This window comes from Jatrophihabitans sp. sgz311053, assembly GCF_056135305.1.
Map to the genome: position 1 here is coordinate 1,873,787 of NZ_JBWAXP010000001.1, position 57,487 is coordinate 1,931,273.

General features: G+C 71.4%; 49 protein-coding genes and 2 pseudogenes (2 of these 51 cut by a window edge). 28 read left to right on the forward strand and 23 right to left on the reverse strand.

The features are described from left to right. The 7 genes in view from AC0NZQ_RS08325 to AC0NZQ_RS08355 are tightly spaced (at most 59 nt apart) and all read right to left on the reverse strand, a layout consistent with a single transcriptional unit that may run on beyond the window. Positions 1-283, reverse strand: partial view of an MCE family protein gene (locus AC0NZQ_RS08325; RefSeq protein WP_474529243.1) — the 5' portion only. 866 nt of this gene lie to the left of the window's left edge; only the first 283 of its 1,149 coding nucleotides appear in the window; the start codon lies at positions 281-283; the stop codon falls past the left edge of the window. A gap of 2 nt (positions 284-285) precedes the next feature. Further along, on the reverse strand, positions 286-1,293 hold the full coding sequence (locus AC0NZQ_RS08330; protein WP_474529244.1) for an MCE family protein: 1,008 nt from the start codon (positions 1,291-1,293) through the stop codon (positions 286-288). Beyond that, the gene (locus tag AC0NZQ_RS08335; protein WP_474529245.1) at positions 1,290-2,420 is read right to left on the reverse strand and encodes an MCE family protein; all 1,131 of its coding nucleotides are present in this window, start codon (positions 2,418-2,420) and stop codon (positions 1,290-1,292) included. Before AC0NZQ_RS08335 ends, AC0NZQ_RS08330 begins: the two co-directional genes overlap by 4 nt. Continuing rightward, positions 2,417-3,694 (reverse strand): MCE family protein, encoded by a 1,278-nt coding sequence (locus AC0NZQ_RS08340; protein ID WP_474529246.1) that lies wholly within the window; start codon positions 3,692-3,694, stop codon positions 2,417-2,419. Before AC0NZQ_RS08340 ends, AC0NZQ_RS08335 begins: the two co-directional genes overlap by 4 nt. Then, positions 3,691-4,572 carry an MlaE family ABC transporter permease gene (locus tag AC0NZQ_RS08345; protein WP_474529247.1) on the reverse strand — a complete coding sequence of 294 codons (882 nt, stop codon included), beginning with the start codon at positions 4,570-4,572 and terminating at the stop codon, positions 3,691-3,693. The genes AC0NZQ_RS08340 and AC0NZQ_RS08345 overlap by 4 nt, the downstream gene beginning before the upstream one ends. A gap of 4 nt (positions 4,573-4,576) precedes the next feature. Next, positions 4,577-5,365, reverse strand: a complete 789-nt coding sequence (locus AC0NZQ_RS08350) for an MlaE family ABC transporter permease (protein ID WP_474529443.1) — start codon at positions 5,363-5,365, stop codon at positions 4,577-4,579. A 59-nt stretch (positions 5,366-5,424) separates the two neighbouring features. Then, on the reverse strand, positions 5,425-6,441 hold the full coding sequence (locus AC0NZQ_RS08355) for an ABC transporter ATP-binding protein (RefSeq protein ID WP_474529248.1): 1,017 nt from the start codon (positions 6,439-6,441) through the stop codon (positions 5,425-5,427). 240 nt (positions 6,442-6,681) lie between these two features. Here AC0NZQ_RS08355 and AC0NZQ_RS08360 point away from each other — a divergent pair, with 240 nt between their 5' ends. The 8 genes from AC0NZQ_RS08360 to AC0NZQ_RS08395 all read left to right on the forward strand — a co-directional run bounded on the left by AC0NZQ_RS08360 (position 6,682) and on the right by AC0NZQ_RS08395 (position 14,957). Further along, a complete protein-coding gene (locus AC0NZQ_RS08360; RefSeq protein WP_474529249.1) occupies positions 6,682-7,905 on the forward strand; it encodes an RsbRD N-terminal domain-containing protein in 1,224 nt (407 codons plus the stop codon). Between the two features lie 175 nt (positions 7,906-8,080). After that, the gene (locus tag AC0NZQ_RS08365; protein ID WP_474529250.1) at positions 8,081-8,818 is read left to right on the forward strand and encodes a hypothetical protein; all 738 of its coding nucleotides are present in this window, start codon (positions 8,081-8,083) and stop codon (positions 8,816-8,818) included. Positions 8,819-8,926: 108 nt separating this feature from the next. After that, complete coding sequence (locus tag AC0NZQ_RS08370) at positions 8,927-10,216, forward strand: hypothetical protein (RefSeq protein ID WP_474529251.1); 1,290 nt, start codon at positions 8,927-8,929, stop codon at positions 10,214-10,216. 126 nt (positions 10,217-10,342) lie between these two features. Continuing rightward, entirely contained in the window at positions 10,343-11,014 is a 672-nt protein-coding gene (locus AC0NZQ_RS08375; RefSeq protein WP_474529253.1) for a hypothetical protein, read from the forward strand. Between the two features lie 223 nt (positions 11,015-11,237). Continuing rightward, the gene (locus AC0NZQ_RS08380; RefSeq protein ID WP_474529254.1) at positions 11,238-11,879 is read left to right on the forward strand and encodes a hypothetical protein; all 642 of its coding nucleotides are present in this window, start codon (positions 11,238-11,240) and stop codon (positions 11,877-11,879) included. A gap of 194 nt (positions 11,880-12,073) precedes the next feature. Continuing rightward, a complete protein-coding gene (locus AC0NZQ_RS08385) occupies positions 12,074-12,787 on the forward strand; it encodes a hypothetical protein (RefSeq protein ID WP_474529255.1) in 714 nt (237 codons plus the stop codon). Between the two features lie 95 nt (positions 12,788-12,882). After that, positions 12,883-13,530 carry a hypothetical protein gene (locus tag AC0NZQ_RS08390; RefSeq protein ID WP_474529256.1) on the forward strand — a complete coding sequence of 216 codons (648 nt, stop codon included), beginning with the start codon at positions 12,883-12,885 and terminating at the stop codon, positions 13,528-13,530. 176 nt (positions 13,531-13,706) lie between these two features. Continuing rightward, complete coding sequence (locus tag AC0NZQ_RS08395) at positions 13,707-14,957, forward strand: PucR family transcriptional regulator (RefSeq protein WP_474529257.1); 1,251 nt, start codon at positions 13,707-13,709, stop codon at positions 14,955-14,957. 34 nt (positions 14,958-14,991) lie between these two features. Here AC0NZQ_RS08395 and AC0NZQ_RS08400 read toward each other — a convergent pair whose 3' ends face one another. Genes AC0NZQ_RS08400 through AC0NZQ_RS08410 form a run of 3 tightly spaced genes read right to left on the reverse strand, consistent with a single transcriptional unit; the run spans position 14,992 to position 20,565 of the window. Then, a complete protein-coding gene (locus tag AC0NZQ_RS08400) occupies positions 14,992-16,497 on the reverse strand; it encodes an MFS transporter (protein WP_474529258.1) in 1,506 nt (501 codons plus the stop codon). A gap of 32 nt (positions 16,498-16,529) precedes the next feature. Beyond that, positions 16,530-18,389: an ATP-binding protein gene (locus tag AC0NZQ_RS08405; protein ID WP_474529259.1), complete on the reverse strand. Its 1,860-nt coding sequence runs from the start codon at positions 18,387-18,389 to the stop codon at positions 16,530-16,532. Positions 18,390-18,411: 22 nt separating this feature from the next. Next, on the reverse strand, positions 18,412-20,565 hold the full coding sequence (locus AC0NZQ_RS08410) for a hypothetical protein (RefSeq protein ID WP_474529260.1): 2,154 nt from the start codon (positions 20,563-20,565) through the stop codon (positions 18,412-18,414). A 97-nt stretch (positions 20,566-20,662) separates the two neighbouring features. On the opposite strand from AC0NZQ_RS08410, the gene AC0NZQ_RS08415 reads away from it, so the two are divergent. Genes AC0NZQ_RS08415 through nudC form a run of 5 tightly spaced genes read left to right on the forward strand, consistent with a single transcriptional unit; the run spans position 20,663 to position 26,491 of the window. Continuing rightward, entirely contained in the window at positions 20,663-22,090 is a 1,428-nt protein-coding gene (locus AC0NZQ_RS08415) for a M20/M25/M40 family metallo-hydrolase (protein ID WP_474529444.1), read from the forward strand. Then, a complete protein-coding gene (locus AC0NZQ_RS08420) occupies positions 22,087-22,821 on the forward strand; it encodes a hypothetical protein (RefSeq protein WP_474529261.1) in 735 nt (244 codons plus the stop codon). Before AC0NZQ_RS08415 ends, AC0NZQ_RS08420 begins: the two co-directional genes overlap by 4 nt. A 51-nt stretch (positions 22,822-22,872) precedes the next feature. Further along, positions 22,873-24,183: a M16 family metallopeptidase gene (locus AC0NZQ_RS08425; RefSeq protein WP_474529262.1), complete on the forward strand. Its 1,311-nt coding sequence runs from the start codon at positions 22,873-22,875 to the stop codon at positions 24,181-24,183. Next, the gene (locus AC0NZQ_RS08430) at positions 24,180-25,565 is read left to right on the forward strand and encodes a M16 family metallopeptidase (RefSeq protein ID WP_474529263.1); all 1,386 of its coding nucleotides are present in this window, start codon (positions 24,180-24,182) and stop codon (positions 25,563-25,565) included. The genes AC0NZQ_RS08425 and AC0NZQ_RS08430 overlap by 4 nt, the downstream gene beginning before the upstream one ends. Beyond that, positions 25,562-26,491 (forward strand): NAD(+) diphosphatase, encoded by a 930-nt coding sequence (nudC, locus tag AC0NZQ_RS08435; RefSeq protein ID WP_474529264.1) that lies wholly within the window; start codon positions 25,562-25,564, stop codon positions 26,489-26,491. Before AC0NZQ_RS08430 ends, nudC begins: the two co-directional genes overlap by 4 nt. A 211-nt stretch (positions 26,492-26,702) precedes the next feature. Here nudC and AC0NZQ_RS08440 read toward each other — a convergent pair whose 3' ends face one another. The 4 genes from AC0NZQ_RS08440 to AC0NZQ_RS08455 are packed head-to-tail and all read right to left on the reverse strand — an operon-like array spanning position 26,703 to position 31,977. Then, complete coding sequence (locus tag AC0NZQ_RS08440) at positions 26,703-27,350, reverse strand: HAD-IA family hydrolase (protein ID WP_474529265.1); 648 nt, start codon at positions 27,348-27,350, stop codon at positions 26,703-26,705. Between the two features lie 13 nt (positions 27,351-27,363). Then, positions 27,364-31,071, reverse strand: a complete 3,708-nt coding sequence (locus tag AC0NZQ_RS08445) for an ABC transporter ATP-binding protein (RefSeq protein ID WP_474529445.1) — start codon at positions 31,069-31,071, stop codon at positions 27,364-27,366. Positions 31,072-31,123: 52 nt separating this feature from the next. Further along, positions 31,124-31,747 carry a nucleoside/nucleotide kinase family protein gene (locus AC0NZQ_RS08450; RefSeq protein ID WP_474529266.1) on the reverse strand — a complete coding sequence of 208 codons (624 nt, stop codon included), beginning with the start codon at positions 31,745-31,747 and terminating at the stop codon, positions 31,124-31,126. After that, positions 31,744-31,977 (reverse strand): mycoredoxin, encoded by a 234-nt coding sequence (locus AC0NZQ_RS08455; RefSeq protein WP_474529267.1) that lies wholly within the window; start codon positions 31,975-31,977, stop codon positions 31,744-31,746. Before AC0NZQ_RS08455 ends, AC0NZQ_RS08450 begins: the two co-directional genes overlap by 4 nt. Before the next feature lie 133 nt (positions 31,978-32,110). Between AC0NZQ_RS08455 and AC0NZQ_RS08460 the strand changes: the two genes are divergently transcribed. The 3 genes and pseudogenes from AC0NZQ_RS08460 to AC0NZQ_RS08470 all read left to right on the forward strand — a co-directional run bounded on the left by AC0NZQ_RS08460 (position 32,111) and on the right by AC0NZQ_RS08470 (position 35,956). Next, on the forward strand, positions 32,111-32,686 hold the full coding sequence (locus AC0NZQ_RS08460; RefSeq protein WP_474529268.1) for an ArsR/SmtB family transcription factor: 576 nt from the start codon (positions 32,111-32,113) through the stop codon (positions 32,684-32,686). After that, positions 32,683-33,843 (forward strand): annotated as a pseudogene (locus AC0NZQ_RS08465) (MFS transporter); the annotation flags it as partial. The gene AC0NZQ_RS08460 and the pseudogene AC0NZQ_RS08465, both read left to right, overlap by 4 nt. A gap of 112 nt (positions 33,844-33,955) precedes the next feature. Continuing rightward, positions 33,956-35,956 (forward strand): ATP-dependent helicase, encoded by a 2,001-nt coding sequence (locus AC0NZQ_RS08470; protein ID WP_474529269.1) that lies wholly within the window; start codon positions 33,956-33,958, stop codon positions 35,954-35,956. A gap of 141 nt (positions 35,957-36,097) precedes the next feature. On the opposite strand, the gene AC0NZQ_RS08475 is transcribed toward AC0NZQ_RS08470, so the two are convergent. Further along, positions 36,098-37,624, reverse strand: coding sequence for an MFS transporter (locus AC0NZQ_RS08475; protein ID WP_474529270.1), 1,527 nt, complete (start codon positions 37,622-37,624; stop codon positions 36,098-36,100). Positions 37,625-37,816: 192 nt separating this feature from the next. Here AC0NZQ_RS08475 and asnB point away from each other — a divergent pair, with 192 nt between their 5' ends. The 5 genes from asnB (at position 37,817) to AC0NZQ_RS08500 (ending at position 42,045) form a co-directional block, all read left to right on the forward strand. Then, positions 37,817-39,346 carry an asparagine synthase (glutamine-hydrolyzing) gene (gene asnB, locus AC0NZQ_RS08480; RefSeq protein ID WP_474529271.1) on the forward strand — a complete coding sequence of 510 codons (1,530 nt, stop codon included), beginning with the start codon at positions 37,817-37,819 and terminating at the stop codon, positions 39,344-39,346. Positions 39,347-39,447: 101 nt separating this feature from the next. After that, positions 39,448-40,899, forward strand: coding sequence for an amidase (locus tag AC0NZQ_RS08485; protein ID WP_474529272.1), 1,452 nt, complete (start codon positions 39,448-39,450; stop codon positions 40,897-40,899). A 118-nt stretch (positions 40,900-41,017) separates the two neighbouring features. Next, on the forward strand, positions 41,018-41,272 hold the full coding sequence (locus AC0NZQ_RS08490) for a hypothetical protein (RefSeq protein WP_474529273.1): 255 nt from the start codon (positions 41,018-41,020) through the stop codon (positions 41,270-41,272). 222 nt (positions 41,273-41,494) lie between these two features. Then, complete coding sequence (locus AC0NZQ_RS08495) at positions 41,495-41,785, forward strand: WhiB family transcriptional regulator (protein WP_474529446.1); 291 nt, start codon at positions 41,495-41,497, stop codon at positions 41,783-41,785. Continuing rightward, positions 41,782-42,045: a hypothetical protein gene (locus AC0NZQ_RS08500; protein WP_474529274.1), complete on the forward strand. Its 264-nt coding sequence runs from the start codon at positions 41,782-41,784 to the stop codon at positions 42,043-42,045. Before AC0NZQ_RS08495 ends, AC0NZQ_RS08500 begins: the two co-directional genes overlap by 4 nt. Before the next feature lie 124 nt (positions 42,046-42,169). Here the strand turns inward: AC0NZQ_RS08500 and AC0NZQ_RS08505 are convergent, their stop codons facing one another. The 4 genes from AC0NZQ_RS08505 to AC0NZQ_RS08520 are packed head-to-tail and all read right to left on the reverse strand — an operon-like array spanning position 42,170 to position 46,241. Then, positions 42,170-42,349 (reverse strand): hypothetical protein, encoded by a 180-nt coding sequence (locus AC0NZQ_RS08505; protein WP_474529275.1) that lies wholly within the window; start codon positions 42,347-42,349, stop codon positions 42,170-42,172. 54 nt (positions 42,350-42,403) lie between these two features. Continuing rightward, a complete protein-coding gene (locus tag AC0NZQ_RS08510; protein ID WP_474529276.1) occupies positions 42,404-43,687 on the reverse strand; it encodes a hydroxyacid-oxoacid transhydrogenase in 1,284 nt (427 codons plus the stop codon). Then, positions 43,684-45,060, reverse strand: a complete 1,377-nt coding sequence (locus tag AC0NZQ_RS08515) for an ABC1 kinase family protein (RefSeq protein WP_474529277.1) — start codon at positions 45,058-45,060, stop codon at positions 43,684-43,686. Before AC0NZQ_RS08515 ends, AC0NZQ_RS08510 begins: the two co-directional genes overlap by 4 nt. Next, on the reverse strand, positions 45,057-46,241 hold the full coding sequence (locus tag AC0NZQ_RS08520; protein ID WP_474529278.1) for a hypothetical protein: 1,185 nt from the start codon (positions 46,239-46,241) through the stop codon (positions 45,057-45,059). Before AC0NZQ_RS08520 ends, AC0NZQ_RS08515 begins: the two co-directional genes overlap by 4 nt. A gap of 336 nt (positions 46,242-46,577) precedes the next feature. On the opposite strand from AC0NZQ_RS08520, the pseudogene AC0NZQ_RS08525 reads away from it, so the two are divergent. Beyond that, positions 46,578-47,114: pseudogene (locus AC0NZQ_RS08525) on the forward strand (M48 metallopeptidase family protein); the annotation flags it as partial. A gap of 210 nt (positions 47,115-47,324) precedes the next feature. On the opposite strand, the gene AC0NZQ_RS08530 reads toward AC0NZQ_RS08525, so the two are convergent. Next, positions 47,325-48,623, reverse strand: a complete 1,299-nt coding sequence (locus AC0NZQ_RS08530; RefSeq protein WP_474529279.1) for a zinc-dependent metalloprotease — start codon at positions 48,621-48,623, stop codon at positions 47,325-47,327. 105 nt (positions 48,624-48,728) lie between these two features. Here AC0NZQ_RS08530 and AC0NZQ_RS08535 point away from each other — a divergent pair, with 105 nt between their 5' ends. Then, the gene (locus AC0NZQ_RS08535) at positions 48,729-48,926 is read left to right on the forward strand and encodes a hypothetical protein (RefSeq protein WP_474529280.1); all 198 of its coding nucleotides are present in this window, start codon (positions 48,729-48,731) and stop codon (positions 48,924-48,926) included. 24 nt (positions 48,927-48,950) lie between these two features. Beyond that, on the forward strand, positions 48,951-50,042 hold the full coding sequence (locus AC0NZQ_RS08540; protein WP_474529282.1) for a YlbL family protein: 1,092 nt from the start codon (positions 48,951-48,953) through the stop codon (positions 50,040-50,042). 7 nt (positions 50,043-50,049) lie between these two features. Here the strand turns inward: AC0NZQ_RS08540 and AC0NZQ_RS08545 are convergent, their stop codons facing one another. Beyond that, on the reverse strand, positions 50,050-50,595 hold the full coding sequence (locus tag AC0NZQ_RS08545; protein WP_474529284.1) for a PPA1309 family protein: 546 nt from the start codon (positions 50,593-50,595) through the stop codon (positions 50,050-50,052). Between the two features lie 115 nt (positions 50,596-50,710). Between AC0NZQ_RS08545 and AC0NZQ_RS08550 the strand changes: the two genes are divergently transcribed. Further along, positions 50,711-53,644, forward strand: a complete 2,934-nt coding sequence (locus AC0NZQ_RS08550; RefSeq protein WP_474529285.1) for a UPF0182 family membrane protein — start codon at positions 50,711-50,713, stop codon at positions 53,642-53,644. A 76-nt stretch (positions 53,645-53,720) separates the two neighbouring features. Here AC0NZQ_RS08550 and AC0NZQ_RS08555 read toward each other — a convergent pair whose 3' ends face one another. Beyond that, a complete protein-coding gene (locus AC0NZQ_RS08555; RefSeq protein ID WP_474529286.1) occupies positions 53,721-54,692 on the reverse strand; it encodes an MOSC domain-containing protein in 972 nt (323 codons plus the stop codon). Between the two features lie 101 nt (positions 54,693-54,793). On the opposite strand from AC0NZQ_RS08555, the gene AC0NZQ_RS08560 reads away from it, so the two are divergent. Continuing rightward, positions 54,794-55,501, forward strand: a complete 708-nt coding sequence (locus tag AC0NZQ_RS08560; RefSeq protein ID WP_474529287.1) for an ANTAR domain-containing protein — start codon at positions 54,794-54,796, stop codon at positions 55,499-55,501. 12 nt (positions 55,502-55,513) lie between these two features. Here AC0NZQ_RS08560 and AC0NZQ_RS08565 read toward each other — a convergent pair whose 3' ends face one another. After that, entirely contained in the window at positions 55,514-55,951 is a 438-nt protein-coding gene (locus tag AC0NZQ_RS08565) for an Lrp/AsnC family transcriptional regulator (RefSeq protein ID WP_474529288.1), read from the reverse strand. A 161-nt stretch (positions 55,952-56,112) separates the two neighbouring features. On the opposite strand from AC0NZQ_RS08565, the gene pdhA reads away from it, so the two are divergent. Together pdhA and AC0NZQ_RS08575 are read left to right on the forward strand one after the other, a co-directional pair. Then, on the forward strand, positions 56,113-57,207 hold the full coding sequence (gene pdhA / locus AC0NZQ_RS08570; RefSeq protein WP_474529447.1) for a pyruvate dehydrogenase (acetyl-transferring) E1 component subunit alpha: 1,095 nt from the start codon (positions 56,113-56,115) through the stop codon (positions 57,205-57,207). Continuing rightward, positions 57,204-57,487, forward strand: the beginning of a protein-coding gene (locus AC0NZQ_RS08575; RefSeq protein ID WP_474529289.1) for an alpha-ketoacid dehydrogenase subunit beta. The gene runs 733 nt beyond the window's last position; only the first 284 of its 1,017 coding nucleotides appear in the window; it begins with the start codon at positions 57,204-57,206; the stop codon falls past the right edge of the window. The genes pdhA and AC0NZQ_RS08575 overlap by 4 nt, the downstream gene beginning before the upstream one ends.

Below are 57,487 nucleotides of genomic sequence, written 5' to 3' on the forward strand. Positions count from 1 at the left end.
CGGCCCGGACCGCGACATCCCGATCGAGGTGCATCCCGATGGTGACTGTCCGCCCGTTCGGCGTCACCGAGTCGACGGAGCCGACAGGCACGCCGAGCACCCGGACGTCCGAACCGGGATAGACGCCGACCGAGGAGGTGAAGCGCGCGCTGAACTCGGTGCCGGTGCTGTTGTCGCGCCAGATCCAGACGCCGGCGACGATGCCCAGGACCACGGCGGCGACAACGGTCGTGACCACGGCGCGGCGGCGCCGCGAGGGTGGTGCGGCAGCGGGATCGGACACGATCAGCTCCCTTCCCGCGGCGAACAGCTGCGCTTGGCATCGGCGTCCAGGATGGGTGCGCCGGACTTGGTGAAGAGCCCGCAGAGGTAGACATCGAGCCAGCGGCCGTTGCCGGTCGCGTCGGTGAGCATGCTGTAGTACGGGCCGATCAACCGGAGTGCGCGGTCGAGATTGCCCTTGTTGTCGAGAAGGATCTCGGTGACCTGCGAGAGCTTGTCCAGCGCCGGCTTGAGGGTCTTCTCGTTGTCGCGGACGAAGCCGGAGAGCTGCCGGGCGAGGTCACGCGTTCCCGTCAACAGTCCGGTGATGGCCTGACTGCGCCGCTGCAGCTCGGCCAGCAACAGGTTGCCGTCCTCGATGAGACGCGCGAAGTTGCGGTTGTTGATCTGCAGCGTGCCGGTGATCTTGTTCGTGTTCTGCGCGAGTTCGCGCAATTTCTCGTCGCGCTTGGCGATGGTCTCCGACAGCCGGGACAGTCCCGTCAGCGCGGACCGGACGGCGGCGGGCGTGTTCGCGAAGGTGTCGGAGAGGGTGGTGAAGCTCTTCGCCAGCTGCCCGGTGTCGATGCGGCCGGTCGTCCGGGAGAGCCCCGACAGCGCCTCGCTCACGTCCAGCGGGGTGGTGGTGCGGCTGCGCGGGATCGGGCGGGAGGGTGACAGCGACGCCGAGCCCTGCGGATCGATGTCGACATACTCCTCGCCGAGCAGAGTCTTGATCTTGATGGCGGCGGTGCTGCGATCGCCGATCCAGGCGTCCTTGACCGTGAACTCGACCCGGACGTGGGTCTTGACCAGTTCGATGGAGGTGATGTCGCCGACCTTCACCCCGGCGACCCGGATGTCGTCGCCCTCCTTCAGCCCCCCGGCGTCGCTGAAGTTCGCGGCGTACGTGTCGCCCGAGCCGATCACCGGCAGGTCCTGGGAGTAGAACGTTGCCACCGTGACGGCGGTGATGGTGGTCAGGCCGGCGACGGCGATGACGATCGGATTGCGCTCGCTGAAGGCCTTCATGCCCCGCACCTCGCTGTCCGCGGGTGGACACCGACGAGTCCGCTCGGGTTCGGTGGGCCGGTGGTGATCGTCGGGTAGGGGGCGACACCCGGCGGGGCCGGGTACTGCGTCGTCGGGACGTTGCCGTACACCGGCGTGCCCTTGGCGCTGTCATCGGCGGTGGGCACCCGGATGTTGCCGTCCACCGAGCAGAGGTAGAAGTTGAGCCACGAGCCGTAGGAGGCCGTGCGACCGATGGTCGTGAGCTTCTCCGGCAGCCGCTCCAGGAAGGAGTTCAGGGCACCGGACGAGCCGGCGAGGTTCGCCGACAACGCCTGCAGCGAGGTGATGGACGACTTCAACGGCGCCCGTCCCTTCTGCAGCAGGTCGGCGACGTCGGTGGTGAGATTCGAGATGCCGTCGACGGCGTTCCCGATGGAGGTCCGGTCGGCCGACAGCCCCGAGACGAGCTGCCGCAACGAGGTGATGAGCGTCGTCAGCTGGTCGCCGCGTCCGTTGACGACGTCCAGCACCGAGTTGAGGTTGGTGACGACCCGCCCGATGACGGCGTCCTTGTCGGCGATGGTGCTGGTGAGCTGACCAGCCTGCTGCAGCAGGTTGTCGATCGTCGGCCCCTCGCCCTGGAAGACCGCGATGATCTCGGCCGAGAGCTGGTTGACCTGCTGCGGCTGCAGCGCCCGGAAGAGCGGCTGGAAGCCGTTGAAGAGGACGGTGAGGTCGAGTGCGTTCTCGGTCCGCGACAGCGGGATGGTGGAGCCGGCGCGCAGCGGCGTGTCGAGCGAGCCGTCGCCCTGGTCGAGCGCGACGTAGCGCTGCCCGATCAGGTTGCGGAAGCGGATGGCCGCGGTCACCGTGCTCGTCAGCTTGCGGTCCGCGGGCAGGCTGAACGTGACCAGCGCCTGCCGGCGGTGGGTGATCGAGACGGACTCGACCTGGCCGATGCGCACGCCCGCCATGCGGACGTCGTCGCCGGCCTTGAGGAGGGTGGCGTCGCTGAAGACGGCCCGGTACGTGCTGCCGCCGCCGGAGTCGCCGTTGGTGATGGTCAGCGCCAGCATGGTGGTGGCGAAGACCGTGACGACGATGAAGATCAGGCTCTTGATGATCGGGCCGGTGAGGCTCTTCATTTGACCGTCACCTCCGTCCCGCGCAGCGCCGGGCCGAGCAGCAGGCTGGACCACGCCGGGTAGGAGCGGGGGCTGCCGCCGGTGGTGCGGGCGAGCAGCTCGCCGATGAGCTGGTTCTCGGCCGGGGAGTTCGCGCTGCCCTGGCCGGCGACCGTCGGATCGACCCGGGTCGTGGCCGTGTCCGCCCCCGTGACCCCCGGCAGGTCGGCCAGCGCCGTGCTCGCCAGCGAGGTGGCCGGCGTGTACGGGCACTGCGGGCCGGGGTCGGCGCTGTAGCGCTTGGGCTGATCGCCGGGCCGGTATGCGTCCACTCGCGGCACCACGCGGAGCACCACCTTGGCGCCCGGTCGCTTCGTCCCCGCGCCGAAGGCCTTGTCCGCCCGCGGGATGTACGCGACGAGCGCCCGGCTCAGGCAGGGGAACTCCGAGGCGTACTTCGCGGTGATGCCGAGCGCCTCGCGGCTGTCTCGGGACAACCCGATGATCTGGTCGGAGTTGGTACCGACGAAGTCGCCGTAGGTCCTCCCGGTGGTGGTCAGCGATGCCAGCAGCGACTGGTACTGCTGTCGCTGCGCGACGAGGGTGCGGCTGGTCGTCGTCATCGCCTCGAGGCCACGCAGGATGTCCGGGGCGGCCGTCGAGTAGGTGTCGGCGACATCGGCGAGCCGGTCCAGGTCGTCGGCGATCGTGGGCACCTGCGGCGAGAGGCTGTCGAGGTAGCGGCCGACGACGGTGAGGGTCTCGCCGATGTCCTTGCCCCGGCCGCGCAGGGCGAGGGCGACCTCACCGAGCGTCGCCGCTAGCTTCTGCGGCTGCACCGCGGTGAGCACCGGCAGCAGGTCGGAGAAGAGCTTCTCCAGCTCGACGGCGTGCGGCGAGGAGTCCTGCCGGACGCTGTCGCCGTCCCGCAGTCGGCCCCGCGGGTCGCCGGGGATGACGAGGTTGACGTAGCGCTCGCCGAAGAGGGTCTTGGGGAGCACCTGCACGGTGACGTTGGCCGGGATGTCGGCGGCCTTGTCCGGGTCGAGCTGCAGGTCCATGCGGGCGCCGTCGCCGTCGGTCGAGATGCCGCCGACCTGACCGACGAGCACCCCCCGGACCTTGACGTCCGAACCCTTCTGCAGCGAGCTGCCGATGCTGCTGGTGCGGGCGGTGACCTCCACGTACGAGGTGAACTTCTTCTGGAAGACCGCGATCGACAGCAGCACCAGCGCGGCGATGACGATCAGGTAGACGAGCCCGATGAGGGCGTCCCCGCGGCGACGGGCGATCATCCGGCCACCCGGACGCTGGTCGTCGAGCCCCAGATGGCCAGCGAGAGGAAGAAGTCGATGACGCTGACGCTGACGATGCTCAGCCGCACCGCGCGCCCCACCGCCGCACCCACCCCGGCCGGTCCACCGGATGCGGTGAAGCCGTAGAAGCAGTGGACCAGCACCACGACGACGGAGAAGACCAGCACCTTGAGGAACGACAGCAGGATGTCGCCGGGTGGCAGGAAGAGGAAGAAGTAGTGATCGTAGGTGCCGGCCGACTGGCCGTAGAAGTACACCGTGATGATCCGGCTGCCGAGGTAGGAGATGAGCAGCCCGATGACGTAGAGCGGGATCACCGCCACGAAGCCGGCGATGACCCGGCAGGTGACGAGGTACGGCACGCTGCGCACCGCCATCACCTCGAGGGCATCGATCTCCTCCGAGATCCGCATGGAGCCCAGCTGAGCGGTGAAGCCGCAGCCGACCGTGGCGGCCAGCGCGAGCGCGGCCACCAGCGGGGCGATCTCGCGGGTGTTGAAGTAGGCGCTGAGGAAGCCGGTGAGCGGCGCGGTGCCGACGGCGTCCAGGGCGGTGTAACCCTGCAGCCCCACCACCGCGCCGGTGAAGAGGCTCAGTGTCACCATCACGCCGATGGTGCCGCCGATGACGGCGAGCGCGCCGGAGCCGAAGGTGACCTGGCCGAGCAGCCGCACCACCTCACGGGGGTAGCGGATCAGCGCCTGCGGGATGTAGGCCAGCGCGCGGACGTGGAAGCGCAGCTGTGCCCCGAGACCGGCGAGACCGTCGACCGGTCGGGCGACGACGGCCGGAGCGGACGACCGTGCCGGGGCAGGCGGGGCCGCGGCCGGGGGAGCGGGAAGCACCTGGTCGGTCATCCTTTCACCCGACCCGCGGCGGGACGAGCTGCAGGTACACGGTGGTGATCACCAGATTCACCAGGAACAGCAGGATGAACGTGATCACCACGGATTCGTTGACGGCGTCGCCGACCCCCTTGGGACCGGGACGCGGGTTGAGGCCGCGGAAAGAGGCGACGACGGCGGCGATGAAGCCGAAGATGACCGCCTTCAGCTCGCCGACGAGCAGGTCCGCGAACTGGGCGAGCGCCGAGAAGCTGGCGAGGTAGGCGCCGGGCGTCCCGCCTTGGACGATGACGTTGAAGAAGTAGCCGCCGATGATGCCGACGACCGACACCATGCCGTTGAGCAGGATGGCCACGAGGACGCAGCCCCACACCCGCGGGACGATGAGCCGCTGCACCGGCGAGATGCCGAGCACCGACATGGCGTCGATCTCCTCGCGGATGGTGCGGGCGCCCAGGTCGGCGCAGATCGCGGTGCCGGCGGCGCCGGAGATCAGCAGTGCGGTGACGATCGGGCTCGCCTGCTGGACGACCGCCAGCACCGCCGCCGAGCCGGTGAAGGACTGCGCCCCGATCTGGACGGTGAGCGTGCCGAGCTGCAGCGCGATGACGGCGCCGAAGGGGATCGCCACCAGCGCAGCCGGCAGGATCGAGACGCTGGCGATGAACCAGAACTGCTCGATGAATTCGCGCCACTGGAAGCGGCGGTGGAAGGTGAGCCGGATGACGTCCAGGCCGAGCGCGAAGGCCGAGCCGATCGTGATGAAGCCCCGCGCGACGCGACCGTGCTGAACCGGCCAGGGGATCGGCTTCGTGGAGGGCGGGGCCGGCGCGAAGTCGGGGTCGGTGGGGGAGAGCTGTCGGGTCACGAGGCGGCTCCGGCCAGGGTCCCGCGCCGCGCCTGCTCGGCCGCTTCGGCCTCCTGCGCGGCGGTGACCGCGCGCCGGGTGTGCTCGGGCAGCGTGTGCCAGCCCCGCGCCAGCCGCTCGCGGTGGCGCAGCTGTCCCTGGCGCGGCGGCAGCCCCGGAGTGGGTTGCAGCTGCGGGACGATGCCGCGGACGTCGTCGGCGTGGCCGTCGCGTGCCACCTGCGCGAGCTCGGCGGCGACGAGCGCCTGGTCCTTCTCCTCCGACATGCCGATGGGGCCCTGCATGGTCCCGTTGAGGAACTGGCCGACGACCGGCTCCTCGCTGGTCAGCAGCACCTCGCGCGGTCCGAACATGACCAGCTCCCGACGGAAGAGCAGCCCGAGGTTGTCCGGCAACGTGCGGGCGACGTTGATGTTGTGGGTGACGATCAGGATCGTCGCGTCCGTCTGCGCGTTGATGTCGGCGAAGAGCTGCGAGATGTAGGACGTCCGGACCGGGTCGAGGCCGGAGTCGGGCTCGTCCACCAGCAGGATCTGCGGATCCAGGACGAGGGCCCGGGCCAGGCCGGCGCGCTTGCGCATGCCGCCGGAGATCTCGCCCGGCAGCTTGGCCTCCGTGCCGGCGAGGCCGACCATGTGCATCTTCTCGCCGACGATGCGGCGTATCTCGGCCTCGGTCTTGTTCGTGTGTTCGCGCAGCGGGAAGGCGACGTTGTCGTACAGGGGCAGGGAGCCGAAGAGGGCGCCGTCCTGGAAGAGCACGCCGAAGAGCCGCCGGACCCGCAGCAGCGTCTTCTCGTCCGCGGTGACGGTGTCGACGCCGTCGACGTGACAGTGCCCGCCCTCGGGCCGCAGCAGACCGATGAGGCACTTGAGGAAGACCGACTTGCCGGTGCCGGACGGGCCGAGCAGGGCGCTGATCTCGCCGGCGGGGAGGGTCAGGTTCACGTCGTGCCAGATGTTCTGGCGCCCGAAGGACTTCGACAGTGACTCGATGCGGACCTCGACGCCCACGCGACCCCCTCCCCGCTGTCTGCAGTGCCCGACGCGCGCCCGGCTGCGCACGTTCGCACGGCGCTGGCGGAGGGGCCTCGGAGTGACGTGGCTCGCACCGGCAGCGTGCGGCGGAACAGTAACCGAGACATTTCGTCTCGCACAAGAGTTAGTGGTTTCGGGGGCATCGACCGTGGTACAACTCCAATCCTTGTGACCGACGTGAGTAATTCAGTGCTCACACATCGCGAAGGATGGGCGATGACCGTTTCGCCTTTGGAGGCTCCGACGCGCAGCGTGCCCCGGTTGTGGCTGGAGACGGCGTCCTCGGCCATGCCCGAGATCGCCCGCGACATGGTCAACCGCATCCGGGCCGAGGTGCCCTCGTACCGCGACGACCCGCACGGCCGGATCGGCGTCGAGACCCGCCGCGCCGTCCGCGAGGCGCTGACCATGTTCATGAAGTCAGTCGTCTGGGGGATGCCCCCGGACGAGCACGGGGTCGAGATCTTCCGGCGGCTCGGCCGGATCGAGGCCGAGGCGGGCCGCAGTCACGACATCCTGCAGAGCGCCTATCGCGTGGCGTCGCAGTCGGCCATGCACAGCCTGCTGCGGTGGGAACGTGAGCACAACGCCAGTAGCGATGCCGTCGCCGCGCTCTCGTCCAAGATGTTCGCCTTCATCGACGAGCTGGCCCGGTACTCGGCGGAGGGGTACGCGGCGGCGCGGGACGCCGACGCCGAGCAGCGGCGAGCACGCTCGGACCTCGTCGCGCTGCTGATCCATCGGGACGGGTTCGTCCGACGATCGGTCACCGAGGCCGCGGAACGACTCGACTGGACGCTGCCGGCGACCGTCACCATCGTCGAGACGGTGACCGAGGCGGACCTCGAGCTCGCCGTCGGCCTGCTGCCGGAGCGCACGCTGGCCGCCACGGTCGCCGAGCGGTACCTCGCGGTCGTCCCCGGCACCGTCGACGTCGACGAGCTGCGGGCGCGGGCGCGCGAGGTCGACGGCGATCCGCTGCTGGTCGTCGGTCCCAGCGTTCCCGTCGTCGAGGCGGCCTCCGCGGCCCGGCTGTGCCAGCGGCTGCGGCTGCGACACGACGTCCGCGAGCGTGCCGTCGACGGCATCGCCGTCTGCGACGAGTGCATGATCGGGCTCATCCTGGACGCCGGCCGGGACGCCACCCGGGCGCTCGCGTCGTCCCGGCTGATGCCGCTGGCGGCGCTGTCACCGGGCAAGCGACTCAAGTACGGCCGGCTGCTGTCGGCCTGGCTCGAATACGGCACGCTCAGCGCCGACGAGCCCGGTGTCCTGGACAAGCACCGCCAGACACTGCGCTATCAGGTGGGCCAGCTGGAGAAGATGTTCGGGGACGCGCTGACCAATCGCGACGCGCGACTGGAGATCATGCTCGCGCTCCGTGCCGCGCTCCCGCTGTGGGAGCGGCAGGCCGAGAGCACTGCCTCACGGCGGGGCTGACGTGATGTCCGGAATTGGTGCCTCTCGCACGAAAAGGATGACAGTCCTCGTATCTGGTGGCCAAGAATGCGATGTCAGTCGAAACGGGGCAGCGAGGGTGGTTCCGCCGCAGAGCGGTAAATCCCTAGCGTTTGGCGCACTGGACCAATCCAGCCCCTGCGAAAGGAACCCCACAATGAAGTCGATCCTCGCCAAGGCGCTCGCCGCCGGAACCGGAATCGCTGCCGCCGGTGTCCTCACCGCCACCGCGGCCTTCGCGCACGGTGCGCCGTTCACCGTGACCGCGGGTTCGGCGGCGTCGGGCACGGCGGTCGCCGTGACGGGCACCTCGACCGGCTCGTCGCCGCAGGTGGTCTTCAAGGACACCACCACCGGCACCCAGCTCCAGTGCACCTCGGCCACGCTGAAGGGCTCCGTCACCACCGGCTCCTCCAACGGCTCGCCGATCGCCACCATCGACGGCACGAACGCTGTCTTCAGCGGTTGCACCGGCCCGGCCGGCCTCGTCTTCAAGGTGACCGGTTACGGCACCTGGAACATCAACATCAGCGACTCCACCAGCGGCGTGAACACCGGCACGGTGAGCAACATCCGTGCACACGTCCAGAGCACGGCCGGCCCGAACTGTGGCTTCGACGTCGGCGCCAACAGTGGCACGTTCACCTCGTCGGGCACCTCGACCGTCTCGCCGGGAACGGTGGCGGGCACCTACACGAACTCGACGCAGAACCTGGCCGTTCCGGCCACGACCACCGGCTCGCTGGGCCTGTGGAACGTGAAGGGCGGCACCAGCGGCACCAACACGTACTGTGTCTCGCCGTCGGTCATCAAGCAGGGTGACAAGTCGTCCTTCTCGGCGACCTTCAACCTGGTCGCCGACGTGGCGGCCAACAACCCGGTGGCCGTCAACTGACGCTCACCACCAGCTGACGTGGCTGCCCGGGGACATCGTCCCCGGGCAGCCACACTGACATTTCCGGAGGCCGCGTTGTCCCTCTCGCGTTCGAGGCGAGCAGCCTTGATGGCAACCGCGCTGACCGTTGTCGCCGTGGTGCCGCTCGCCGGCGCGACGGCGCCCGGTGCGTCTCAGGGTGCCGCGGCGGCCGGCGTCGATCGCGCGCGAACGGACGGCGCCCCCGCGGCCGAAGCGGCGCGGGTCGACAGCGCGGCGGGCAGGTACGGCATCCCGCCGCTGGTGTCCAATGACGCGCAGCAGCCCTATGGCGGTGCCGTCGCTGCGTCGGGCCAGGCCAGCAAGCTCAAGGCGACCATTCGGATTCCCCAGACAGAGGCGTTGGGAAACGTGCGTCTCTGCACGCAGCTCTTCGGCAACAGTGGGCCCGACTTCCCCGGCATCTGCGATGACTACCACCCGCCGACCACGACCTACGACTCCTTCGACAATCCCAACTTCCCGGTGTGGCTGCGGGCGGACGGCCCGATCTGGGTCAAGTCTCCGCGCAACGCGCCGCTGCGTTACGGCACCTTCGCTCCGGTGACCATCAAGACCTTGGCCTTCGGTTCGCTGCCGGTGACGGCGACGGTGACCATCTCGCAGTCACTGGGGCGGGACGGTTATGTCGAGCCGCTGCGGCTGCGCTATCTGAGCACGATCAGCACGGTGCCGCACGAGGCAGAAACGATCTACTCCAACAGGTACTGGCGCGGGTTCTCCTTCGCCGCCAACCCCGAGGCGCAATACCCGATCACCGGTTTCACGGTCACGGGCAGCGTCGACGTCAAGGTCAGCGATGTGCGTCTCGACGGGCGACGGGTCGATGTCGGCTCCTCGTGCCGAAACGCCAGCCCGGCCAAGGTGAGCCTCACCGCTGCCGACGGCGTGTACAAGTTCGACGTCGCGGCCTCGACCGTGCGCGGCAGGCCCGGAGGCGCGCAACCCCTCAGCATCGGTGACGGCGGAAGCAGCCAGGGCTATGTCTCGATTCCACCCTTCACCGGTTGCCGCGCCGGTGGGGAGAACTTCGACGCGTTGCTGACCGCGCTTGCCTCGAGCCCGCGAAACCCCCTGGAGGTCGACTTCAGCGAGCCCTTCACGGCGTGCAACAACGACGCTCGCGAGCATCCCTGCCCGGCCTACCCCGCTGCCCCGGCTGCTACAGCGTCGACTGCGCGAGCTGCCGCGACGTCGACGGTCTCTCCGACCGGGCTGACGGCAACGTGGGCCCGGTTGGCGCCCGCCGCCCGCAACCGGGTGACCGAGGCGATCGCGGCGCTACCCGCGCCGCAGCGGCGGCTGGTGCTGGCGACCCTGTCGCCGCGCTTGGCGAAGGCGGTACGAGCGGCTCGGTGAATCTCGCCGCCGTCGGCGGCAACACCGAGCTATCCGATTGGGAGGAAGCAGATGGGGAGAGCGATACGTCGGCGGCATACGGTCGCGGCCATGGGGTGCGCCGCGCTCACGGCGATGGCGACGGCGATGGCACCCGCCCTGGCCCATGGTGCGCCGTTCACGATCACCGCCGGTTCGGCGCCTGCCGGCACCACGGTGGCGGTGACCAAGACGACGACGGGGTCTTCGCCGCAGGTGGTCTTCAGGGACACCACGACCGGGGTGAGCCTGTCCTGCAACAGTTCGACCATCAAGGGGACGGTGACTACCGGCGCGACGAGTGGCGCGCCCGTCGTCTCGCTGGACGGGGCGACTGTCGTGTTCAGCGGATGTACCGGTCCGGCCGGCCTCGCCTTAAAGGTCACCGGATACGGCACCTGGGACATCAACATCAGTGACTCGACGAATGGCGTGAACACCGGCACGGTGACCAATGTCAGGGCTCATGTGCAGAGCACCGGCGGTCCGACCTGCGGCTTCGACGTCGGCGCGAACTCCGGCTCATTCACCTCGTCGGGAACCTCGACGGTGGCGTCGGGATCTCTCGACGGCACATACACCAACTCCACCCAGAACGTCGCCGTCCCGACGTCCAGCCCGGGCGCGCTCGGCGTCTGGAACGTCAAGGGCGGTACCGGTGGAACGAACACCTATTGCGTCAGCCCGGCGCTTCTCAAGCAAGGCGACAAGCTCTCCGTCTCGGCGACATGGAAACTCACCGCCGATGTGGCGGCCTACAACCCTGTGGCCGTCAGCTGATCTGGTCAGTTGTTCGATCCGGCACGATCGCCACATCATCGGCCGCCGTCTTCGTGCATGCGTACGAAGACGGCGGCCGATTTCGTCCGTCTGACGAACTTGAGACGCAAAGGTCGATCTTTCGGCTGGCAAACCTTTCGTTTCGTTGCTCCTCGCTTTTACCTTTTGCTCACTGCGTTCGGCCGAGCGCGCGCAGTCCGTATCGCATCGAGAGGGCCTTTTGATGAACCGTTCGCTCCGTATCCTCGCCGCCGGGACCATCGCCGCTGCCGCGGTAGGAGGGCTCGTCGCCGGGGCGGGGCCGGCGACCGCCGCCGCCCCGCCCGGAAGTTTCGAGATCGACTACGACGCCACCGGCACCAGCCACCTCGCCAAGCCGAACACCGATGTGAAGCTCGGCCCGACGACCCTCGTGTCGTACATCAGCGACTCGGGCGACGGCACCTTCACCGGCAGCCTGCCGTTGCCCACGACGAGCGCCAGCTTCAAGGCCTTCGGGTTCCTGCCGCTGAGCGCCAAGGTGAGCTTCATCCCGGTCGGCCAGGTGACGGGCAAGCTCTCCGACACCTCGCCGACGACCGTCTCGGCGACCGCGAAGTACTACATCAAGCTCACCGATGCCAAGGCAGCCGGCATCCCGGCCTTCGTCGGCAACTCGTGCCAGACGGTGCAGCCGGTGACGATCCCGGTGGCGACGCCCGCGGGCCAGTCGTTCGACCTCACCAACGGCGGCACGCTCGCCGGCACGTACACGATCGGGAACTTCGCCAACTGCGGCCTCACCACCGACCTGATCAACAACCAGGTGCCCGGCTCGGGCAACACCGTGGCCTTCCAGGTCAGCAACGGTCGCTTCGTCGAGTAGCTCGCCACCGGTTCACGCCTGTCTCACCCCGCCGGCCGCGGTTTTCGTGCTCCTGCACGAAAACCGCGGCCGGCTTCGTCCGCGCGAACGGTTTCCTGCCGACGTCGGGCAGCTCGACACTTTGGTCCCTGTCGGTGGCGGCGGGGCTTTCCTAACGTCGCAGCTGTCCCTCTCACCTCTCGAAAGGACCCGGGATGAAATCACTGCTCGTGCGATCGCTGGTAGTCGGTACCGGCATCGCGGCAGCGGGTGTCCTCGTGGCCACCTCCGCCCTCGCCCACGGCGCGCCGTACACGGTGAAGGCCGGCTCGGCCGCCAGCGGCACGACGGTCGCGGTCACCGGCAAGTCCGGCACCGTCACCTTCAAGGACACCACGACCGGTACGACGTTGTCGTGCACGTCGGCGACGCTGAAGGGGTCGATCAAGACCGGTACCGCGAGCAGCGGTACCAAGATCGCCAGTATCAACGGCGCGGGCGCGGTCTTCAGCGGCTGCACCGGTCCGGCCGGCCTCAAGTTCGCCGTGACCGGCGCCGGCACCTGGTACATCAACATCAGCGACTCCACCAGCGGCGTCAACAAGGGCACCGTGAGCAACATCGTCGCCAACGTGAAGTCGACGGCGGGCCCGTCCTGTGCCTTCAGCGTGGGTGCCACCACGGGCTCCTCGGGCACCGTCGCCCCCGGCACCGTCGCGGGGACGTACACGAACTCCTCCAAGGCGCTCGCCGTGCCGGCCACCAGCCCCGGTTCGCTGGGCCTCTGGAACGTCAAGGGCGGCACCAGTGGCACCACCACCTACTGCGTCAGCCCGTCGGTGCTCAAGCAGGGTGACAAGGCGTCGTTCTCCGCGACGTTCACGCTGACGGCCGACACCTCCGCGTACAACCCGGTCTCCATCACCTGACCGGACCTGGCCGGTGGGCGCGGATGGGGGTCCGCGTCCACCGGCACTCCGGCGTCTGCACCGTCGACGCCGTACCTGCATCGGAAAGGAAGACCATGACCCGTTCCCTTCGCAAGCTCGCCGTGAGCGGTGTCGCCGCTCTCGCGCTCGTCGGCGGCGGGTTCGCCGCCGCGGCTCCGGCCCTGGCGTCCGACGCCCCGCCCGGATCCTTCGAGATCGACTACGACGCCACCGGCACGTCCACGATCGTCAAGCCGAACTCGACGATCAAGCTCGGCCCGGCGGTCAGCAAGACCTACATCAGCGACTCCGGCGACGGCAGCTTCACCGCCGACCTCGCGCTGCCGCCCACGCAGTCGACGTTCAAGATCCTGGGGTTCATCCCGGTCAGCGCGACCGTCAACTTCGTTCCGGCCGGTCGGCTCACCGGCAAGATCTCCGACACGGTGCCGATCCAGCTGACCGCGACGGCGAAGTACTACATCAAGCTCACCAACGTGAAGGCCGCCGGGCTGCCGACGTTCCAGGGCAACAACTGCCAGACCGCTGCCCCGGTGAGCATCCCCGTCGCCACGCCCGCCGGCCAGGAGTTCGACCTGACCAACGGGGGCGCGCTGTCGGGCAAGTACACCATCGGCAAGTTCGCCAACTGCGGTCTCACCACGGGCCTGATCAACCTGCTCGTGCCGGGACCGAACAACACGCTGACCTTCCAGCTCAGCAACGGACGCTTCGTCGAGTAAAGCGGCTGTCAGTTCGAGCGCCGGCCCTGTCGTGACGGGGCCGGCGTTCGGCGTCCCGGGGCCCGATGCGAGGCCGGATCCCTTACGCCATAGGCGTTTTCCGGTTTCGGCAGGCCAATCGCCGCGTCAACGGTTACGGTGGTCGCCATGCAGTACCTCGAAGTATGCCGAGCCTCGTGACGGCCTCTCCCGACGTCTCCGCGTCCTGGCCGCCGGAGCGCGCTTCACGATCGCCGCGTCGGGCGGTGCCGCCGACGCTGGCCACCTTCATGCGGCCGGTGCTCGACGAGCTCACCGACGAGATCACCGCCGAGGTCCAGCGCCGTATCGCGGAGTACGGACCAGGCCCGGACGGCATCAACCTCACCAGTACCCGACTGACCATCACGCAGGCGGTGCGCTACTTCGTCGAGCAGGTCGAGGATCCCGACGCCTCCCGCGAGCAACTGGACGAGACCCTGCGCCGGCTCGGCCGGGGCATCGCCTACGAGGGACGCCGGTTGGAGGGGCTGCGCTCGGCGCTGCACATCGGCGCCGGACTCGCCTGGAAGCGCCTGCACGCCATGGCGAGTCGCCGCGGCCTCCCGGCCGGGATGCTCGGCGACATCGGCGACGACCTCTTCGACTTCATCGACTCCCTGGGCGTGCAGGCGAGCCAGGGTTTCTACGAGGCTCAGGCGCAGCTCTCCGACGCTGCCCACCAGTGGCGCAACCGGGTCCTGGAGCTGGTGCTGGCCGGCCATGCTGCCCCGCACGGTGACCTGGCAGCCCACGCCGCGGCAGGTGGCTGGGTCATCCCGGAGCAGGTGGCCCTCGTCGCGGTGCGGGTGACGCCGGGCGTCGAGCTGCCCTCGGCGCGGATGCTGCATCCGAGCGTGCTGGCCGCGCTGCACTCGGATCGACCGGTCGTGCTGCTACCGGCGCCGGTGACGCCGGCCCTCCGGCACGAGATCGAGGTCCTCTTCGCCGACCACCGCGTGGCGATCGGCTGCGACGTGCCGCTGGCCGACGCCGCCAGCTCGTTGCGCTGGGCGTGCCGGACGCTCGAGCTCGCCGAGGCCGGGGTGCTGCCCGACGCGCCGGTCATCGACTGCCGCGAGCACGTCGGCGCGCTGTGGATCCACGCCGAGCCGCTCTTCGCCGACATCGTGGCGCGGACCACGCTGGCCCCGCTGTTCGCCGAGCCCCGCAACAGTCGGCGGATCCTGGGGCGCACCCTGCTGCACTGGATCAGCACGCAGAGCCCGTCCGCGCCGGCGATGGCCGAGGCTCTCGGCGTCCACCCCCAGACGGTGCGGTACCGGCTCAAGCGCCTGCGCGACATTTTCGGCGACGGCATCGACGACCCACGGATCCGGCTGGAGATGTTCTTCGCGCTGCGGGCGACGGCGCCGAAGTGGAACGACGGGGAACCTGCGCCCTACTAGCCCGTCTGACACGTACTCGCTGCCGCGGCAGTAGTCAGGGCAGGACCTCTGCGGGCCGGACGGCGTCGTCGCCGGCCTCGGCGAGCCGGTGCTCGCCGTGGTGGTGACGGTGCTGGTCGTCACCCGTCGCGCGACGGGTGACCAGCGACTCCAGCAGTGCGAGGAGCAGTGCGGCGAGGACGAAGCCCGCAGCCACGGCCAGGCCGATGTCGAACGAGCGGGCGTAGTCACCCCGGCTCGAGGTGAGGTGGGCGAAGAAGGCAGAACCGACCGCGGCGATGCCGACCGCCGAGCCGATGCGCTGGCCGGTCTGCAGCAGGCCACCCGCAGTGCCGGCGTGACGCACCGGCACGTCGGCCAGGGTGAGCGTCTGGTTGGGCGCGATGACCATGCCGTTGCCGAAGCCCGCGACGAGCAGCGGCAGCGCGGTGGCCAGCCCGGTGCCGTGGTCGGGCCAGATCCGGGCGGCGAGGAAGGTGGCGGCAAAGCCGACGAGCACGAGCAGCAGCCCGAGCATGACCACCCGCCGGCCGAGACTGTCCACGAAGCGGCTGCCGACGGTGGCCATGATGCCGGAGCCGACCGCGAAGGGCGTGATGGCGAGCCCAGCCAGCAGCGCGGAGTACTGCTGACCGGTCTGCAGGAAGAGGGTGAAGACGAAGAAGAGCGGCGTGAAGCCGGCGAAGTAGAGCGCGATGAGCGACGAGCCGTAGCTGAACGAGCGCAGCCGGAACAGCTCCAGGTCGACGACCGGCTCCTTGCCCCGCCGCTTGTACCGGGCGTCCCAGGCCACGAAGAGCGCCAGCAGGACGACGGCGGCCGGCACCAGCAGCCACTTCGCGCTGCCCTTCCAGTTCTGCTCCTGGACGAAGGGCAGCAGCAGGACGACCGCTCCGAGGCCGAGCAGCAGCACGCCGACCGGGTCCAGGTCGTGGCGCCTCCCGTCGCGGGGCTTCGGAGCCGGGAGCAGCTTCAGCGCGAGCGGGATGGCGATCAGTCCGATCGGCACGTTGACGAAGAAGACGGCCCGCCAGCCGTGGTCGGTGCCGAAGAGCTCGATGAGCACGCCACCGAGCAGCGGTCCCACCGCGGTCGAGACGCCGACCATGCTGCCAAAGAGGCCGAAGGCCTTGGCCCGTTCCTTGCCGCTGAAGAGCTCCTGGATCAGCGCGCTGATCTGAGGCGTGAGCATGCCGCCGGCGAGTCCCTGGACCAGGCGCGCGATGACCAGGACGATCGCACTCGGCGCGGCGCCGCAGATCGCGCTCGCCAAGGTGAAGAGACCGAGCGCGACGACGAACATCGTGCGACGGCCGCGCAGATCGCCCAGCCGCCCGGCCGGGACCAGCAGCAGCCCGAAGGTCAGGGCGTAGCCGGAGACGACCCACTGCAGCTCGCTCTGGCTGGCGTCGAGGCCGGTCCGGATCGAGGGGAGGGCGACGTTGACGATCGAGACGTCCAGCAGCACCATCGATCCGCCGAGCAGGCAGACGGCGAGGGCCCGCCAGCGGTTCGGATCAGGTTGTTCGGTTGCGCTCACCACGACGGCATACCCGCGTGACGGGCGCGGCGTCACAGTGTCGAGGGTGGGATGCGTCCGATCTTGACGTACTCGCGGCGGGCGGCGTCGACGACGTGTCGCATCCCCACCTCGACGCCCTCGGCCACGGCGTCATGGACCGCGGAGAGCACCATGTTCCGGATGTTGCCGCCGGCCAATTCGACGGACTTGGCCAGCCGGTCGATCTCCACCGGGTCGTCGGCGGCAGCCGGGACACCAGCCAGGTGCAGCCGCCAGAGCCGGGCTCGGGTGGGCTCGTCCGGGTCCGGGAAAGTGATCATGAAGTGCAGCCGCCGGGCGAAGGCGGAGTCGATGTTGCCGCGCAGGTTGCTGGCGAGCACGACGATGCCGTCGAAACGCTCGACGCGCTGCAGCAGGTAGGCGATCTCCTGGTTGGCGTAGCGGTCCTTGGCGTCCTTGACCTCCGAGCGCGAGCCGAAGAGGGCGTCGGCCTCGTCGAAGAAGAGGACGGCGTTGGTGGCCTCGGCTTCGGCGAAGGCCTTCTCCAGATTCTTCTCGGTCTCCCCGATGTACTTGTCGACGATGGTCGACAGGTCGACCTGATAGAGGTCCATGCCCAGGGTGTCGGCGATGACGTGGGCGGCGAGGGTCTTGCCGGTACCGGGTGGGCCGGAGAAGAGCGCGCAGATGCCGGTGCCCTTGCCGCCCTTGCCGTACAGCGTCCCCATGGCGGCGACCTGGTCGCGGTAGCGGGCCCAGTCGATGAGCCGGGTGAACTCGGCGACCGCGGCCTCGGGGAGCATCAGGTCGTCCAGGCTCACTGCCGAGCCGGCATTGGCCCGGACGGCCCTGCCGCGACTCAGCTGCCGTGCGGAGTCCCGGACCCGGTCGGCCGAGACGGCGGCCTCACCGTGGACGGCGGCGGTGCGGCGCGCGTGGTCGGCGACGGTCGCGATCTGATCCGGCCGCAGCGGCATGCCGCTCACCTCGGCCGCCACCGCCTCGCCCAGCAGTGGAGACCACAGCGCGTGCCGCTGCGCCACCGACAGCGGCGGGGCGGTGACGGTGAGCGGCAGGCTGCCCGCTCGCGGATCCCATGGCTCGTTGCTCACCGCCAGGACGGGCACGACGGCGTCGGTGAGCGCTCGGGCAGGGACGAGGTCGGCCCCGGCCAGTACCAGGACCCTGCCGGTGAGGCCCGCCTCGAGCAGCAGGGCGGCGACGGCGCTCTCGACGGTGACGCCGTCGGGGAGGTTCCCGGCGAGGCCCAGGTCGGCCACCAGAGCGGGCACACCCGCCGCGGCACATGCCGCGGCGGCCATCGCGGTGCCGGGACCGCCGCGGGGGTCGAGGATCCAGACCAGGCGGGCCCCGGCGGCCAGCGCGGCGGCGACGGCGTCGGTCCCCGCCACCGGGACCGGCTCCACCTCGCGTAGCAGCGCCCGCGTGCCGGGCGAGGGTGTCGAGTCGCCGGCGAGGTACGCCGCCACCCGGGGTGGCAGCACGAGGCGCCGGCTGAGCAGGACGTCGTCGCCGGCGAGCTGCACCAGTCCGTCGTCGACGAGTCGGCCCGCCGGTCCGAAGCGGGCATGCGCCACCGAGCCCACCACCGGCAGGCCGGCCAGCTCCAGCGCAATCGCGACCGTGGGGCGTGCCGGGCCGTCGTCGCCCGAGAGCAGGCCCAGCAGCAGGTGCAGGCTGACGCTCTCCTCGGCCGCCGCAGCCACCGTCAGGAGCGCGGCATCGGCGTCGTCGAGGCCGAACCTCTCGGCCAGCTCGGCGAGGGTGGCGTCGAAGGCGCCCTCCTCGCCGAGGACGTCCAGCGCCTGCCGGGCATGGTCGGCACGGCTCCAGCCACCCTCGGCGCGGATCTCGACCGAGCGTCCCAGCGCCTGGTGGAGCCCGCTCATCGCGGCGCGCCGGCCCGGGACATCAGGTCGCGGCGCCGGCCGCGGCGGACTTCTTCATCGCGGCGCGCCGAGCGACGGCCTCGGCCGCCAGGTCCTTGGTGACGTGCTTCTTCAGCTGCAGCAGCGCGTACTGCGGATCCACCGGTTCGCCGGAGGTGGGGTCGGTGATCTTGGCGCCGGCCACGTTCCACTTCTCCTTCTCGGCGACGGCGAGGAGAGCCTTCTCGCTGAAGTCCTTGACGATGCTGGACCAGGCGGGGTCCTTCGCCATTGCCGCGAGCAACGCGTCGCGTTTCGCGGTGGCTGCGGAGGCGTCCGCCTCGTCCAGGAGCTTGTCGGCCTTCGTCTCCTCGCGGTCCTCGGCCTCGAAGACGCGGAAGTTCATGGCGACGCCGCTCTCCCGGAGCGAGAGCAGCAGCGTGATCAGCGCGTCGCGGGACTCCTTCTCGCCGGCCTGGTTGTTGCTGAGGAAGTCGATCTTCCCCGCCTCGACGCGGAGCTTGCCGGCCACCGCCGTGTCGCTCCGGTCGAGCAGCTTGCTGTGGTCGTCGTCGGGGATCTCGCCCAGGGCGAGGTGCAGCTGGTGGCCGTGGTCGGCGGCGAAGAGCTGCCGGCCGTCGGGCGCGGCGAACTTCTTGTCGGTCGTGTCGGCGAGCTCTCCCTCCAGCTCGCCGGCCGAGCTGCGGTAGAGCAGGCCACCCTTGAGGGTGACGGCGGTGCGTTCCAGGTCGAGGGAGGTCGGGGCTGCCAGCCCGTCGGCCTTCTCCTCGGTCCGGTCGCCGGCGGGGGTCGCCGAGCCCTGCTTGCCTGCGTCCTTCTTCTCCTCGGCGACCGGCTCGCCGGCCAGACGCTTCTTCAGGTTGCGGAGTGCGATCTTCTTCTTGATGGCAGCCGTCGCGACGAAGTAGGCGATCCAGGGATCCTTGCCCTTCGCCGCGGCACTGGCGCTGACGGCCAGGCCGCCACCCGTGGCGCGGGCGAGCTCGCGGTCGATGGCGCCGATCTCCTCGCGGAACTTCGTTCGGGCTTCGATCTTGGCCGTGTCCTTGGCCTTGGACTCCTCGGCGGTGGGCTCGAATTCGGCCTCCAGCTCGCTCTGTGTCGGCCCGGCTGCTGCGGCGGCGCCAGCGGCAGGCGCGTCGGGCTCGTCGTCCTTGCCCTCGGCGAGGACCTCGCCCGGTTCGGTGCCGAAGTCACTGTCGCCGCCGGAGACATCGGTCTCGAAGGAGAGCTCGGCCATCGCCGGTTCGGCCGCGGCCGGTGCAGCCGCCGCGGGCTCGGTGGCGGTGCCCTGCGCGCGCTCGGCGCGGGCCGCGGCCTCCTGCGCTTCCAGATCGGGGCCCGGCTCGGGCTCAAGTTCCGGTTCGGCCTTGGCCTCGGTGGGGGCCGGAGACGCCGCGGCCGAAGTGGCGGCCGGAGCGACGGCCGGAGCGGCGGCGGTGGCCGGAGCGGCGGCGGTGGCCGGAGCGGCGGCGGTGGCCGCCACTGCTGCGGCCGGGGCGGCGGGCTCGGCAGTGGTCGTGGTCTCGGCGTCCTGCTTGCGCTCGCCGGGCTCGGCGGCCGCGACATCGGCGAACTCCGGGTGATCGTCGAAGAACCACGCCGGGATGATGGGGTCGTCGTCACCGGTAGCCGGGACGGCGGCGGGCGGTGCAGTGACCGCGTTGGCGCGCTTGCGCCCGGAGGCAACCCCGGTCACGGCCGTGGCGTCCTTCGCTTCGGCCGCGGGCTCGGTCGTGGGTCCGGCGGCAGTCGCGGGTGCGGCGGCGGCCGCGGGTGCGGCCGCGGGTGCGGCGGCAGTCGCTGTTGTGGCGGTGGCCGGCTTGGGCTTGCCCGAGACCAGCCGCTTGGCCGAGGCGTCGACCTTGTCGCCGGCCTTGGTCAGGGTGTGGTCGACCTTGCTGCCGACCGCGGCGATCCGGTTGTCGACGGCGGCCTCGATGGTGCCGGGGATGTTGGTGACCCTCGCGCCGACGGCGTTGACGACCCGGCCGGCGGTCTGTCGCTGCAGCTCCTGCGCCTTGTCCTTGGCGCCCTGCTGCACCCCGGAGAGCAGCTGCGTCGCCACGGCGGGCATGGGGAACGGCGCCTTCGGCGTGAGCGCGCTCATCGCCGTCGTGCTGATCTTGTCGGTGGCGCTCTCGAGCTGTTCGTACAACTTGTCGAAGAAGCCCATGGCGTCCCGTCCTCGGCGATGATCGCGGTCAGGCTACGCCGGGGGTCGGCTGCCCGAACAGGTGCGGACGGCCCGGAGCAGAAGTCGATATCGTCGCCTGGTGACCACCTCGGAACGTGCCTTCGTCACCGCCCACCGGGACGAGCTGCTCGCTGACCTCGACGCCTGGCTGCGCATTCCGGGCATTTCGGCACAACCGGAGCGCCACGCCGACGTCCGTCGCAGCGCCGAGTGGTTCGCCGACGCCGCGCGGTCGGCGGGCTTCCCCACCGTCGAGGTGCTGGACGACGGACCCTGGCTGCCGGCCGTCTACGCGGAGTGGCCCAGCGACGATCCGGCTGCGCCCGTCGTCCTGGTCTACGGCCACCACGACGTGCAGCCGGTGGATCCGCTGGAGCTCTGGCACACCGATCCGTTCGTCCCCACCGTCGACGGCGACCTGCTGCGTGCGCGCGGCGCGTCGGACGACAAGGGTCAGCTGCTGTTCCACCTGCTCGGCGTCCGCGCGCACCTCGCCGCCACCGGACGGAACAGCCCGGCCGTGACGCTGCGACTGATCATCGAGGGCGAGGAGGAGTCGGGCTCACCGCACTTCGAACAGCTGCTGGCCACCCACGCCGACAAGCTCTCGTGCGACGTCTGCGTCGTCACCGACACCGGCATGCTCGCGCCGGACGTCCCCAGCACGGTCACCGGCATGCGCGGTCTCGTCGCCGCCACGGTGAGCCTGCACGGCCCGGATCTCGACCTGCACTCCGGCCAGTTCGGCGGCGCGGTGCCCAACCCGGCGACCGCGGTGGCCCGGCTGGTCGCGGCGCTGCACGACGACGCGGGCCGCGTGCAGGTGCCGGACTTCTACGACGACGTCGTGGAGCTGACTGACCACGAGCGGGCCCTCTTCGCCAAGGTCCCGGCCGACGACGCCCAATTCCTCGCAGTGGCACAGTCGCGCGCTGTCTACGGCGAGGCCGGGTTCTCCACGCTCGAACGTCTCGGCGCGCGGCCCACCGCCGAGGTCAACGGCATCGGCGGGGGATACCAGGGCGCCGGGCACAAGACCATCGTGCCGAGCGACGCGCAGGTCAAGATCAGCTTCCGGCTCGTGGCGAACCAGGATCCGGCAGCCATCGCCGCGGGCTTCGAACGCTTCGTCGCCGACCACGTCCCCGACGGCATCGACGCGACCGTCGAGTGGGAGGGGTCCGGTGTCCGTGCCTGCTTGGTGCCGATCGGGACCCCCGCCTACGTCGCGCTGACCGACGCCATCTCGGAGGCCTTCGACGGCGCCGAGGTGTTGCCGACCCGGGAAGGTGGCAGCGGCCCGGAGGCGGCGCTGCAGCAGGCACTCGGCGCACCGCTGGTCTTCCTCGGCGTCGGCCTGCCCGACGACCAGATCCACGCGCCGAACGAGAAGGTCTCGCTGCCCATGTTGTACAAGGGCGCGGAGGCAGCCGCGCATCTGTGGTCGCGGCTGGCCGAGGTGGGGCGTGCCGGTCTCACCGTCGCCGCGGGAGAGCCGTCGTGAGAACCCGCCAGCTGCTCGCCGGCCTGCTCGCGACGACCTCGCTGGCCCTCGCCGGCTGTGCCCAGGTCGTCGACGGCAGCGGCACCGAGGCGGCGGCCTCGTCCTCCGGCGACTTCCCGACGCCCACCTCCAGCCCGACCGGGTCCACCGACCCGACGCAGTCCTCGGACTCGGTGCCGTCACCGACCCTCACCTCGGGATCCAGTAGCGGGAGCAGCCCCGACCCGGACTTCCGCTGCCCCGGCATCACCTACTCCAGCGCCCGCATGACCTTCGACTGTCTCTCCGACGACATGAAGGTCAGCACGGGTGGCACCGTCTTCTCGATCTCCATGGCGCAGACCGTCGAATCGGTCTCCGGTCTCACCATGGCGCAGGGCGCGATGCTCTACACGGGCTCGGCGAAGACCTTCCCCTCGATCGCCGCCGACATCCGCATCGACATGACCAACAAGGGCTACTACGGCACCGACCCCGACTACGACCTCGACGATGTCGAGTACTCCACGCTGGACGGGCACAAGGCCTACACGGTCGCCGACACCATCACCTACAACGCGGCCTGGACCGCGTCGAAGAAGTCCAAGGTGAAGACCGAGAAACGGTGGCTCGTCCTGGTCCAGCTCAACGACGGCCGCTTCACGGCGTGGTTCGCGAGCATCCCCGACGTCGCCAAGCAGTACTGGTCCCGTGTGCCCGCGGCGATACGCTCCATCACGATCAACGAGTAGCGGCGGCCGGGGCTGCCGTCGGTCCGGGCGTCCGGTCCGTAGGGTGAGCGTGTGCCACCCCGTGCCAAGAAGCTGCCGTCGCCGTCCTTCGACCTGACGCACCACACGCTGAGCAACGGCTTGCGCGTCGTCGTCGCGCCCGACCGCTCGGCGCCCGTCGTCGGCGTCGCCGTGCTCTACGACGTCGGTATCCGCAGCGAGCCGGAGGGGCGAACCGGTTTCGCGCACCTCTTCGAACATTTGATGTTCCAGGGCTCGGCCACGCTGGAGAAGCTCGAGCACTTCCGCTACGTCCAGTCCAGTGGCGGCACCTTCAACGGCAGCACCCACTTCGACTACACCAACTACTTCGAGGCGCTGCCGTCCAACGCCCTGGAGCGGGGACTCTTCCTGGAGGCCGACCGGATGCGCAGCCCGCGCATCACCGAGGAGAACCTCGCCAACCAGCTCGAGGTCGTCAAGAACGAGATCCGCGTCAACGTCATGAACCGGCCCTACGGCGGGTTCCCCTGGATCCACCTGCCGGCCGTCCTCTTCGACACCTTCGCCAACTCGCACAACGGCTACGGCGGTTTCGAGGATCTGGAGTCGGCGACGGTCGAGGACGCGGCCGACTTCTTCACCACCTACTACGCCCCGTCCAACGCCGTGCTCGCCGTCGCCGGCGACCTCGACGCCGACGAGACGCTCACCCTGGTCGAGAGGCACTTCGGCGGCATCAAGAAGCGCGCCAAGCCGAAGCGCCCCAGCTTCGCCGAGCCCGCACTCACCGCCGAGCGCCGCGACACGCACCACGACGCCCACGCCCCGATCCCCGCGGTGGCCATCGGCTACCGGCTCGCCGACCCCGTCGGCGACCTCGACGGTCTGCTGGCCAAGCTGCTGCTCTGCGAGGTCCTCACCGACGGCGACGCGTCCCGACTGCAGCGCCGGCTCGTGCAGCGCGACCACCTGGTCACCGACATCTCGGCCTATGTGGGGGAGTTCGGCGATCCGTTCGACGAGCGCGACCCCACCACGCTGACCTTCAGCGCGCACTACCCCGATGCCGGCGCGCTGGAGGCCATCCTCCGCGCCCTGGACGAGGAGCTCGCCCGCGTGGCGGACGGCGGTTTGGAGCCCGGTGAGCTCGACCGGGTCCGTACCCGGCTGGTGAGCGTGATGCTGCGCGACATGGACGCCGTCATCTCCCGCACGCTGGAGTTCGCGAAGTTCCAGCTCATCCACGGCCGGGCCGAGCTCATCGCCGAACTGCCCGAGCGGCTCGCGGCAGTGAGCGAGGCCGCGGTCCGCGCCGCCGCGGCCGAGCTGCAACCGCAGCGCCGGGCCGTCCTCGAACTCGTCGCCGGAGGGGCCAAGTGACCGCCGCCAAGAAAGCCGCCAGCAAGGCTGCCGCTAAGAAGGTCACACCCGCGAAGCCGGCTGTGGCCGGCGTTCCGGCGTTGACGGCACCGCGGACGGCTCGCGCGCTCAAGACCCTCTCGACGACACTGCCGAACGGGCTGCGGGTCGAGGCCGTCCGCAAGCCGGGGGTGCCGATCGTCGAGGTCCGGCTGCGTTTGCCGTTCCTCTCGGCCAAGGCCGGCCACCCCGCGCGGGCCTCGCTGCTCAGCGACACGCTGCTGACGGGGGCCGACGGTCGGGACCGCGCCGGCCTCGCCGCCCACATCCAGAGCCTCGGTGCCGACCTCTCGGTCTCGGTCGACGCCGATCGCCTGGTCATCGGCGGCAACGCGCTCGCCACCAACCTCCGGCCCCTGCTGGAGCTGGTGGCGGGGGTCGTGACGGCGCCGGCCTTCGCCAAGGACGAGGTCGCCACGGAACGGGACCGCCTCGTCGAGCGGCTCACGATCGCCCGGGCACGCAGCGGGGTCGTCGCCAGTGAGGCCCTGTCGCGGCGGATGTTCGGCGACCACCCCTACGCCCTGGACCTCCCGGACCCGGACGCCGTCGCCGCCGTGACCCCGGCCCAGCTGCGCGCGCTGCACGGCTCCCTGGTCTGCCCGGGCAAGGCCGTGCTGGTGATCGTCGGCGACGCGGTCCCGGCCCGCATGGTGGAGTATGCGCAGGCCGCCTTCGCCGACTGGACCGGCGACGCGCCGGCGGCGAAGGTGCCGGCGCTGCCTGACCCCGCAGCCGGGCCGCTGCTGCTCATCGACCGTCCCGGCTCGGTGCAGACCTCGCTGCGGATGGGGCGCCGGGCGATCCCGCGCGAAGACCCCCGCTTCCCCGGCCTGCAGCTGGCCAACCTCATCTTCGGTGGCTACTTCTCCTCGCGCTGGACGGAGAACATCCGCGAGGACAAGGGCTACACCTACGGTCCGCACAGCCGGTTGGAGCACCACGCCCTCGGCTCGACGCTGAGCCTGGAGGTCGAGGTGGCCAGTGAGGTCACCGCCCCGGCGATGCTGGAGACCTGGTACGAGCTGGGCCGCATCGCGTCGCTGCCGGTGACCGAGGCCGAGGTGGACGCGGTGCGTCAGTACGCGATCGGCACACTGGCGCTCTCTACCGCGACGCAGGCGGGGCTGGCATCCACGCTGTCGGCGCTCTCCGCCTTCGGCCTGGGGCTCGACTGGATCAAGGAGCACCCGGCTCGGCTGCTCAAGACCACGGTGGCGGACGTCAGCGCCGCGGCGGCCGAGTTCTTCACTCCCGCCTCGTTCACCTCGGTGATGGTGGGCGACAGCGCGCAGATCGCGGGGCCGCTCGCCGGCCTGCTCCAGATCGAGACGGCGGGGTGAGCGGCTCGCCGCTCTCGGATCGTCCGGGGCCGCCCCTTGCCCGCGAGGCCTTCGACCGCGCCGCCCACCGCCGCACCGACGACGCGTGGCTGGCGGCGGCCTGGCCCGAGGCGCGGGTGGTGCTCATCAGCCCCGGCTCGGCGACACCGGTCGGGGCGAACGGTCACGCGGACTTCCGCGCGGCGACGACGCTCGGCGAGCCGTCGCGCCGCCTCCTCGGGGTGGTCGACGGCGTCCCGTACTTCACGGTGACGGCCGAGCCGGACGGCGCCGACAGCGCCGACGCAGGCTGGCTGACCCTGCGCGACATCGGCGCGCGGAGCACCGACCTCGAGGGCGCGCTGCTCGCCACCGCCATCGGCCTGGAGCAGTGGCATCAGAAGCACACCCACTGCCCGCGCTGCGGGGCGGCGACGACCGAGATCAACGCGGGGTGGGTGCGGCAGTGCCCCAATGACGGCAGCCACCACTTCCCGCGGACCGATCCGGCCGTCATCATGCTCATCACCAGTCCGGACGGCGAGCAGGTGCTCCTCGGACGCGGTCAGCAGTGGGGACCCGGCCGCTTCTCGACACTCGCCGGCTTCGTCGAGCCGGGGGAGTCGCTGGAGCAGGCCGTCGCGCGTGAGGTCTTCGAGGAGGTCGGGGTCGGGGTGCGCGACGTCCGCTACGTCGCCAGCCAGCCGTGGCCGTTCCCTGCCTCGCTGATGCTCGGCTTCACCGCGGTGCTGGACGGCGACCCCGGCATCACCGTGGATCCTGTGGAGATGGCCGAGGCCGGCTGGTTCACCCGTGAGGACGTCCGCCGGGCCGCAGACTGGACCGACGACCTGACCACGCCGCTCGATGTGGACGAGAGCGTGAGACTTCGCGCCATCCCGCCGCACTTCTCCATCTCGCGCTTCCTCATCGACGGCTGGCTCTGACGCCTCACCCCCCGCTACTGGACCCCTCAGCCCCCGCTGTTGGACCCCTCACGCCCCGCTGCTGGACACCTCGCTACTGCCGAGTGGTCGATTCCCACTGCGAGTGGTCGCCCCGGGCGCGACCACTCGGTGCAGGAATCGACCACTCGGCGGCGTGGTGAGGTGACGCCGGCGTGGTGAGGTGACGCCGGCGTGGTGAGGTGGCGCCGGGTCAGTCGGCGGGGTCGGCCATGGCGAGCAGCTCGGCCGCGGCGGCGTCGGGGTCGGTGACCTTGATCGTGGTCATCCCCAGCGCCCGGGCCGGCTTGAGGTTGATGCCGAGATCGTCGAGCATGATCGTCTTCGCCGGGTCGGCGCCGAGGCGTTGCAGCGCCAGCTCGTAGATCGCCGCCTCCGGCTTGCGGACGCCGTCGACGCTCGACTCGATCACGGCGTCGAAGGTCTCGAAGACCCAGGCGGCGTCCGGCTCGGCGTGCAGCGTGCGGATGTTGTTGGTGATGAGCCCGACCCGGAGGCCCAGCTCGCGGCAGCGCTCGATGGCCGCGAGCATGGCCGGGTAGGCGCTCTCGCGGGACGGCCCCAGCGATTGCAGTGCGGCGACCACCTCGGCGCCGTCGAGCCGATGTCCCAGGGCAGCCGCCTCGTCGGTGAACGCCGCGGCGAAGGCCGCCGCGTCCAGCTCCCCGCGCTCGGCTCGGGCCCAGGCGTTGTCGTCCGGGTTGTGCGAGTTGACCTCACGGACGGCGTCGGGTGACCCGCCCGCGCGGCGGGCGAGCTCGGCGAAGGCGGCGAAGGGGCTGGCGATCACCACCCCGCCGAAGTCGAAGAGCACGGCCTCGAAACGCGACGGGGACATCATGCCCGTCACTCTGTCAGGCGCCGGCACCGACCGACTCGAAGGCCTGCCACATCCGGGCGTAGCGCCCGTCGGCGGCGAGCAGGTCGTCATGGCTGCCGGACTCGACGACCGTCCCGTCAGCCATGACGACGATGCGGTCAGCGGCGCGGGCGGTGGGGAGGCGGTGGGCGATGACGACGGTGGTGCGACCGTGCGCGACCTGCGCCATCGCCCGGTTCACCCGCGCCTCGGTGGCCAGGTCGAGGCTGGACGTCGCCTCGTCGAGCAGCAGCAGCACCGGGTCGGCCAACTGCGCCCGCGCCAGCGCGATGAGCTGCCGCTGCCCGGACGACAGCGAGCCGCCCCGCTCGCCGAGGACGGTCCGGTAGCCCTGCGGCAGCGTCGCGATCACGTCGTGGGCGCCGACGGCACGGGCTGCGGCCTCCACTTCGGCGTCAGTCGCCTCCGGACGGCCGTAGGCGATGTTGTCCCGGACCGGGCCGGTGAAGAGGAACGACTCCTGCGGCACGTAGCCCAGTCCCCGGCGGAAGTCGCCGAGCGAGAGCCGGCGCAGGTCGTGCTCGTCGACGCAGACCCGTCCGGTCACCGGATCGTAGAAGCGGGCCAGCAGCTTGAGTACCGTCGACTTGCCGGCGCCCGTCTCGCCGACGAGGGCCACCGTCTCGCCGGCTGTGACCTGCAGGTCCACGTCGTGCAGCGCGTCGTTGCCCTCGGCCAGGGCGCCGGGGTAGGCGAAGCCGACCCGTTGGACGGTCACCGCGCCACGCCGCTCGCGCCACTGCTCGGCCTGCTCCGGCTCGGGGGTCAGCGTCTCCAGCGCCATCACCTCGGCGATGCGGTTGACCGAGACCCGGGTCTGCTGCCAGGCGTCGAAGACCTGGGACAGCTGCTGGATGGGGGCGAAGAACATGTCGATGTAGAGCAGGAACGCGATCAGCGTTCCGACGGTGATCGCGCCGCTGTCGATGAGCGCCGAGCCCACCCCGAGGACGAGGGCGTCCGCGACGGCGGAGAGGAAGAGGACGAACGGGAAGTACAGCGACACCAGCCGCTGTGCTGCGACCCGTGAGCGCCAGTAGCTCAGACCCAGCTCGTGGAAGCGGTGGGACGACGCCGCCTCGTGGCCGAAGGCCTGCGTCTCACGGATGCCGGAGACGTCCTCCTGGAAGGCGCTGTTGACGACGGCGATGCGATCGCGGGACAGGTCGTAGAGGCGCGTCGAGCGCTGCCGGAACCACCACGTCGCCAGCCCCAGCGGCACCATGACGGACAGCACCACGAAGCCGAGCTGGACGTCGATGACGAGTAGCGCCACCCCGACCCCGACAAAGGTCACCAGTGCGACCAGCGCCCCGAGCAGGCCGTTGCTCACCAGCTGCTCGAACTGGTCCACGTCGGTCGTCATCCGGGTCATGATGCGACCGGCCTGCTCACGCTCGTAGTAGTCCAGGGAGAGCCGCTGCAGCTGCGACCAGATCCGGACCCGCAGCGAGAACATGATCCGCTCGGCGGTGCGGCCGGTGACGAAGGTGGCGCCGATGCTCACCACCAGTCCGATCGCGGTGATGACCAGGAAGGCCGCCGCGCAGGCGAAGAGCGCCCCGCGGGACTGGTCCACCACACCCCGGTCGACGCCGGCGCGGACCAGGGCTGGTCCGGCCAGGCCGAAGACGGCGTCCAGGATCACCAGGCCGAAGCCGAGGGCGAAGGCACGCCGGAATTGGCGCAGCAGGCCGCCCAGGGAGAAGTGGCGATCCCGCGAGTGGTCGCGGGCCGGGTCGACCGCGATGTCGTCGCGGACCGGGGGGAGCGCCTCGACCCGGGCCAGCAGGTCGGGAGTCGCCGGCAGGCCGGCCATCGCGGCGGCAGTACTCGCCGGGCCGCCGCCCACCGTCCGGGCCGTCGCGGTCCGGGACGGGGCCGCCGCGGCTGGCCCCCAGGCCTGCGACGTCACCGCGGCCAGGGCCTCGATGCTGTCGCCGGCCTCGCGCAGCGGCTCCTCGGCCAGCCCGGAGAGCAGCGCGCGGTACCGCGCGCTCGACGCCGAGAGCTCGTCGTGCGTGCCCTGCTCGATGGCCTTGCCCTCGGCCATGACGACGATGCGATCGGCCAGGTGCAGGGTGGAGGCGCGGTGCGCCACCAGCAGCGTGGTGCGTCCGTCCAGGACGTCACGCAACCCGTCGTGGATGGCGGCCTCGGTGGTGGCATCGATGGCGCTGGTGGCGTCGTCCAGCACCAGGACGCGAGGGTCGGCGAGGACGGCCCGGGCCAGGGCGACGCGCTGGCGCTGTCCGCCGGAGAGGGTGAGGCCGCGCTCGCCGACCACGGTGTCGTAGCCCCGCGGCAGCCGCGTCACGAAGTCGTGCGCCTGCGCCACTCTCGCTGCGGCCTCGATCTCGGCGGGGGTCGCGTCGGGACGGCCGAAGGCGATGTTCGCGCCGATCGTGTCGGAGAAGAGGAAGCTCTCCTCGAAGGCCATGCCGACCTGCCGGCGCAGCGACTCCAGGGTCAGCGTCCGCACGTCATGACCGTCGAGGCGGACCGAGCCGGCCTGCGGGTCACGGAACCGGGCGACCAGCATCGCGACCGTGGACTTGCCGCTGCCGCTCGCCCCGACCAGCGCGACCCGCTCGCCGGGCTCGATGCGCAGCGAGAAGCCGTCGAGGACGGGAGTCTCGCCGTACCCGAAGCGGACATCGCGGAACTCCAGCGCGCCGTCCGCGCGGTCGAGGGTGACCTCGCCGTCGGTGACACCGGAGCGCATCGCCAGCAGCCCGAAGATCCGCTCCACGCCGGCGCGGGCCTGCTGCCCGACGGTGAGCAGCCCGGCCAGCTGGCGGGACGGGGCGACGAACTGCCCGACGTAGGTGGAGAAGGCGAGGAACGTGCCGAGGCTGATCGAGCCGTCGAGGGCCAGCAGTCCGCCGAGCAGCAGCATGGCGACCTGGGCCAGCGTGGGGATGGCCTCGAGCAGGGGCTGGAACCGCGCCGTCAACCGAACGGCCCGGACCCGCGCGCCGTAGAGCGTGCGGGCGACGCCGGTGAGGCGCTCCAGCTCCCGCGCCTCCTGGCCGAAGGCCTTAACGACGCGCACCCCGCTGACACCCTCGTCGACGATCTGCGCGACGTCACCTTCCTTCTGCTGCGCGTCCCAGGAGGCGGGGAAGATGCGCGTGCGCATCCGGTAGGAGACGGCGAAGAGCGCGGGGATCACGACCAGTGACACCGCGGCCAGCGGCGGTGACAGTACGAACATGACCACGACGGCGAGCACCATCTGGATCGCGTTGCCGGTGATCAGCGGCAGGAAGGAGAGCAGCCCGACGACCAGGGTGGAGTCGGAATTCGCACGGGAGACGAGCTGGCCCGTGGGCAGGGTGGCCAGCGTGCCCTGGTCCAGTTGCTGCAGGTGGTCGTGGACGGCGTTGCGCAGATCCAGCTGCACGCTGTAGGCGACCTGACCGCCCCGGTAGCGGCGCAGATAGGCCAGTGCGAAGCTGGCCCCGGCGACGGCGAAGAGCACCAGCAGCCACGGCCAGAGCGGGTCGCGACGCGCCACCACGACCTCGTCCACGATCTCGCGCGCCACCAGCGGCACCACCACCTGCGCGGCACTGCCGAAGAGGGCCGCGGTGAAGGCGATGACGACGTTGCGACGGTGCCGCAGCGCGGCCCGAGCGATCAGCCGCAACCAGCCGGGGGAGTCCTTCTCGTCTCCCATGGCCGTCACGTCCACTCACAGTACGGACGGGGTACGACAGGGCGCTGCGTTCTCATCCGGCCGTCAGTCCGCGCACGGCGGGACGACGCGGATCGTCGAGCTTGACGACGACGTCGGCGAGTTCGGCGGGGGCGACGGTGGCCTCGTACTCGGCGAAGGCCGGCAGCGTCCAGGCGTCCTCGGGCGGCGTGCGCCGCGCGAGGGCGGCGGGGGAGAGCGCCAGGTGGACGACGACGTCGAGATCCAGGCCGAGGCCGAGCAGCAGCTCGCCGTGCAGCACGAGGACGGCGCCGTCGGGCAGCGGCTGCGGCACGGCGTGGGTGGAGCGATCGGTGTCGGGATCGCGCAGTGACGGGAGGTACTCACCGCGCGTCACGGCCGGCCGCAGCACCTCCCGCTGCAGCGCGGCGTGGTCGAGCCAGGTCAGGTACGACTCGACGTCCTCGCGGCCGTACTCGAGCCGGACGGACGCATCCCGCCAGAAGAGCCTCGACCTCAAGCTCACCGTCGGCCGACCACGGGCCTGCAGTGGCTCGACGAGCCTCGTCGCCCACTCCTCCGGTTCGGCGGCGGGGGGCCCGTCGATCGCGACCCGCACCACGCCGGGCCGGTCGGCGATCAGCTCGGCCAGGGCATCTGCCAGGCGCTCCGGCGTCAGCGGGCGCCAGGCGCTCACGCAGCCAGCTTGGCCTTGACCTGCCCGACGGAGGGGTTGGTGAGGGCGGTGCCGTCGGCGAAGACGAGGGTCGGGACGGTGCGGTTGCCGCCGTTGGCGCTCTCGACGATGGCTGCGGCGTCCTCGACGCGCTCGATGTCGACCTCGACGTAGTCGATGCCTTCGCGGGCGAGCTGGGCCTTGAGCCGGTTGCAGAAGCCGCACCAGCTGGTCGTGTACATGGTGAACATCGGGTCGTTCGCTCCTCGGGTCGTGGCCTCGATCCTACGAACCCCTGCCGACGTCCGGGCATTCCGACGTCCCACAAGGCAGATTGCACAAGAAGCATTGCGCAAGGAGTCTTGTGTAATTAGGCTCCCTGCCATGGCTGACGAAACCACCCGGCAGATCACGGACACCAAGGTGCTGGCGATCCTGTCCCACCCCCTGCGACGCCGCCTGATGGACATCCTGCTGCTGGAGGGCCCGGCGACGGCGACCGCGCTGGCCGAGCACACCGGGCAGGCGGTGGGCAACATCAGCCACCACCTGAAGATGCTCGCGGGGGTCGACCTCGTCGCCGAGGCGCCGGAGCTGGCCCGTGACCGGCGCGAGCGCTGGTGGCGCCTCGTGGCCCGGACCGTCCAGTGGAACACCAGCGACTTCGCCGGAGACCCGGCCAGTGAGGCGGTCGAACAGGCCGCCGTCTCCCTCAACGTCGACCGGCAGGTGAGCTTCGTCCGGGCGTGGAACGACGCCGATCCCGACGAGCGGGCCCACTGGGGCGACGGTCCGTTCGCGACGGCCACCTGGCTGCGGCTTACCCCCGAGGAGCTGCGGGAGTACGGCAGGGAGCTGCGGGAGGTCATGTCGCGGTGGGGCGAGCGCGAGCTGCCCGAGGACGGGCAGGAACGCCGTCCGGTCTTCACCTTCGCCCACGGCGTCCCGGCGAAGCCGTGAGCGGCGCCGGGCCGCTCGCCGGCGTCCGCGGTCGCGACTTCCGCCTGCTCTGGTTCGGTGAGACCGCCTCGGCGCTGGGGTCCAGCGTCACCGCGCTCGCGCTGCCGCTGGTCGCGCTGACGCAGGTCGGGGCGGGCGTCGTCGCCATCGGCGTGCTCGAGGCCGTGGCGTGGCTGCCCTGGCTGGTCATCGGGCTGCCGGCCGGTGCCTGGGTGGACCGCCTCTCACCCCGCCGGATCATGATCTGGTGCGACGTCGTCTCGCTCGTCGCCTTCGCCAGCATCCCGGCGGCGGCCCTCGCGGGCGCGCTCACGCTGGCGCAGCTCGTCGTCGTCGCCGCGGCCGTGGGTGTGGCCAAGGTCTTCTTCTCCACCTCGTACCGGGCGATGATCCCGACGCTGGTGGGGGAGGGTGAGCTGGTCACGGCCAATGCCCGGTTGCAGGGTGCGGAGTCGGCCGCCACCATCGGCGGGCCGGGCGTGGGCGGGCTGCTCGCCCAGCTTGTCGGGGCTGCGAACGCGCTGCTGGTCGACGCCGTCAGCTTCGCCGTCTCCCTGGGCTGTCTGCTGCGGATGCGGCCGGACGCACCGCGTCCGATCACCCCGCGGCGCCGGCTGCGCGACGAGGTCGCCGAGGGGGTCCGGATCGTGGTCCGCGACCGGCTGCTTCGGACCTTCGCGATCAACGGCGCCTGTGCCAACCTGGCGCTGACTGGCGCGAACGTCCTCGTCGTGGTCTTCCTGGTCCAGGGGGTGGGCCTCGGTGCGGGGGCCGCGGGACTGCTCATCGCCGTGGCGGGCGCCGGCGGTGTCCTCGGCGCGCTGGTGGCGCCGCGGCTGGCCCGTCGCGTCGGCACCGCCCGCGCGCTGTTGATCTTCACCGTCGCCGGACCGGCCTCGGCCCTGCTCGTCCCGTTCACCGGGACCGGAGCGGCGGCGGCCTGCTTCGTCGTCGGGGACGCCGGACTGGTGGCGGCGTGCGTGGCCGGCAACGTGATCCGCGCCAGCTTCGTCCAGGGTTACTGCCCGCGGGAGCTCTTCGGCCGGGTCACCACGACGCAGCAGGTCGTCAACTACGGCGCTATCCCGCTTGGTGCGGTCCTCGGTGGTGCGCTGGGTGCCGGACTGGGGTACCGCAGCGCGCTCGTGGTCGTCTTCCTCGGTTACCTCGCCTCGACGCTGCTGCTGGTCTGCTCGCCGGTGCGCCGGCTGCGGAATCTGCCCACCCGTCTGGAGGCCGTGTCCGACCCCGCTGGCAGGATCGCTGTCCGTGACCGCCGCCGCCGCCGAGCAGATCCTCGAGGGCCTCGACCCCGAGCAGCGCGCCGCGGCCTCCGCCGTGCGGGGCCCGGTCTGCATCCTCGCCGGCGCGGGGACGGGCAAGACCCGCGCCATCACGCATCGCATCGCCTACGCGGTGCGCTCCGGGGCCGTCCCGGCCGGGCAGCTGCTCGCCGTCACCTTCACCGCCCGCGCCGCCGGTGAGCTGCGGACCCGGCTGCGGAGCCTGGGAGCCCACGGCGTCCAGGCGCGGACGTTCCACGCCGCGGCGCTGCGGCAGCTGCAGTACTTCGCGCCCCGCATCCTGGGCGGCGGCATGCCCGACGTCATGGACAGCCAGCTCCGCGTCGTCGGCAACGCGGCGGCGCGGCTGCGGCTCAAGGTCGACCGCACCGAGCTGCGAGACCTGACGAGCGAGATCGACTGGGCCAAGTCGGTGCTCGCCACGCCCGAGGGCTACGAGGCGAAGGCCCGCGAGGCGCGACGTGAGCCGCCGATGACGGCCGGGACGGTGGCCAGGCTCTACGAGGAGTACGAGGCCACCAAGCGGCGGATGGGCGTCATCGACTTCGCCGACCTGTTGCTGATCATGGCCGCCGGCATCGAGCAGGACGCCGTGGTGGCCGAGGAGGTCCGCGGCCGGTACCGCCACTTCGTCGTCGACGAGTACCAGGACGTCTCGCCGCTGCAGCAGCGGCTGCTCGACGCCTGGCTGGGTGACCGCGACGACCTCTGCGTCGTCGGCGACGCCAACCAGACCATCTACTCCTTCGCCGGAGCGACCCCGAACCACCTGCTGAACTTCTCCCGCCGCTTCCGGGAGGCGGTGGTGGTCCGGCTGCACCGTGACTACCGCTCGACCCCGCAGGTGGTGTCGCTGGCCAACTCGTTGGTGGGGGGTGGTCCGGGCGGCGTGAACCTGGTGGGGCAACGCCCCGATGGCCCCGAACCGACCTTCGCCGAGTTCGACGACGAGCCTGCCGAGGCCGCGCACGTCGCGGTCCGCTGCCAGCGGCTCATCGAGGCGGGCACCCCGGCCAGCGAGATCGCGGTGCTGTTCCGCATCAACGCCCAGTCCGAGGTGTACGAGGCCGAGCTGACCCGCGCCGGGGTGCCTTATGTGCTGCGCGGTGGCGAGCGGTTCTTCGACCGTCCCGAGATCCGGGAGGCCCGGCTGCTGCTGCGCGGCGCCGCCCGCAACGGCGAGGTCGCCGACGAGGCGCTGCCCGACGCGATCCGCGGCGTCCTCTCCAGCCTCGGCTGGTATCCCGACAACGCGCCCCCCGGCGGCGCCGCCCGGGAGCGGTGGGAGTCGCTGGCCGCGCTCGTCACCCTCGGCGACGACCTGCTCGCGCTCAATCCCGAGGCCCACCTGGACGACTTCACCGCTGAGCTCGACGCTCGCGCCGGCTCGCAGCATGCGCCGACGGTCCAGGGTGTGACGCTGGCGTCGCTGCACTCGGCCAAGGGTCTGGAGTGGGACGCCGTCTTCCTGGTGGGGCTGACCGACACCACCCTGCCGATCCAGCACGCCACCACCGCCGAGCAGCTCGCCGAGGAGCGGCGCCTGCTCTACGTCGGCATCACCCGAGCCCGGGAGCAGCTGGCGCTGTCCTGGGCACTGGCCCGCAGTCCCGGTCAGCGCAAGGGACGGCGCCCGAGCCGGTTCCTCGACGGCCTGCGTCCCGACCTGCCCCGGGCTGCCGCGCCCAGGAAGAAGAGCAAGGCGCCGACGGCCGACGACGCCGAGCTCTTCGGCCGGCTGCGGACCTGGCGCAAGGCACAGGCCGAGGCGCAGAAGGTTCCGCCGTACGTGATCTTCAGCGACGCCACGCTCGTCGCCATCGCCGACGCCCACCCGAAGTCCCGGGCGGGGCTGGCGCAGATCTCCGGTGTCGGTCCCACCAAACTGACGCGTTACGCCGAGCCCGTTCTCGCCCTGCTCGGCGGTGCCGACCCGGCCGATGTCGATCCCGTCGAGGTCAGCTGACCCGTCCCGGGTGGCCTCGCGCGTGGTCGGGGTGGGTGTGCGGCGGGTCGGCAGGATGTGGTGCGGCGTGTCGGCCTGTTGGTGGGCTACGCGCCGACATCGCGCTCGCCGGCGGCCGCGCTCGCTGTCTAGGCGAAGCGCTTACGACTCGTCGGGAACCGGCTCCCGGACCGCGGCGGCGAGCACCCCGGCCAGCACGATCAGGACGACCGCCACCAGCAACGCCCACCGCACCCCGTCCAGGAAGCCGGTGACGAAGGGCTGCAGCTGCGGTGTGCTCTGCAGCGCCGAGGCGATGTCGACGCCGCCGATGTCCCCGCCGGTCTGCAGCAGTCGGATCGCTGCCTCCTTGCCGCCGGCGAGCCTGATCACGACCGGGTCGACCTTGTCGACGGCGCCGGTGAGGTAATGGTTGACGACGGCGCCGAGCGCGGCGACACCGACCACGGCCCCCAGCTGCCGAGCAGTGTTGGTGGCCGAGGCCGCCATGCCGGCCCGCCGCGCCGGGACATGGGTCAGCACCGCCGAGGTCAGTGGCACCACGGTCACGCCGAATCCGAGCCCCGCCACCGCCAGCGCGGCGGCCAGCAGCCAGGACGTCGGCTCGGTCCCGGCCAGTTCGGTGCGTGCCAGCAGCGTCCCGGCCGCGGCGAGCAGGCAGCCGGTCGCGGTGGGCCAGCGTGAACCGGCCCGTCCCACCCAGCGTCCGGTGAGGACCCCGCCCACCACGATGGCCACCGCCATGGGCGCGAACATGGCCGCCAGTTCGCCGCCGCCGTACCCGAGCGCGACATCGAGGTAGAGCGCCGTGAAGAAGAAGATCGCGAAGACGCCGAAGTAGACGGCGAAGGCTGCGAAGAGTGCCGACGCCACGACCGGCCGTCCCATCAGCCGCAGGTCGAGCATCGGCTCCCGCACCCGCAGCTCGACCGGGACGAAGGCGATCAGCAGCACCGCGCCGACCACGAAGATCGCGAGCACCCACCCGCTGGTCCAGCCGCGGTACTCGCCGGTGATGACGGCGAAGATGAGGCAGCCCAGGCCACCGGCCGCGAGCACGACGCCGGCGACGTCCCACCGTCCGGGGCGGGGATCTCGCGACTCCGGCACCAGCCGGACGACGGCGGCGACGAGCAGCCCCGTGACGAGCAGGTTGAACCAGAACACCCAGCGCCAGCCGCCGGCGGCGACGAGCAGCCCGCCCACCACGGGGCCCAGCGCCAGCGCCAGCCCGGAGACCGCGGCCCATGCCCCGAGGGCCCTGGCCCGGGTCCGGTGATCGGGGAAGAGCTGTCGCAGCACCGACAGCGTCTGCGGTTCGCAGGCTGCCGCGCCCACGCCCATTACGGCGCGCCCGGCGATGATCCAGCCCACCCCCGGCGCGAGGGCGCAGAGCAGCGAGCCGGCGGCGAAGACCGCCAGCCCCACCAGCATGAGGCGCCGCCGTCCGAAGCGGTCGGCCAGCGAGCCGCCGAGCAGCATCAGGCTGGCGAAGACGAGGGCGTAGGCGTTGACCACCCACTGCAGCGGGATCACCCCGGCGCCGACGTCGGAGACGATGTCACCGAGCGTCACGCTGACGATCGTGGTGTCGAGGAAGGTCAGGAACAGCACGCCCAGGACGGTGGTGAGCGCGGCTCGACGCGAGGTGGTCAGCGCGGCCGTCACGCGCGCCAGTCTCGCAGCCCGCACCGGCGTCCACCTCCCGGCGTCCCTGCCGCCGCGCCGCCGGGCGAGCCGGCCGCGCCGCCGGGCGAGTCGGCCGCACCGTCCGGCGAGTTAGCCGCGCCGGGACGTGCAGGTACGAGGCAGCGGGTAGACCGGAGATCGACACCGCGTCCCCGCGAGGAGCTGAGCACCATGTGCGGCATCGCCGTCGTCCACGACCTGCACCCCACCCCCGAGCGGCTGCGTGCCGCCGCCGCCCTCGGCGAGGCCATGCTGGACCCGATCGCCCACCGCGGCCCGGACGGCCGGGGCTCGCGCCTCGTCGGCCCCACCTGGCTGGGCCACACCCGGCTCGCCATCGTCGACCTCGACGGCGGTGACCAGCCCATGACGGGGGGCCGCTCCGGACTGTGGGTGGCGGCCAACGGCGAGATCTACAACCACGCCGACCTGCGCGAGCGGCTGACGGGCCCCTTCGCCACCGATTCCGACAGCGAGGTGATCCTGCACGTCGTGGACCGCTTCGGTACCGGCGGCATCCACGACATGCGGGGCATGTACGCCTTCGCCGTCGCGGGACCGGACGGCGAGGTGGTGCTCGCCCGTGACCCGCTGGGCGTCAAACCGCTCTACTGGGCCCGGCACGACGACCGCATCCTGGCGGCCTCCGAGCTCGGGGCCTTCCCCGCCGAGGTGCGGCCGCTGGTCGAGGAGTTCCCACCCGGCCACCACTGGACGCCCACCTCCGGACTGCAGCCCTTCGTCGACCTGCGCCGCGACCCGCTCGGCGGGGACGACCCCGTCGGCCCGCCCTTCACGAGCCGGGACGAGGCCCGGACCGCGATCCGCGAGACCCTGGTGACCGCGGTCGGCGAGCGGATGATGGCCGACGTCCCGGTCGGGGTGTTCCTCTCCGGCGGGCTGGACTCGAGCCTCGTCGCGGCGATCATGGCCCGTGCCTCGGCGAGCCCGGTGCACTCCTTCGCCGCCGGCACCGCGGAGAGCAGCGATCTCGTCGCCGCCCGGCGCGTCGCCGACCACCTCGGGCTGATCCACCATGAGCGCATCTACTCCGACGACGAGGTCGTCGACGTCCTGCCGACTGTCGTCTGCTCCATCGAGAGCTACGAGCCGTCCCTGGTGCGCAGCGCCGTCCCCAACTACCTGCTGGCCGAGCTCGCCGCGCGGCACGTGAAGGTCGTCCTCACCGGCGAGGGTGCCGACGAGCTCTTCGCCGGCTACCACCACCTGCGTGAGCTGGACGTCACCGCGCTGCGCGATGCGCTCGTCAGCGGCATCGAGACGCTGCACCACCTCAACCTGCAGCGCTGCGACCGCGTCACCATGGCCCACGGCCTCGAGGCGCGGGTGCCGTTCCTGTCGCGGGACATGCTCGCCGTCGCCCAGCGGGTCCCGCTGGAGTGGAAGCTGCTCGGCGCGGACGGGCAGGAGAAGGCCATCCTCCGCGAGGCCTTCACCGGCTGGCTGCCGCACGAGATCCTCTGGCGCCGCAAGGAGCAGTTCGGCGACGGCTCGGGCACCGCTGACGTGATGTCCCGACAGGCCGAGCGGCTGGTGCCCGACCTCGAGTGGCAGTCGGTCCGCATCCCCGGCCTGCCCGTCGCGCGGAGCCGGGAGGAGCTCGGCTACCAGCGCCTCTTCGCCGACCACCTCGGCGGCATCCGGGCCGAGCAGGTGCTGGGGCGCTTCGCCACGGCGTGACCGGGCGCATCGGCTGACGCGGCGGTGGTCGCCGAGGGCGGGGCACGGCCGCCGTCGGGTGGCGTGACACCCCGGCAATACCCCCGTGTCACCCTGGGCACGTGCCGCCGCTGCAGCCCGCCCCGGACGTCGCGCGGACCGCGGCGTCCCCGCGCGGCGTGCAGCCGTCGAGCGGGCTCACCGCGACCTCGGCACGGGGGCTGGCCGGGATGATCGCCGCGGGCGAGGTCACGGCCGAGGAGGTGGTGGCCGCACATCTGCAGCGCATCGCCGAGGTGGGCGCGACCACGCATGCGCTCGTGCAGCTGGACAGTGAGAGCGCGCTGGCGGCGGCCATCGAGGTCGACCGCGCCCGGCGGCAGGGGCAGCAGCCGGGTCCGCTGGCCGGCGTGCCCTACGTGGTCAAGGACAACGTGGACGTCCGCGCGCAGACGACCTCGTGCGGCTCCCGGGCCCATGCCGGCGTGGTGGCGCTGCGGGACGCCCCCGTCGTCGCCCGGATGCGGCGGGCGGGGGCAATCCTGATCGGGCGGGCCAACATGGACGAGCTGGCCATGGGCGCCTCCACCCACACCTCCGCCTTCGGCCCCACCCGCAACCCGTGGGATCTGCGTCGCAGCCCCGGCGGCAGCAGCGGCGGCAGCGCCGCAGCGGTGGCGTCCGGCCTCGCGACCTGCTCGATCGGGACGGACACCGGCGGGTCCATCCGCGAGCCCGCCTCGCAGTGCGGCGTCGTCGGCATGGCACCCTCGCCCGGCCTGGTGCCGGTCGCCGGCACCGTCCCCTTCGCGCCGGAGTTCGACCGCGTCGGCCCGCTCGGCCGGACGGTGGCCGACACTGCACTGCTGCTCGCCGTCGTCGGCGCCCGACCGGAGCTGGCGGCGGCCTCGCTGCACCCGAGCACGCTGCGCCGCGCCCGGGTCGGGATCGTCACCGAGCTCTGCGGTTCCCGCAATCGGCCCGGCGTCCTCGCCCGGCTCGAGGTGGCGCGCCGGGCGCTGACCGAGCTCGGCGTCGACGTGGTGCCGGTCTCCGTTCCGGACGGCCTCGCCGCCCTCGGGGCCTACATGACCATCACGTCGGCCGCCGCCGTCCCGGCGCTCGACCCCTACGTCCGGACCGGGCAGGCCGGCGACGAAGTCGTCCGCCGCTGGGAGATGGGACGCGCGCTGCTCGCCGACGGTGCCGGCGAGTTGGCCGCCGCGGAGGCGGTCCGCGCCGCGCTGCAGCAGCAGACGCGCGCGGCGCTGGCCGAGTGCGACGTGCTGCTCTCACCCACCATGCCGACGACCGCGCCGCTGCTCTGGGACGAGACGGCCGACGGACGGCACATCCATGCCGAGGTGCTGGCCGACCCGATGACGGCGCCGTACACCGACTGCTGGACGGTCGTCGCCAACCTCACCGGGCTGGCGTCGTTGTCGTTGCCGGCCGGCCGCTCGGACGACGACGGGATGCCGGTGGGCGTCATGCTCAGCGGCGCTCCCGGCGCCGACGGCGGGCTGCTCGGCCTCGCCGCAGCGCTCGAGGCGTGCGGCATCGACGCCGGGTAGATGCGGCTCGAAATAAATGAGTTGCCCTCTCTCCACGGGCCTCGATAGCCTCACCCGCGAACCACACGCCACGCTTGCGACTCGTCGCGCGCGCCGACACCGAGAGGAGCGCCCCGTCATGGACAACACGATCTTCCAGCCCGTTCACGCGGGTGCGTACGGTCTCGGCGCCTCGGTCACCGGCGAGTGGACCGCCCAGCAGCGCGGCACGGTCGGCTTCGGCCTGGCCGGCTCCGCCACGTCCGTTCGCAGCCACGTGATGGCCATCGATGTCGCCCCGACCACGGGAGACGTCTCGCTCCGTCCGGCAGCCGCTGCCGATGCAGAGCCGGCCCGCAAGCGGGGTCGCCCACCTCGAGGAACACTGCGCTGACACGCTCAGCGCATCGGCTCCTCGAGGCCGCGGCTCCCCAGACGGGAACCGCGGCCTCTTTTTTGTTCCTCGACCGGCAAGGGCCCATATGACACCCGGAATGACGCACCACCGCACGAGCAAGGCCACCCGCACGACCGCCACCGCACCCACACCGCACCGAACAGACGAAGGAGGTGACCCGACGTGTTGACCAGTTGTCCGACTGACGAGCGCGAGCTCATCGATTCGATCGGGATCGAGCCGCTGGACCCACTCGCCAAGGACTGCCCCGAGGACCTGCCCTGCCGGGTCGAGGACGGCGAACTCTGGTTCGCCGACACGCCCGCCGATCTCGAGCAGGCCAAGGCGTTCTGCGCCGAGTGCCCGGCTCGGCTCGCCTGCCTCGCCGGCGCCCTCGAGCGTCGGGAGCCCTGGGGCGTCTGGGGCGGCGAGATCTTCGAGCGCGGCGCCGTGATCGCTCGCAAGCGGCCCCGCGGCCGCCCGCGCAAGACCGACGTGGTCGCCGCATGACCGCCGTCATCACCGCCGGCGGGATCGCCGGACGTCACACCACCGACTACCTCATCAGGAGCACTGCCATGTCATGTATGAACGAAGCCCTCGCGCGTGACCGAATGCGCGAGGCCGAGCAGCGGGCCCGTCAGGCCTCGCTGGCTCGGGAGGTCGTGGCCGCCCGCAGGTGGCGGCGCGTCTCGTCCTACGCCCGTGCCGCCGAGTCGCGGCATGCGGCGCGGGTCGCGCGGGTATCGGGCGTCGCAGCCTCGCGCTGACGGCGAGCAGCCGCCGTCGCGGCTGCCCCCGACCCGGTGTTGAACGACCCGGTGCCGACGGCCGCCGGACCCTCGTGGTCCGGCGGCCGTCTCGTTGTCCGTGCGGTCGGTCGCGCGGAGCCGGTCACCACCACTGCTGGTCGAGCTTGGCCTCGATCGCCCGCACGTACTCGCGGGTGCAGCTCGGACAGGTCCACCGCAGCTCGCCGGCTCGGCCCGCCGTCTCGCTGGTCCAGCCGAGGGGCGAGTCACCCTCGGTCGCCGCGTCGGACGAACGGCCGCAGAGGCTGCAGTCGACGCTCACGTCAGCTGAGTCTCGATGGCGTCGCCGGGGATCACCGGAGTGGACACCGCGCAGTCACCACAGCGCCATCGAGCGGCGGAAGATGCCGGCCAGGTCGTCGGGCGTGACGTCCAGCGGCGCGGTGGCCAAGAGCCGCTGCTGCTTCAGGGATCCCTCGACGAGATCGTCGACATCGGCGTCGCCGAAGCCGACCGCACCCACTCCGGCCGGGATATCGATGTCGCGCATCAGCCGGACCAGGACCTCGGGGAGCAGGCCCCGCTCGTCGCCCGACGCCTCCGCGCCCGGCTCCAGCAGCTGCGCTGCCCGCAGGTGACGTTCGGGGGAGGCCTCGAAGGTGAAGCGGAACGCCTCGGGTGCGGTGAGCGAGACCGCCATGCCGTGGGGCACCATCGCCTCGTCCTCCGGGTAGCCCCGGGGGTGGAAGTCGCGCACCTGCCCGGCGATCGGATAGGCGTTGGCGTGCGGCAGGTGGACCCCGGCGTTGCCGAAACCCAGGCCGGCGAAGGTGGCCGCCTGTGCCATACCCCGGCGCGCTTCGAGGTCGTCGCCGTCGGTGACCGCGCGTCGGAAGTACTGCGCCAGCAGCGACATCGCCTTCTCCGACCACATGTCGGAGATGGGGTTCGAGCCGCAGTAGGCCACCCGCTGCGCCGGCTCCTTGCGGGTCACCGCTGAGTACGGCCGGGCCGTGTAGCTCTCCAGAGCGTGGGAGAGGATGTCCATCCCCGACGCGGCCGTGACTCCCGCAGGCTGGGTGATGGTCAGCAGCGGGTCGACGACGGCATGGCTCGGGCGCAGCCGCCAGTGGCTGATACCGCTCTTGACGCGGTGCTCCAGGACGTCCAGCACGCAGACGGTCGTGCTCTCCGAGCCCGTGCCGGTGGTCGTCGGGACGGCCACGAAGGGCAGCAACGGGTTGACCGGTGCCCGGCCACCGCCCACCGGGGCGTTGACGTAGTCGATCACCGCGCCGGGGTTGGTGAGCAGCAGGTTCACCGCCTTGGCGGTGTCGATGCTGGAACCGCCGCCGACGGCGACGAAGGCGTCCCAGGGGCCGTTGTCGCGAGCCCAGTCGACGGCGGCCTGCAGGCTGACGTCGGTGGGCTCCACCCGGCTGCCGTCGTAGACGACCGCGGTGACGCCGTACGCGCCCATCTGCTCGGCGATCCGTTGCGGAGCGCCGGTGGCGGCGATGCGCGGATCGGTGATGACCAGCGCCCGTCGCACCCCCAGCTCGGCGAGGTCGTAGCCGATCTCCTCCGAGGCGCCGTCGCCGAATTTGAGCGAGGGTGCGCCATAGGTGAAGACGGTCTCCGGCCGGGGCGTCATCGTCATGCGTCGCTGCTCTCTGACTCGCGGGGGTCGGCGAAGCCGGGCTGCCACTGCTCGGCGTACCGGCGGAACGGTGCCGTGGCACCGAGCTGGCAGAGCACGCCGATCGAACCCAGCGTCACGCGGTGGATGAGCATGAACGACGGCGGCAGGTTCAGCTTGCGCGCCAACCGCGCCTCGCCGCTGCGGGGATCGGCCACGCGCGCGGCCTGCCGCTGCATCCACTCGCGGCTGAAGGTGAACTCCGGCTCCCGCAGCGGATCGACGGCGGGGCCGAGATAGTCCATGACCTCCTGGCCGGTGATGTCGATCCCCGGCCGGACGAAACCCAGATCGCGCATCAGCCGGATCGTCCCGTCGGCGTCGTTGTCGACGGCGAGGCGGGTCAGCCGTCCCACGGCTGGGTCGTAGCCGTCGGGCAGGCGCGCCACGGCGCCGAAGTCGATCACCCCCAGGCGACCGTCCGGCAGCATCCGGAAATTGCCCGGGTGCGGGTCGGCGTGCAGCAGCCCGGCGCGGGCGGGGGCCGAGTAGTGCAGCAGCGCCATCTTGGACCCGGCGCTGTCCCGCTGCTCCTGCGTGCCGTCGGCGATGATCCGCGACAGCGGTGTGCCGTCCATCCATTCCGAGACCACGGCCTTGGGCGCGCTCGCCACGACCCGGGGCACCGCGATGTCCGCGTCGCCCTCGTAGGCTGCGGCGAAGTCCCGCTGCGCCTGCGCCTCGAGGGTGTAGTCCAGCTCCTCCAGCACCCGTTCCCGGATCTCGGCGAGCAGCGGCTTGACGTCCAGGCCGGGGGAGAGCCGGCTGAACAGGCGTGCGAAGCGCGTCATCTGCGTCAGGTCGGCCATGAGCGCCGGACCGGCGCCCGGGTACTGCAGCTTGACGGCCACCACCCGGCCGTCGCCCCAGACCGCCTTGTGGACCTGACCGATGCTCGCGGCGGCCGCCGGCGTCTCGTCGAACTCGCGGAAGCGGTCCCGCCAGCGGGTGCCGAACTGCTCGTCGAGCACCTGCTGCACCTGCCGCGCCGGCATCGGGGGCGCGGCCTCCTGCAGCTTCGTCAGAGCTTCCCGGTAGGGCGCGGCGGACTCCTCGGGCAGCGCCGCCTCGAAGACGGAGAGGGCCTGGCCGAGCTTCATGGCCCCGCCCTTGAGCTCGCCGAGGACGGCGAAGAGCTGTTCGGCCGTCTTGGCCTGCAGGTCGGCGTTGACCTCCTCGGCCGAGCGTCCGCTCAGGCGTCTGCCGAGCCCGACGGTCGCGCGACCGGCCATGCCGAGCGGCAACGAGGCCAGCTTCGCCGTCCGGGCGCCTCGCCGCTGCGGGATGTCGTCGCGGTCCCGACGGCGCGGGCGTCCCTCGGTGCGGTCGGTCACGTGGCCATTGTGCCCAACGGCGGTATCGCTACCTCATCGGCGACTCCGGGTTCGGCGGTGGGTTCGGCGGTGGGTTTGCCGGTGGCGGGTGCGCCGGGCTCGGAGAGGCAGCTGCACTCCGGGTGCGGGGGGCGCGTACGCCGGCGGATCCGCCAGTCGGGCAGGTGCAGCTCGAGCGAACCCTCCAGGCACGCCGGCTGGCCGCCGTCGAGGAAGGAGAGGATCTGCAGCACCGCGGTGGCGGCCAGCAGCGCGGCGACGGCCGCGTCGCCGGCGGGACCGTGCCGCGGCGCGACGGACAGTTGCGCCGCCAGCGCGGGCCAGAGCGGGTCCCGGTCGCGACGGTGCAGCTCGACGCAGCGCAGGCATCCGGTGAGCCCGGGCAGGACGAGCGGACCGACGCTGCCGTGCCCCGCGCCCGTGGTCACCGGCAGGTGCGCGACGCCGTCGCTGTGCAGGGTCGCGCGCCGCAGCTCGTCGACCGGCTCGTCGCAGGCCAGGACGACCAGATCGGGGCGGTCGTGGCCGGCTGGCGCCGCCGTGTCGGTCTCGGGCGCGGCGCGCAGCACGGCGCTCTCGGCCGCCGCAGCGAGCGTGCGGCCCTCGTCGCCGGGCGAGACCCCGCCCGGCACGACGTGGTGCAGCCGCACCGATCCCGGTGCCGCCACGTGGACCCGTCCGACCCCCGACCCGGCCAGCAGCGCGGCGATCGAGGCGGCGGCTCGACCCGTCCCGGAGACGACGACGCAGGCCTCGTGTCGGCTGTCGAGGATCTCGGCGGCGCGTTCGCCGTGCCGCGTCGCCAGGCTGCGCAGCTCGCCGGCGAGCCGGGGGTGTGGTGGCACGCGGCGGTGGTCCACGACCGGCGTCCGATGGACGGCGAGATCCGGGTCGGCGCAACGCCACAGGTAGCCGGCGCCGTGCAGGTCCCGCAGCGCCGAGCGCCCGCGATCGTCGAGTCGGCCGGCGAGGTCGCGGTCGGACGGCCCTGCTGCTGCGCCGGCACCGACCGGCGCCGACGCAGCGTCGCTGAGGGCTCTCACGAATGGGGTGTCGACCCCGTCGAGGAGGACGCCGTGATCGCCGAGGGACAGGCAGATGGTCTGCGGGCCACGCCACAGCACTCGAGTGGCGGGGCCGAGCATCCACTCGTCCGCGTCGCCGGGCCGCATTGGTGTCACCAGGCGACCCTGACATATCCGCACCTACCGGGATCGGTTATCCACAGCACGAAGCCGTAGGAGCTTTTGCGGGTCGCACACGGCGATGCCGCAGCTCAATCCGATGTGTGGAGTTTGGCCCTTTCCGCCGTCATTGCTCACTCTCCGTGGTCGCGAGGTGAACATCCCGCCCGGCGGCCTCACCTGCGATGACAAACCGGTAACCCTGAAGTGAATGTGCACACCTGTGGACACTGGTGTGGACGACGGGCCGTTGGGCTGTGGACAACGATGGGGGCCTGTGGACGGCGCGGCCGATCGGTCACCAGCGTCCGACCACTCGCCTACGGTGGCGCCATGGCGGGGGCACGGGCGGAGATCGAGACGGTCAAGGTCGGCGAGACGGTGGTCGAGGTCCGTCGCAGCTCCCGCCGACGCCGGACCGTCTCGGCCTACCGGGACGGCGAGCGGGTGATCGTCCTCGTGCCGGCTCGGCTCAGCGCGTCGGCCGAGCGCGAGTGGATCGAGAAGATGGTGCGCCGCGTCGGCACCGACCGTCGCCGCCGACCCGCCGGCGACGACGAGCTGGCCCGTCGCGCCGCCGCGCTCTCGGCTCGCTATTTGGCAGGACGGGCCCGTCCCGCCAGCGTCCGCTGGGTTCCTCCGATGCGTACGCGCTGGGCGTCCTGTACCCCCGCCGAGGCGACGATCCGGTTGTCGCGACGGCTGCAGGAGTTCCCGGAATGGGTGCAGGACTACGTGCTCGTCCATGAGCTGGCGCACCTGCTCGAGGCCGGCCATGGGCCGGCGTTCTGGGATCTCGTCGCCGCTTACCCGCGCACCGAACGTGCCCGCGGTTTCCTCGACGGCGTCAGCGCCGCCGCGAACCTGCCGATGGTCGACGACCTCGCCGACGACCTCGCCGACGACCTCGCCGACGACCTCGCCGACGACCTCGCCGACGACCTCGCCGACGACCTCGCCGACGACCTCGCCGACGACCTCGCCGACGACCTCGCCGACGACCTCGTAGGCGACGCGGTCGGCGACGCCCCGGACGAACGCGGATCGGGACGGGAGGTCCCCGGCCTCACCGCCTAGGGGTCAGCTCGCAGCCGGCCCGTCGTCCTCGGACTTCGGCTTCTTGTCCAGATCGATCCCGCTGATGTCCAGGCCCGACAGGTCGTCCGGGGCCTGGAAGTCGGAGAGGTCCACGGGGTGGTCGCCGTAGCCCAGCGGATCGTCGAGGTCGTCGGCGGTGGGCAGCAGGTCCGGGTGCGTCCAGATGGCATCGCGTCCGGACTGACCCTGCTTCTCGGTGACGGTCCACCAGAGCGTGGCGGCGTCGCGGAGGCGCCGCGGCCGCATTTCGAGCCCCACCAACGTCGCGAAGGTCTGCTCGGCCGGCCCGCCGGAGGCCCGCCGGCGCCGGAACGCCTCGCGCAGGGCCTCGGCACCGGGTAGCCGCTCGCCGGCGGCGGCGGTGACGACGGTGTCGACCCACCCCTCGACCAGTGCCAGCAGCGTCTCGAGCCGGCGGAGCGCGATCTCCTGCTCCGGGGTCTGCTTCGGGGCGAAGAGCCCGCCGGTCAGCGCCTCCTGCATGCCTGCCGGGTTCATCGGGTCCAGGCCCTGCATGGCCTCCTCGATCGATCCCATGTCGATGGAGATCCCGGCCGCGTAGCTCTCGATCATGTCCAGCAGGTGGCGGCGCAGCCACGGGACATGGGTGAAGAGCCGCTGGTGGGCCGCCTCGCGCAGCGCGAGGTAGAGCCGGACCTCGTCCAGGGGGCGCTCGAGGTCCGCCGCGAAGGCCGTGACGTTCTCCGGTACCAGCGCGGCGATGCCTTCGGGACCGAGCGGCACGCCGATGTCGGTGGCGGCGAGCACCTCGCGGGCCAGTCCGCCGAGCCCCTGGCCGACCTGGGCGCCGAACATCAACCCGCCGACCTGATTCATGATCCCGGCGAGCGGGTTCCCCGCGCCGAGGGCCTGCAGCTGCTCCTGCGGGATCGCCTGTGACATGGCCGTGGTGACTCGCGACGCGACCGGGTCGCAGAGCGACGACCACACCGGCAGGCTCTTGTCGAGCCACTCCAGCCGGGTCCACGACGCGACGGCGGTGACGCCGCTGGGCAGGTCGGTGACGTCGTCGAGCCAGTGGTCGGCCAGACGGAGCGCGTCGGCGGTGCCGCTGCGGTCGGCCGGGCTGACGATGCTGCTGCCGCCGAGGTTGGAGACCGCGAGCTGCTTGGCCAGATCCCAGTTCACCGGACCGCCGGACCACGAGAGAAGCTTCTGCAGTTCGGCGAAGAGCGGCATCTGCGAGGAGAGGTTGGGGTCGTTCTCCCCGTCGCCGGAGTCGCCGGAAGGCATGCCGAAGCCGAAGGGGAAGTTCGTCATGTCGTTCACGGTAATAGCGACGCGCGGCAGCTGCTGATCGTTCCCGTGCCGGCATGGCCGCGTTGCGCCCACAGCGAACGATGAGGCGGCGGTAGCGTCGCCGAGGTGGCGTGGATGCTGTGGTTGTCGGGCCCGGTCCTGGTGACCGTGCTCGTCTCGCTGTGGTTCTGGTGGCGCGGGCGCCCACGCCGGCAGCCCACCACGGCGGAGGCAGTGCGACAGCACGAGGAGTTCCTCGCCGCACTCACGACGACCGCGAGGTCACGCGACCGTGGCCTGCGCTCGCCCGACGGGGCGGACTGAAGCTCGGCGGTTACCCTCCGAGTCGTGGCCCGCGTCTCGCTCCCGACCGCTGACCGCCTCCCCGGCGGTACCGGATTCGCACGGCTGAGCCGGCGTGTGCGCACGCTGATCGTCTCCGGCGTGCTCTTCCTCGTCCTCTTCGTCCTGGTCTTCACGCTGCCGGTGCCCTACGTGGTCCTCTCACCGGGGCCGACGTACAACACCCTCGGCAAGGACGACGCCGGACGGGCCATCATCAAGATCAGCGGGGCGAAGGTGCGAGACACCTCGGGCAACCTCAACCTCACCACCGTCGGCGTCAACACCGACGAGGTCACCGCCTTCCAGGCCTTCGTCGGCTGGCTCAAGGGCGACGAGGTCGTCGTGCCGCGGGCCTCGGTCTATCCGCCCGGCCAGTCACAGCAGCAGACCGACAAGCAGAACACCCAGGACTTCGTCGTCTCCCAGGACAACGCCACCGCGGCGGCCAGTTGCCAGCTCGGTTACAAGTCCGTGGCGGTGAACGTCTATCAGGTCGAGTCGGACGGGCCGTCGGCGGCGGCGCTGCAGCCGGGCGAGCAGATCGTCTCCGTGGACGGGAAGCAGACGCCGTCGGCGACGGCGCTCCGCGCGATCCTGAGCTCGACGGCCCCCGGCACGAAGGTGAGCCTCGGCGTGACCCGCAACGGCAAGCCGCGCACGGTCTCGGTCAAGCTGGGGTCGCGCTCGGGCACGAAGGGCGGCGTGCTGGGCATCGCCCCCAGCAACGTCTGCAAGACGCCCTTCACCGTGGACCTCGCGCTTGCCAACGAGATCGGCGGCCCCTCCGCCGGACTGATGTTCGCGCTGGGCATCGTCGACAAGGTGGGCCCGACCGACCTCACCAAGGGTCGCTTCATCGCCGGCACCGGCACGATCGACCCGCTGGGCAACGTGGGTCCGATCGGTGGCATCCAGCTGAAGATGATCGCCGCGCGGGACAAGGGGGCCACCGTCTTCCTGGCGCCCGCCGGCAACTGCGGCGACGTGCGCGGCAACGTGCCGGACGGGCTCAAGGTCGTGAAGGTGTCGAGCCTGGCCGGCGCCATCGACGACCTGAAGAAGATCGAGGCCGGGCAGCCGGTCCCGGGCTGCTGAGGCGCTGCTACTGCAGCGTCGCCCGTAGCGCGGCGGCGAGGTTCGGGGCCAGTTCGGCTCCGGTGAGCAGGTCGTCGTCGCTCCCGTCGAGCCCCCGCAGCCGCATGACGCCGGCGTCGAGCACACCGTCCGCACTGTCGCGCAGCACCCCCACGACCAGGCGGGCCTCACGCCGCTCGGGATGGTCGGCGGCGCGGCTGGCCGCGTCCGCCTCGGAGAGCCCGGCCTCGGCCGACGGCGGCAGCATGACGATCTCTTGCGACACCGCGCACCCGGCCACCGAGTCGGGCCACGCGATACCCGCCAGCAGCTCGTCCAGCGGCTGATCGGGCAGCTCGTCCTGCTCCACGGGGGTGAGGGCGTCGGCCGGCAGGGTGTCGATGCCGATCCGCGCGGCGGTCACCGGGTCGTCAGCGGTGAAGCGCCCCGCGCGGACGAGGGCGAAGAGCGCGGGGCCGCGGTCCCACCCGGCGGCGTGGACGTGCTGCTCGATCTCGGCGAGCGCGGCCTCGAGAACGGGCAGGTGCGGGGTGTGGTCGACGGGGTCGGTCATGCCCCCATCCTCCCGCTCGCCGGGAACCACAGGTGGCCCCGGTACGTTGGGCGAGCAGTTCTGACGACAGCATTCCTCACGACCCAGGAGCCCGCCCGTGGCGATGCGGCCGCCCATGCCGACCATGATCCTCTCGCGGCGGGCGAAGATCGCCCTCTCCGTGGCCGCGATCCTGATCGTGCTGCTCGTGCTGGTGGTGAAGCTGTCCGGCACCTACATCGACCTGCTGTGGTTCCGCGAGGTCGGCGCCGCGGGCGTCTTCAGCACGGTGTTCTGGACGCGGGTCACGCTCTTCGCGATCTTCGGCGCGCTGATGGCGCTCGTCATCGGCGCGAACCTGGTGATCGCGTACCGCACCAAGCCGCCGTTCCGGCCGATGTCGCCGGAGCAGCAGAACCTGCAGAACTACGTGCTCATGGTCGAGCCGCGGCGCAAGCTGGTGCTGGCCGCGGTCGCGGTCGTCGCCTTCCTCGCCGCCGGCGCGAGCGCCCAGGGCGACTGGGCGGCCTGGCAGACGTGGCTGCACGGCGTGGACTTCGGGGTGAAGGACCCGCAGTTCAAGCTGGACGTCGGCTTCTACGCCTGGGACCTGCCGGTCTACCGGTTGATCCTCGGCTTCGGCTTCACCGCGCTGATCTTCTCGATCATCCTCGTCGTCGGCATCCAGTACCTGACCGGCGCGATCCGGCTGCAGACGCCCGGCCCGAAGATCACCCTCGCCGCCCGGCGTCACCTGACGGTGCTGATCTTCGTCTTCATGCTGCTCAAGGCGGCGGCGTACTGGCTCGACCGGTACAGCCTGGTCTTCAGCGAGCGCAGCGGCCGCTTCACCGGCGCCTCGTACACCGACGTCCACTCGGCGCTGCCGGCCAAGACCATCCTGTTCTGGCTCACCCTCATCCTCGCTATCGGGGTGCTGGCGAGCATCTGGCTGCGCAGCGCGCTGCTGCCGGGGATCGGCTTCATCGTCCTCATCGTGCTGTCCATCCTGATGGGCGGCATCTACCCGGCCGTCATCCAGCAGGTGACGGTGAAGCCGAACGCCAGCACCAAGGAGGCGCCGTACATCTCGCGGAACATCACCGCGACGCGCCAGGCGTACAACATCGAGTTCAACTCCGGCGACGGCACCGCCAAGCCCGTGACGCGGGAGCCGTACAAGATCGACCGGACCCCGAACCCGAACGATCTCAACCTCTCCGACGCCACGTTGAGCAACCTCCGGCTGCTCGACCCGAATGTCGTATCGCCGACCTTCAACCAGCTGCAGGCCTCGCAGTACGCCGGCGGTGTCTACGGCTTTCCGCCCAAGCTCGATGTCGACCGCTACACGGTCGGGGGCGTCAAGGACGACTACATCGTCGGCGTCCGGGAGCTGAAGGCCGCCAACCTCACCAATGACCAGACGAACTGGATCAACCAGCACACGACCTACACCCACGGGTACGGATACGTCGCCGCGCAGGCGAGCCAGAACATCCGCGAGGACTCCGACTTCGCCGACGGGGGGATTCCGCAGGGCGGGGCTCTCAACAACGCCGTTCCGTTGAAGCAGCCCCGGGTGTACTTCGGTGAGCTGATGAGCGACTACGCGGTCGTGGGCGCCAAGGGGACGCCGCGCGAGTTCGACGGCAACAACGACGCCAAGGTCACCTACAGCGGCAAGGGCGGCATCTCGCTGTCGAGCCCGTTCACCAAGCTGGCCTTCGCGCTCAACGAGACCGAGACGAACTTCCTGCTCAACGACGCGGTCAGCGCGGACGGCGCCAAGGTCCTCATCAACCGCGATCCGCGGGAGCGCGTCAAGAAGGTGGCGCCGTTCCTCAACGTGGACGGCGATCCCTTCCCCTTCGTCGATCCGCAGTCGGGCCACATCATGTGGATGGTCGACGCGTACACCACGATGGCGAACTACCCCTATTCCGAGCGTCGTTCGCTCTCCGACCTCACCGACGACTCGCTGACCCGGACGAACAAGAACCCCGGTCAGGCCGACACCGAGGTCAACTACATCCGCAACTCGGTCAAGGCGACCGTGGACGCCTACGACGGCACCGTGAAGCTCTACCAGTGGGACGCCAAGGACCCCGTGCTCAAGACGTGGATGAAGGTCTTCCCGGGGCTGATCTCCAAGAGCTCGGCGATGCCGGCGAGCGTTCGCGAGCACGTCCGCTATCCCGAGGACCTGTTCGAGGTGCAGCGCGGGCTGCTCGAGCAGTACCACGTCAGCAACGCCACGACGTTCTACAACCAGTCGGACAAGTGGACCATCCCCGATGACCCGGCCGTGACCAGCGGTGGTGACCAGCCGCCCTATTACGTCCTCGCGGCATCCCAGTCGGCCGGTCAGTCCGGCGCCCGGTTCCAGCTCACCACGCCCATGAAGGTCAACAATCAGCCCAGCCTCGCGGCTTACATCACTGTCGACAGCGACCCCGGCGCCTACGGTCGTATGAAGATCCTGACCGGGTTCACCAGTCCGGTCCTCGGACCGGAACAGGTGGCCAGCCGTTTCCAGGGCGACGGCGACGTCACCGAGTACAAGACCAACCAGAAGAACGGCGGTTCGACGGTCATCCCCGGCAACCTGCTGACGCTGCCGCTCAACAACAGCTTCCTCTACGTGCAACCGCTCTACACGCAGCGACAGCAGACCTCCTTCCCGACACTGGAGCGCATCCAGCTCTTCTACGCCGGACGTGTCGGGTTCGGATCCACGGTCGCCGAGGCGCTGGCCGATCTGAAGACATCGGCACCCAGCACCGGCGGGAGTGGCTCCGGCGGTGGTGGCGGGTCGTCCGGCTCGCCGTCAGGCTCGTCAACGCCGTCGTCGACGCCGTCATCCGGGGCGCCGTCGTCGGGGAGCTCTCCGAGCACCACGACGTCGCCCACGGGCAACGAGGCGCAGCTGCGCAGCCAGTTGGCCACGGCGAACTCGGACTACGCCAAGGCCAAGGCCGACGGCGACACGGTGAAGCAGGTCGAGGCGCTGCTGCGGATCCAGCAGCTGTCGCAGCGGCTGCTGCAGGCCCAGTCGCCGAGCAGGTAGCCCGCCCGCAGTCGATTCGGGAGCGCCAATCTCGCTCAGCGGGACCGGCGCTCCCGAATCGCGCGGAGAATGGCGCTCAGCGCAGGACCGTGGCCTGCCCGACCCGCATGGCGGTCCGCTTCGCGGTGGCGAGAGCGAGGCTCCTGCCGCGGTGCAGCACGCCCGGGCGCGGCGGGTGCCGCACCGTGACCTCGTCACCGACGGCGATCTCGCCGTCGCCCCGTACCGACGCGTAGATCCCGAGGTAGCGATCCACGTGTCGCGACAGCGAGCGTCCGAGTTCGCGGTCGAGGTCCAGGCCCGGCTGCGGTCGGCTCGGCACCACGCAGCGGATCGTGGGTGTGTTCACCCGCAGCAGGGCCGAGCCGGCGACGAGGTCCGCACCGAGCCAGCTGCGCTCCACCAGCCCGGTCTCGTCGCCGGTCTCGACCAGGAACGTGGGGCGGAAGCGCCGCGCGTCCAGCGGTGCGCCGTGACGCTCGGCCAGCCACGCCAGGCTGGCGGTGGTGAGGACGTGCACCGGCGCCAGGTCGACGAAACTGCGCGGTGGTGTGGAGTAGCGCATCAGGTTGGCCAGCTCCCGGACGGTGAAGTGGGCCGCGTCGGGCAGCGGGTCGTCCGGTGCCAGGCCGAGGTCGCGTCGGATCCCGTCCGGCGACAGCGAACCCATGATCTGCCGTGGCCGCAGCCGGTGCGCGCGTCGCCGGGTTGTCAGCGGGCTCAGGGCCAACCGCCGACCGGCGACCTCCGAGAGGCGGGCAGCCAGCCGCCGGTCGTCGCTGTGCAGCTCGTCGCCGTCGGGCAGCGTGACGATGACCGGCGGGACGCGGTCCGGGCCGGCCTCCGGGCCGGGTTCGGCGACGTAGCGGGCGCTGCAGAGCAGGAGCGTCGGGATCCGGCGGGCAGTCGCGGTGCTGTTGTCATCGAGGTCCCGAACCGCCCACAACCGGTCGGCGTGTAGGCCGCGCCATCCCAGCCGCGCCCGTTCCACCGGGGCGCCGCCCAGGGACTTCACCGGGAAGCGCCACACCTGCGCGATCTTCGCCATGGCGCGACTGTAGAGGTCCGTTACCGGCTACCCCGCCTTCTCAACTAGCGTTTGACCTCGAGCGCAGCGCGGGAACGGATCCGGCGCGGAGAGGGACACCAGTGGACAACGACCAGCTATTGGCGCTGTCGCAGGAGTTCGCCTCGCTCGGGGCGCAGCTTCGCGGCGAGCGCAGCACCGACGAGGTCCTCGAGCGCGCCCTCAAGGTCGTCGTCGAGCAGGTGTCCGGCTGCGTGCACGCCAGCATCAGCGACGCCAAGGGAAAGACGCTTGCCGCCTCCGACGATGTCGCCGCGACGGCCGACGCAGCCCAGCACCGGTACCAGCAGGGGCCGTGCCTGCAGGCGGCGCTCGACGGCGAGGACTACTACAGCTTCGATCTCGAGACCGAGACGCGTTGGCCGGACTACACCGCGGCCGTCCTCGCGCAGACGCCCATCCGGTCGTCGGTCGCCTTTCCGCTCCGTGACGAGCATGCCGCTCTCAATCTCTTCGGCGACGAGCACGGCGCCTTCGACGACGACGCCCTCGTCGACGCGGCGATCGTGGCCGCCCTGGTCTCCTCCTTCCTCACGCTGCGCACCACCGAGGACCGAGCCGCTCACCTGGAGACGGCGCTGGAGAACAGCCGTCTCATCGGGGCGGCCATCGGCATCGTCATGCATGCCCGACGGGTGACCCGCGACGATGCCTTCGCCCTGCTGCAGTCGGCCAGTCAGAACCTCAACCGCAAGCTGCGCGACGTCGCCGACCAGGTGGTCGAGACCGGGGCCGTCCCCGACGTCCGGCCACCGGGCCGCCGGGACTGAGCTGTGCGGGCCTCAGCCCGGCAGGATCTCGTCGAAGATCAGCACGGTCTGCGTGGAGCGGACCTCCGGCATGCTCTGCAGCCGGGTCATCACCAGCTCTCGCAGCGCCGCGGCGTCGGTGGTGCGGACGTGCAGCACGATGTCGTGCTCGCCCGAGACGAGACCGCCGAAGACCACCTCGGGCAGTGCCAGGACGCGCTGCCGCAACGCCTTCCACGAGTGCTGCTCGACATCGAGGTAGACGAAGGCCGACAGCCCCAGCCCGAGCGACGCGGGGTCGACGAGCGCGGTGTAGCCGGTGATCACCCCCTCTCGTTCCAGCCGCGCCACCCGCTGGTAGACCGTCGCTCGCGAGATGTGGACCGTCTCGGCCAGCGCGCGCATGGAGGCCCGGCCGTCGACCCGCAGCGCCGCGACGAGCTGCCGGTCCACGTCGTCCAGGTCGGCCAACTGTCTTCTCCGCTCTTCCTTCCGACGCCCGCAAGCTCCGATCGTCTCGTCGCAGGCGTAGTTGACGGCAATACGTCTCGTGACGGCTTGACACGATAGATGAACGGCGCTGATACGCGGCAGACTGCGAACAACCTGGCCGAAAGGACGCTCCTGTGACCATGTTCGACGGACCGACCATGTCCGCCCATGACCTGCTGCCGACCGCGACGCCGGTGGGTCTGGTGGACGCGTCGGGACGGCGCAGCGACGGTGACGGGCTGGTCATGCCCTCGGACGAGACGCTCGTCGAGCTGTACCGCGCGATGGTCCGTGGTCGCCGCTTCGACACCCAGGCGACGGCACTCACCAAACAGGGTCGGCTCGCGGTCTACCCCTCCTCGCGCGGACAGGAGGCCTGCCAGGTCGCCGCGGCCACCGCGCTGCGGGACCAGGACTGGCTCTTCCCCACCTACCGGGATTCGGTCGCAGCGGTCACCAGGGGTGTGCCCGCCGCCGAGGTGCTCTCGTTGCTGCGGGGCGAGTGGCACTGCGGTTACGACCCGGTCGCCCATCGCGTCGCGCCGCAGTGCACGCCACTGGCGACGAACACGCTGCACGCCGTCGGGGTCGCCCACGCGGCGCGGCTCCGGGGCCTGGACGAGGTCTCGCTGGTGCTGCTCGGCGACGGTGCGACCAGCGAGGGTGACACCCACGAGGCGCTCAACATCGCCGCGGTGTGGCAGGCGCCGGTCGTCTTCCTGGTGCAGAACAACGGCTACGCCATCAGCGTGCCACTGGCCAAGCAGACGGCGGCGCCGTCGCTGGCGAGCAAGGGCATCGGCTACGGCATGCGCTCGGTTCTCGTGGATGGCAACGACGCCGCGGCCGTCCGCGCCGTGCTCGACGAGGCGGTGGCCCACGCCGCGGCCGGTCACGGTCCGACGCTGGTCGAGGCCATCACGTACCGCATCGAGGCGCACACCAACGCCGACGACGCCGGCCGCTACCGCGACCGTGCCGAGGTGGAGCACTGGCTACAGCGTGACCCCGTCGACCGGCTCGAACGACTGCTGCGCAGTTCGGGCCTCCTCGACGACGCGCGGGTCGCGGCCGTCCGGGACGAGGCCGAGGAGCTGGCCGCCAACGTGCGGGACGTGATGAACACCGAGGTCGACGTCGCGCCGGACGAGCTCTTCGCGCACGTCTACGCCGAGCTGCCCGCCTCGTTGGCGGCCCAGCGGGAGATGCTGCGCACCGAGCTGGCGCGGGCATGACCGCCACCGTCAGCGACGCGCCCGCGCTCTCCATGGCGCAGGCGATCAACCGGGGTCTCGCCGACGCGCTCGACGCCGACGACCGCGTCGTCGTCTTCGGCGAGGACGTCGGCACCTTGGGCGGCGTCTTCCGTGTCACCGACGGCCTCGCAGCGCGTTTCGGCGAGGCACGCGTCTTCGACTCCCCGCTGGCCGAGTCCGGCATCGTCGGCACCGCCATCGGCATGGCCATGAACGGTCTGGTCCCGGTGATCGAGATGCAGTTCGACGCCTTCGCCTA

Bases quoted from the DNA above. Each gene is read 5' to 3' on its own strand.
- asnB (WP_474529271.1), top strand. From the start codon at position 37,817: ATGTGCGGCATCGCCGTCGTCCACGACCTGCACCCCACCCCCGAGCGG.
- AC0NZQ_RS08490 (WP_474529273.1), top strand. From the start codon at position 41,018: ATGGACAACACGATCTTCCAGCCCGTTCACGCGGGTGCGTACGGTCTC.
- AC0NZQ_RS08380 (WP_474529254.1), top strand. From the start codon at position 11,238: ATGAACCGTTCGCTCCGTATCCTCGCCGCCGGGACCATCGCCGCTGCC.
- AC0NZQ_RS08455 (WP_474529267.1), bottom strand. From the start codon at position 31,977: ATGTTCACCATGTACACGACCAGCTGGTGCGGCTTCTGCAACCGGCTC.
- AC0NZQ_RS08340 (WP_474529246.1), bottom strand. From the start codon at position 3,694: ATGATCGCCCGTCGCCGCGGGGACGCCCTCATCGGGCTCGTCTACCTG.
- AC0NZQ_RS08530 (WP_474529279.1), bottom strand. From the start codon at position 48,623: ATGACGAACTTCCCCTTCGGCTTCGGCATGCCTTCCGGCGACTCCGGC.
- AC0NZQ_RS08330 (WP_474529244.1), bottom strand. From the start codon at position 1,293: ATGAAGGCCTTCAGCGAGCGCAATCCGATCGTCATCGCCGTCGCCGGC.
- AC0NZQ_RS08360 (WP_474529249.1), top strand. From the start codon at position 6,682: ATGACCGTTTCGCCTTTGGAGGCTCCGACGCGCAGCGTGCCCCGGTTG.
- pdhA (WP_474529447.1), top strand. From the start codon at position 56,113: ATGTTCGACGGACCGACCATGTCCGCCCATGACCTGCTGCCGACCGCG.
- AC0NZQ_RS08335 (WP_474529245.1), bottom strand. From the start codon at position 2,420: ATGAAGAGCCTCACCGGCCCGATCATCAAGAGCCTGATCTTCATCGTC.
- AC0NZQ_RS08550 (WP_474529285.1), top strand. From the start codon at position 50,711: ATGCCGACCATGATCCTCTCGCGGCGGGCGAAGATCGCCCTCTCCGTG.
- AC0NZQ_RS08375 (WP_474529253.1), top strand. From the start codon at position 10,343: ATGGCACCCGCCCTGGCCCATGGTGCGCCGTTCACGATCACCGCCGGT.
- AC0NZQ_RS08410 (WP_474529260.1), bottom strand. From the start codon at position 20,565: ATGGGCTTCTTCGACAAGTTGTACGAACAGCTCGAGAGCGCCACCGAC.
- AC0NZQ_RS08405 (WP_474529259.1), bottom strand. From the start codon at position 18,389: ATGAGCGGGCTCCACCAGGCGCTGGGACGCTCGGTCGAGATCCGCGCC.
- AC0NZQ_RS08390 (WP_474529256.1), top strand. From the start codon at position 12,883: ATGACCCGTTCCCTTCGCAAGCTCGCCGTGAGCGGTGTCGCCGCTCTC.
- AC0NZQ_RS08345 (WP_474529247.1), bottom strand. From the start codon at position 4,572: ATGACCGACCAGGTGCTTCCCGCTCCCCCGGCCGCGGCCCCGCCTGCC.
- AC0NZQ_RS08385 (WP_474529255.1), top strand. From the start codon at position 12,074: ATGAAATCACTGCTCGTGCGATCGCTGGTAGTCGGTACCGGCATCGCG.
- AC0NZQ_RS08500 (WP_474529274.1), top strand. From the start codon at position 41,782: ATGACCGCCGTCATCACCGCCGGCGGGATCGCCGGACGTCACACCACC.
- AC0NZQ_RS08365 (WP_474529250.1), top strand. From the start codon at position 8,081: ATGAAGTCGATCCTCGCCAAGGCGCTCGCCGCCGGAACCGGAATCGCT.
- AC0NZQ_RS08510 (WP_474529276.1), bottom strand. From the start codon at position 43,687: ATGACGATGACGCCCCGGCCGGAGACCGTCTTCACCTATGGCGCACCC.
- AC0NZQ_RS08445 (WP_474529445.1), bottom strand. From the start codon at position 31,071: ATGGGAGACGAGAAGGACTCCCCCGGCTGGTTGCGGCTGATCGCTCGG.
- AC0NZQ_RS08545 (WP_474529284.1), bottom strand. From the start codon at position 50,595: ATGACCGACCCCGTCGACCACACCCCGCACCTGCCCGTTCTCGAGGCC.
- AC0NZQ_RS08555 (WP_474529286.1), bottom strand. From the start codon at position 54,692: ATGGCGAAGATCGCGCAGGTGTGGCGCTTCCCGGTGAAGTCCCTGGGC.
- AC0NZQ_RS08440 (WP_474529265.1), bottom strand. From the start codon at position 27,350: ATGATGTCCCCGTCGCGTTTCGAGGCCGTGCTCTTCGACTTCGGCGGG.
- AC0NZQ_RS08370 (WP_474529251.1), top strand. From the start codon at position 8,927: ATGGCAACCGCGCTGACCGTTGTCGCCGTGGTGCCGCTCGCCGGCGCG.
- AC0NZQ_RS08460 (WP_474529268.1), top strand. From the start codon at position 32,111: ATGGCTGACGAAACCACCCGGCAGATCACGGACACCAAGGTGCTGGCG.